Origin of the sequence: Neobacillus niacini, from assembly GCF_023715415.1 — a bacterium.
GTDB lineage: Bacteria > Bacillota > Bacilli > Bacillales > Cytobacillaceae > Neobacillus > Neobacillus niacini_C.
Map to the genome: position 1 here is coordinate 230,687 of NZ_JAMBOB010000007.1, position 57,671 is coordinate 288,357.

58 protein-coding genes, 2 pseudogenes and 5 riboswitches (1 of these 65 cut by a window edge) are annotated in these 57,671 nt (G+C 38.1%); of the genes and pseudogenes, 38 read left to right on the forward strand and 22 right to left on the reverse strand.

Going from position 1 to position 57,671, the window contains the following annotated elements; all coding sequences use genetic code 11:
• Window positions 1-315 precede the first annotated feature (315 nt).
• Window positions 316-424: riboswitch (TPP riboswitch) on the forward strand.
• A 5-nt stretch (window positions 425-429) separates the two neighbouring features.
• From M3189_RS26990 to M3189_RS18150, 6 genes are all read left to right on the forward strand, one after another.
• Complete coding sequence (locus M3189_RS26990; protein WP_285889724.1) at window positions 430-552, forward strand: hypothetical protein; 123 nt, start codon at window positions 430-432, stop codon at window positions 550-552.
• A gap of 65 nt (window positions 553-617) precedes the next feature.
• A complete protein-coding gene (gene tenA / locus M3189_RS18130) occupies window positions 618-1,319 on the forward strand; it encodes a thiaminase II (RefSeq protein WP_251636177.1) in 702 nt (233 codons plus the stop codon).
• A gap of 64 nt (window positions 1,320-1,383) precedes the next feature.
• Complete coding sequence (locus M3189_RS18135; RefSeq protein ID WP_095250202.1) at window positions 1,384-1,965, forward strand: ECF transporter S component; 582 nt, start codon at window positions 1,384-1,386, stop codon at window positions 1,963-1,965.
• 14 nt (window positions 1,966-1,979) lie between these two features.
• Window positions 1,980-3,443 (forward strand): ABC transporter ATP-binding protein, encoded by a 1,464-nt coding sequence (locus tag M3189_RS18140; protein WP_251636179.1) that lies wholly within the window; start codon window positions 1,980-1,982, stop codon window positions 3,441-3,443.
• A complete protein-coding gene (locus tag M3189_RS18145) occupies window positions 3,427-4,224 on the forward strand; it encodes an energy-coupling factor transporter transmembrane component T family protein (protein ID WP_251636181.1) in 798 nt (265 codons plus the stop codon). The genes M3189_RS18140 and M3189_RS18145 overlap by 17 nt, the downstream gene beginning before the upstream one ends.
• A 194-nt stretch (window positions 4,225-4,418) precedes the next feature.
• A complete protein-coding gene (locus M3189_RS18150; protein WP_251636183.1) occupies window positions 4,419-5,822 on the forward strand; it encodes an IS110 family transposase in 1,404 nt (467 codons plus the stop codon).
• A 936-nt stretch (window positions 5,823-6,758) separates the two neighbouring features.
• On the opposite strand, the gene M3189_RS18155 is transcribed toward M3189_RS18150, so the two are convergent.
• Window positions 6,759-7,052 carry a hypothetical protein gene (locus M3189_RS18155; protein WP_251636186.1) on the reverse strand — a complete coding sequence of 98 codons (294 nt, stop codon included), beginning with the start codon at window positions 7,050-7,052 and terminating at the stop codon, window positions 6,759-6,761.
• Between the two features lie 86 nt (window positions 7,053-7,138).
• Here M3189_RS18155 and M3189_RS18160 point away from each other — a divergent pair.
• A pseudogene (locus tag M3189_RS18160) lies at window positions 7,139-8,673 on the forward strand (YifB family Mg chelatase-like AAA ATPase).
• Window positions 8,673-9,220, forward strand: a pseudogene (locus M3189_RS27325) (REP-associated tyrosine transposase). The pseudogenes M3189_RS18160 and M3189_RS27325 overlap by 1 nt, the downstream one beginning before the upstream one ends.
• A 65-nt stretch (window positions 9,221-9,285) precedes the next feature.
• Here M3189_RS27325 and M3189_RS18170 read toward each other — a convergent pair.
• The gene (locus M3189_RS18170; protein ID WP_251636188.1) at window positions 9,286-9,486 is read right to left on the reverse strand and encodes a hypothetical protein; all 201 of its coding nucleotides are present in this window, start codon (window positions 9,484-9,486) and stop codon (window positions 9,286-9,288) included.
• A 359-nt stretch (window positions 9,487-9,845) separates the two neighbouring features.
• Here M3189_RS18170 and M3189_RS18175 point away from each other — a divergent pair, with 359 nt between their 5' ends.
• From M3189_RS18175 to M3189_RS26995, 4 genes are all read left to right on the forward strand, one after another.
• Entirely contained in the window at window positions 9,846-10,064 is a 219-nt protein-coding gene (locus M3189_RS18175) for a DUF1659 domain-containing protein (protein WP_251636190.1), read from the forward strand.
• 33 nt (window positions 10,065-10,097) lie between these two features.
• Window positions 10,098-10,316 (forward strand): DUF2922 domain-containing protein, encoded by a 219-nt coding sequence (locus tag M3189_RS18180; RefSeq protein ID WP_251636192.1) that lies wholly within the window; start codon window positions 10,098-10,100, stop codon window positions 10,314-10,316.
• Between the two features lie 67 nt (window positions 10,317-10,383).
• Complete coding sequence (locus tag M3189_RS18185; protein WP_251636194.1) at window positions 10,384-10,521, forward strand: YvrJ family protein; 138 nt, start codon at window positions 10,384-10,386, stop codon at window positions 10,519-10,521.
• Between the two features lie 687 nt (window positions 10,522-11,208).
• Window positions 11,209-11,343 (forward strand): hypothetical protein, encoded by a 135-nt coding sequence (locus M3189_RS26995; protein WP_285889725.1) that lies wholly within the window; start codon window positions 11,209-11,211, stop codon window positions 11,341-11,343.
• A 604-nt stretch (window positions 11,344-11,947) separates the two neighbouring features.
• Here the strand turns inward: M3189_RS26995 and M3189_RS18190 are convergent.
• From M3189_RS18190 to M3189_RS18210, 5 genes are all read right to left on the reverse strand, one after another.
• Complete coding sequence (locus M3189_RS18190; protein WP_251636202.1) at window positions 11,948-12,223, reverse strand: helix-turn-helix domain-containing protein; 276 nt, start codon at window positions 12,221-12,223, stop codon at window positions 11,948-11,950.
• 78 nt (window positions 12,224-12,301) lie between these two features.
• Window positions 12,302-12,604 carry a helix-turn-helix domain-containing protein gene (locus M3189_RS18195; protein ID WP_251636204.1) on the reverse strand — a complete coding sequence of 101 codons (303 nt, stop codon included), beginning with the start codon at window positions 12,602-12,604 and terminating at the stop codon, window positions 12,302-12,304.
• 44 nt (window positions 12,605-12,648) lie between these two features.
• Window positions 12,649-13,197: a competence protein ComK gene (locus tag M3189_RS18200; protein ID WP_353057444.1), complete on the reverse strand. Its 549-nt coding sequence runs from the start codon at window positions 13,195-13,197 to the stop codon at window positions 12,649-12,651.
• Between the two features lie 241 nt (window positions 13,198-13,438).
• Entirely contained in the window at window positions 13,439-14,281 is an 843-nt protein-coding gene (locus M3189_RS18205; RefSeq protein ID WP_251636206.1) for a hypothetical protein, read from the reverse strand.
• Between the two features lie 369 nt (window positions 14,282-14,650).
• A complete protein-coding gene (locus tag M3189_RS18210) occupies window positions 14,651-15,142 on the reverse strand; it encodes a sigma-70 family RNA polymerase sigma factor (protein ID WP_251636208.1) in 492 nt (163 codons plus the stop codon).
• A 173-nt stretch (window positions 15,143-15,315) separates the two neighbouring features.
• On the opposite strand from M3189_RS18210, the gene M3189_RS18215 reads away from it, so the two are divergent.
• Both M3189_RS18215 and M3189_RS18220 read left to right on the forward strand, forming a co-directional pair.
• Window positions 15,316-16,143 (forward strand): DUF3895 domain-containing protein, encoded by an 828-nt coding sequence (locus tag M3189_RS18215; protein ID WP_251636210.1) that lies wholly within the window; start codon window positions 15,316-15,318, stop codon window positions 16,141-16,143.
• Window positions 16,144-16,148: 5 nt separating this feature from the next.
• Window positions 16,149-18,221: a phospholipase D family protein gene (locus M3189_RS18220; RefSeq protein ID WP_251636219.1), complete on the forward strand. Its 2,073-nt coding sequence runs from the start codon at window positions 16,149-16,151 to the stop codon at window positions 18,219-18,221.
• A gap of 274 nt (window positions 18,222-18,495) precedes the next feature.
• On the opposite strand, the gene M3189_RS18225 is transcribed toward M3189_RS18220, so the two are convergent.
• Complete coding sequence (locus tag M3189_RS18225; RefSeq protein WP_251636221.1) at window positions 18,496-18,849, reverse strand: RidA family protein; 354 nt, start codon at window positions 18,847-18,849, stop codon at window positions 18,496-18,498.
• A 147-nt stretch (window positions 18,850-18,996) separates the two neighbouring features.
• Between M3189_RS18225 and tnpB the strand changes: the two genes are divergently transcribed.
• Window positions 18,997-20,163, forward strand: a complete 1,167-nt coding sequence (gene tnpB / locus M3189_RS18230) for an IS200/IS605 family element RNA-guided endonuclease TnpB (RefSeq protein ID WP_251636226.1) — start codon at window positions 18,997-18,999, stop codon at window positions 20,161-20,163.
• A 533-nt stretch (window positions 20,164-20,696) separates the two neighbouring features.
• Here tnpB and M3189_RS18235 read toward each other — a convergent pair.
• On the reverse strand, window positions 20,697-21,176 hold the full coding sequence (locus M3189_RS18235; protein ID WP_251636227.1) for a RidA family protein: 480 nt from the start codon (window positions 21,174-21,176) through the stop codon (window positions 20,697-20,699).
• Window positions 21,177-21,548: 372 nt separating this feature from the next.
• Between M3189_RS18235 and M3189_RS18240 the strand changes: the two genes are divergently transcribed.
• The 5 genes from M3189_RS18240 (at window position 21,549) to M3189_RS27000 (ending at window position 24,296) form a co-directional block, all read left to right on the forward strand.
• The gene (locus M3189_RS18240; protein ID WP_251636228.1) at window positions 21,549-21,767 is read left to right on the forward strand and encodes a DUF1659 domain-containing protein; all 219 of its coding nucleotides are present in this window, start codon (window positions 21,549-21,551) and stop codon (window positions 21,765-21,767) included.
• A gap of 33 nt (window positions 21,768-21,800) precedes the next feature.
• On the forward strand, window positions 21,801-22,019 hold the full coding sequence (locus M3189_RS18245) for a DUF2922 domain-containing protein (RefSeq protein WP_251636229.1): 219 nt from the start codon (window positions 21,801-21,803) through the stop codon (window positions 22,017-22,019).
• 66 nt (window positions 22,020-22,085) lie between these two features.
• A complete protein-coding gene (locus M3189_RS18250; RefSeq protein WP_251636230.1) occupies window positions 22,086-22,223 on the forward strand; it encodes a YvrJ family protein in 138 nt (45 codons plus the stop codon).
• A gap of 207 nt (window positions 22,224-22,430) precedes the next feature.
• Window positions 22,431-23,834, forward strand: coding sequence for an IS110 family transposase (locus M3189_RS18255; RefSeq protein WP_251636231.1), 1,404 nt, complete (start codon window positions 22,431-22,433; stop codon window positions 23,832-23,834).
• Window positions 23,835-24,167: 333 nt separating this feature from the next.
• Window positions 24,168-24,296, forward strand: a complete 129-nt coding sequence (locus M3189_RS27000; RefSeq protein ID WP_285889727.1) for a hypothetical protein — start codon at window positions 24,168-24,170, stop codon at window positions 24,294-24,296.
• Between the two features lie 96 nt (window positions 24,297-24,392).
• Here the strand turns inward: M3189_RS27000 and M3189_RS18260 are convergent, their stop codons facing one another.
• Window positions 24,393-25,592 (reverse strand): phosphoglycerate dehydrogenase, encoded by a 1,200-nt coding sequence (locus M3189_RS18260; RefSeq protein ID WP_251636233.1) that lies wholly within the window; start codon window positions 25,590-25,592, stop codon window positions 24,393-24,395.
• A gap of 58 nt (window positions 25,593-25,650) precedes the next feature.
• A riboswitch (ZMP/ZTP riboswitch) is annotated at window positions 25,651-25,729 on the reverse strand.
• Between the two features lie 381 nt (window positions 25,730-26,110).
• Between M3189_RS18260 and M3189_RS18265 the strand changes: the two genes are divergently transcribed.
• Entirely contained in the window at window positions 26,111-26,461 is a 351-nt protein-coding gene (locus M3189_RS18265; protein WP_251636235.1) for a VOC family protein, read from the forward strand.
• An 851-nt stretch (window positions 26,462-27,312) separates the two neighbouring features.
• Here the strand turns inward: M3189_RS18265 and M3189_RS18270 are convergent.
• Window positions 27,313-27,651, reverse strand: coding sequence for a DsrE family protein (locus M3189_RS18270; RefSeq protein WP_251636237.1), 339 nt, complete (start codon window positions 27,649-27,651; stop codon window positions 27,313-27,315).
• A 343-nt stretch (window positions 27,652-27,994) separates the two neighbouring features.
• Between M3189_RS18270 and M3189_RS18275 the strand changes: the two genes are divergently transcribed.
• The 3 genes from M3189_RS18275 (at window position 27,995) to M3189_RS18285 (ending at window position 28,953) form a co-directional block, all read left to right on the forward strand.
• A complete protein-coding gene (locus M3189_RS18275) occupies window positions 27,995-28,213 on the forward strand; it encodes a DUF1659 domain-containing protein (protein WP_251636240.1) in 219 nt (72 codons plus the stop codon).
• A gap of 32 nt (window positions 28,214-28,245) precedes the next feature.
• The gene (locus M3189_RS18280; RefSeq protein WP_251636242.1) at window positions 28,246-28,464 is read left to right on the forward strand and encodes a DUF2922 domain-containing protein; all 219 of its coding nucleotides are present in this window, start codon (window positions 28,246-28,248) and stop codon (window positions 28,462-28,464) included.
• A gap of 339 nt (window positions 28,465-28,803) precedes the next feature.
• A complete protein-coding gene (locus tag M3189_RS18285; RefSeq protein ID WP_251636244.1) occupies window positions 28,804-28,953 on the forward strand; it encodes a hypothetical protein in 150 nt (49 codons plus the stop codon).
• Between the two features lie 96 nt (window positions 28,954-29,049).
• Here the strand turns inward: M3189_RS18285 and M3189_RS18290 are convergent, their stop codons facing one another.
• Window positions 29,050-30,147, reverse strand: coding sequence for a Gfo/Idh/MocA family protein (locus tag M3189_RS18290; RefSeq protein WP_251636246.1), 1,098 nt, complete (start codon window positions 30,145-30,147; stop codon window positions 29,050-29,052).
• A gap of 124 nt (window positions 30,148-30,271) precedes the next feature.
• Entirely contained in the window at window positions 30,272-30,763 is a 492-nt protein-coding gene (locus M3189_RS18295) for a hypothetical protein (RefSeq protein WP_251636248.1), read from the reverse strand.
• A gap of 185 nt (window positions 30,764-30,948) precedes the next feature.
• On the opposite strand from M3189_RS18295, the gene M3189_RS18300 reads away from it, so the two are divergent.
• The 3 genes from M3189_RS18300 (at window position 30,949) to M3189_RS18310 (ending at window position 33,617) form a co-directional block, all read left to right on the forward strand.
• The gene (locus M3189_RS18300; protein ID WP_251636249.1) at window positions 30,949-31,677 is read left to right on the forward strand and encodes a VCBS repeat-containing protein; all 729 of its coding nucleotides are present in this window, start codon (window positions 30,949-30,951) and stop codon (window positions 31,675-31,677) included.
• A gap of 209 nt (window positions 31,678-31,886) precedes the next feature.
• Window positions 31,887-32,738 (forward strand): NAD-dependent epimerase/dehydratase family protein, encoded by an 852-nt coding sequence (locus M3189_RS18305; RefSeq protein ID WP_251636251.1) that lies wholly within the window; start codon window positions 31,887-31,889, stop codon window positions 32,736-32,738.
• Between the two features lie 39 nt (window positions 32,739-32,777).
• Complete coding sequence (locus M3189_RS18310) at window positions 32,778-33,617, forward strand: aldo/keto reductase (protein WP_251636252.1); 840 nt, start codon at window positions 32,778-32,780, stop codon at window positions 33,615-33,617.
• 155 nt (window positions 33,618-33,772) lie between these two features.
• Here the strand turns inward: M3189_RS18310 and M3189_RS18315 are convergent, their stop codons facing one another.
• Window positions 33,773-35,740, reverse strand: coding sequence for a right-handed parallel beta-helix repeat-containing protein (locus M3189_RS18315; RefSeq protein ID WP_251636254.1), 1,968 nt, complete (start codon window positions 35,738-35,740; stop codon window positions 33,773-33,775).
• Between the two features lie 116 nt (window positions 35,741-35,856).
• On the opposite strand from M3189_RS18315, the gene M3189_RS18320 reads away from it, so the two are divergent.
• On the forward strand, window positions 35,857-36,606 hold the full coding sequence (locus M3189_RS18320) for a helix-turn-helix transcriptional regulator (protein ID WP_251636256.1): 750 nt from the start codon (window positions 35,857-35,859) through the stop codon (window positions 36,604-36,606).
• A gap of 324 nt (window positions 36,607-36,930) precedes the next feature.
• On the opposite strand, the gene M3189_RS18325 is transcribed toward M3189_RS18320, so the two are convergent.
• The 5 genes from M3189_RS18325 to M3189_RS18345 form a co-directional block, all read right to left on the reverse strand.
• Complete coding sequence (locus M3189_RS18325) at window positions 36,931-38,691, reverse strand: hypothetical protein (RefSeq protein WP_251636258.1); 1,761 nt, start codon at window positions 38,689-38,691, stop codon at window positions 36,931-36,933.
• A 415-nt stretch (window positions 38,692-39,106) separates the two neighbouring features.
• Window positions 39,107-39,196: riboswitch (cyclic di-GMP riboswitch) on the reverse strand.
• Window positions 39,197-39,462: 266 nt separating this feature from the next.
• Complete coding sequence (locus M3189_RS18330; protein WP_251636456.1) at window positions 39,463-41,280, reverse strand: bifunctional diguanylate cyclase/phosphohydrolase; 1,818 nt, start codon at window positions 41,278-41,280, stop codon at window positions 39,463-39,465.
• Window positions 41,281-41,438: 158 nt separating this feature from the next.
• Window positions 41,439-42,035, reverse strand: coding sequence for a DUF5317 domain-containing protein (locus tag M3189_RS18335; RefSeq protein ID WP_251636261.1), 597 nt, complete (start codon window positions 42,033-42,035; stop codon window positions 41,439-41,441).
• Between the two features lie 336 nt (window positions 42,036-42,371).
• Window positions 42,372-42,509, reverse strand: coding sequence for a hypothetical protein (locus tag M3189_RS18340; RefSeq protein WP_251636263.1), 138 nt, complete (start codon window positions 42,507-42,509; stop codon window positions 42,372-42,374).
• A gap of 22 nt (window positions 42,510-42,531) precedes the next feature.
• A riboswitch (cyclic di-GMP riboswitch) is annotated at window positions 42,532-42,615 on the reverse strand.
• 443 nt (window positions 42,616-43,058) lie between these two features.
• Window positions 43,059-43,778, reverse strand: coding sequence for a C39 family peptidase (locus M3189_RS18345; RefSeq protein WP_251636265.1), 720 nt, complete (start codon window positions 43,776-43,778; stop codon window positions 43,059-43,061).
• Window positions 43,779-44,035: 257 nt separating this feature from the next.
• Between M3189_RS18345 and flgN the strand changes: the two genes are divergently transcribed.
• Window positions 44,036-44,533: a flagellar export chaperone FlgN gene (gene flgN, locus M3189_RS18350; protein WP_251636267.1), complete on the forward strand. Its 498-nt coding sequence runs from the start codon at window positions 44,036-44,038 to the stop codon at window positions 44,531-44,533.
• Between the two features lie 275 nt (window positions 44,534-44,808).
• On the opposite strand, the gene M3189_RS18355 is transcribed toward flgN, so the two are convergent.
• Window positions 44,809-45,555: an OmpA family protein gene (locus M3189_RS18355; protein ID WP_251636269.1), complete on the reverse strand. Its 747-nt coding sequence runs from the start codon at window positions 45,553-45,555 to the stop codon at window positions 44,809-44,811.
• Window positions 45,539-46,336: a flagellar motor stator protein MotA gene (gene motA / locus M3189_RS18360; RefSeq protein ID WP_251636271.1), complete on the reverse strand. Its 798-nt coding sequence runs from the start codon at window positions 46,334-46,336 to the stop codon at window positions 45,539-45,541. The genes M3189_RS18355 and motA overlap by 17 nt, the downstream gene beginning before the upstream one ends.
• A gap of 122 nt (window positions 46,337-46,458) precedes the next feature.
• On the opposite strand from motA, the gene M3189_RS18365 reads away from it, so the two are divergent.
• From M3189_RS18365 to M3189_RS18375, 3 genes are read left to right on the forward strand one after another with little or no spacing between them, the layout of a single operon-like run.
• Window positions 46,459-46,896 carry a YaaR family protein gene (locus tag M3189_RS18365; RefSeq protein WP_251636273.1) on the forward strand — a complete coding sequence of 146 codons (438 nt, stop codon included), beginning with the start codon at window positions 46,459-46,461 and terminating at the stop codon, window positions 46,894-46,896.
• 17 nt (window positions 46,897-46,913) lie between these two features.
• A complete protein-coding gene (locus M3189_RS18370; RefSeq protein ID WP_251636275.1) occupies window positions 46,914-47,762 on the forward strand; it encodes a flagellar hook-basal body protein in 849 nt (282 codons plus the stop codon).
• A gap of 5 nt (window positions 47,763-47,767) precedes the next feature.
• Window positions 47,768-48,541, forward strand: coding sequence for a flagellar hook-basal body protein (locus tag M3189_RS18375; protein WP_251636277.1), 774 nt, complete (start codon window positions 47,768-47,770; stop codon window positions 48,539-48,541).
• A gap of 43 nt (window positions 48,542-48,584) precedes the next feature.
• Here M3189_RS18375 and M3189_RS18380 read toward each other — a convergent pair whose 3' ends face one another.
• Window positions 48,585-49,061: a PilZ domain-containing protein gene (locus tag M3189_RS18380; RefSeq protein WP_251636279.1), complete on the reverse strand. Its 477-nt coding sequence runs from the start codon at window positions 49,059-49,061 to the stop codon at window positions 48,585-48,587.
• 111 nt (window positions 49,062-49,172) lie between these two features.
• Here M3189_RS18380 and flgM point away from each other — a divergent pair, with 111 nt between their 5' ends.
• From flgM to M3189_RS18410, 6 genes are all read left to right on the forward strand, one after another.
• A complete protein-coding gene (flgM, locus tag M3189_RS18385) occupies window positions 49,173-49,454 on the forward strand; it encodes a flagellar biosynthesis anti-sigma factor FlgM (protein WP_251636281.1) in 282 nt (93 codons plus the stop codon).
• Window positions 49,447-49,908: a flagellar protein FlgN gene (locus tag M3189_RS18390; RefSeq protein ID WP_251636283.1), complete on the forward strand. Its 462-nt coding sequence runs from the start codon at window positions 49,447-49,449 to the stop codon at window positions 49,906-49,908. Before flgM ends, M3189_RS18390 begins: the two co-directional genes overlap by 8 nt.
• 12 nt (window positions 49,909-49,920) lie before the next feature.
• Complete coding sequence (gene flgK, locus M3189_RS18395; protein WP_251636290.1) at window positions 49,921-51,354, forward strand: flagellar hook-associated protein FlgK; 1,434 nt, start codon at window positions 49,921-49,923, stop codon at window positions 51,352-51,354.
• A gap of 30 nt (window positions 51,355-51,384) precedes the next feature.
• Window positions 51,385-52,263, forward strand: a complete 879-nt coding sequence (gene flgL, locus M3189_RS18400) for a flagellar hook-associated protein FlgL (RefSeq protein WP_251636292.1) — start codon at window positions 51,385-51,387, stop codon at window positions 52,261-52,263.
• Between the two features lie 227 nt (window positions 52,264-52,490).
• Window positions 52,491-53,333: a flagellin gene (locus M3189_RS18405; protein ID WP_251636294.1), complete on the forward strand. Its 843-nt coding sequence runs from the start codon at window positions 52,491-52,493 to the stop codon at window positions 53,331-53,333.
• A 123-nt stretch (window positions 53,334-53,456) separates the two neighbouring features.
• A riboswitch (cyclic di-GMP riboswitch) is annotated at window positions 53,457-53,549 on the forward strand.
• A gap of 85 nt (window positions 53,550-53,634) precedes the next feature.
• Window positions 53,635-57,671: the 5' portion of an OmpL47-type beta-barrel domain-containing protein gene (locus M3189_RS18410; protein ID WP_251636296.1), read on the forward strand. It continues 619 nt past the right edge of the window; only the first 4,037 of its 4,656 coding nucleotides appear in the window; the start codon lies at window positions 53,635-53,637; its stop codon lies beyond the right edge, outside the window.

The following is a 57,671-nucleotide window of genomic DNA, read 5'->3' on the forward strand; positions in this document are numbered from 1 at the left end:
TGCATAACTGCGCAAGATTTTTTGCAGAGTTTTGCCACCCCATCTATATAACTACCTAGCCTTAAAAGGTTTACATTTGTTCTTGTATGTTCAGATGAAACGAATGTTTATAGTTTTTTTTGGTAAATAGCCAGCGGTACCACATTCACAAGGTTGGTTTCGATGAACCTATTATTCTCAAGGATCTTGGTTTTTTGTCGCTGGCTCTTACACAAAAAAGCTCACACAAAACCTTGAATCAATTTTTTCTGAATAAAATGTTTGACAATCTTGTGGATAGTGATAACATAATAATCTGAATACTAATTTCATAAAAAATACCACTAGGGGTGCCTTTTAAGAAGGCTGAGATTAAAGTGAAACTTTAAGACTCTTAGAACCTGATCTGGATCAAACCAGCGTAGGGAAGTGGTGTAACGGGAAATCCTTATGTTTCAACCACATTTCCAATACAACCACTTTCTTCCAACAGAAAGTGGTTTTTTTATTGGAAAAATACGTCCGCTGCCGGCAAACAAGGATGTGTTTACATTCAATCTAACAAAGTATTAAATGTATGTTTTTGAAAACGACAATTAAACGTGAAAACTAAGCATTTAATTAAATGGAGGTATCGTATGTCTACATTTACTGAAATTCTACGAGAAAAAGCAGCTCCGATTTGGGATGCGAATCTAGAACACCCATTTGTTCAAGGAATTGCTAGTGGAAAATTAGATTTACAAAGTTTCCGCTATTACGTATTACAAGATTCCTATTATTTATCACACTTTGCTCGTGTTCAAGCGATTGGTGCTTCGAGAGCAGAAGATTTAAACACTACAGCAAGAATGGCTGCTCATGCGCAAGGCACTTCACAAGCAGAGTTAAGCTTACATGAGAAATTCATCAAACAGCTGCAAGTTACATCAGAGGAGCTTGCAAACTTCCAGCCTGCACCAATGGCTTATGCCTATACTTCCCATCTATATCGCGTTGCAGCATCTGGAAGTTTAGGAGAGATTATCGCTGCTATTCTACCATGCTACTGGATTTATTATGATATCGGTCAGCAGTTAAAAGGGGCGACACCGGATGAACCGATCTATCAGGAATGGATTGCGGCATATGGTGGAGAATGGTTTGGCGAATTGGTTCAGGAGCAATTGGATCGTCTAGATGAGCTAGCAAAAACCGCTTCCGAAAAAGAAAAAAGTCGAATGATTGATCATTTCTTAATTAGCTGTCAATACGAATACTTATTCTGGGAAATGGCTTATACATTCGAAAATTGGCCCATTGAAGTGAATTCCCAAGAACAACTTAATATTAGCTATTAAGGGAAAGATCATGTTCGCAAAGGGGAATGAGTTCTCCCCTTTGCTAAAAAAGGAGAATGAAACAATGAAAAAAGGGTTAAAGTTAACGGACATTTTAGTAACCATCGTAATATCCATCGCATTTGGGATTGTTTACAAAATTTGGGGACCGCTTTATTACGCAGTAAAACCATTTGGATTACATATTGACCAGCTGATTTACGGAATGTGGTTTATTGCTGCGACCGTTGCGTTCCTAATCATACGTAAAGCTGGTGTGGCATTTCTTGCGGAAGTTGCGGCTTCTTCTGGAGAGTTTCTAATGGGGTCTGAATTTGGACTGGAGGTTCTTTTATATGGTGTGGTGCAGGGGTTATTTGCTGAACTTGTCATAATGGCTTTTAGGTATAAGCGCTATGATTTACTTGTTGTTAGCTTAGCTGGAATTGGTGCGGCTATTGGGTCCATATTTATGGATTACTACAAAGGATATATGGGTGATTTGTCAACATGGAACTTCATGTTGCTCATTGGTTTCAGGTTGATTGGGTCCGTTATCTTTACTGGGTTTATGGCATTTGGCATTGCGAAGGCACTGGAGGCAACAGGAGTTACCAATTTACTTCGTCCTGCTTCCAAAGAAGATTACGACGCCTTAAATCAATAATCAGGGGTGAAGACGTGACAAATATAGCGATGGTCGAACAGCTTAGATTAAAGTTTCCGGGAGACGACAGCCTGCTGTTCAAAGATTTATCAATTACCATTAAAAAAGGTGAGAAGGTCTTATTACTCGGACCTTCTGGATGCGGTAAATCAACTCTTTTACAAACACTTTCAGGATTAATTCCAAAGTCTATAGAAGTACCGATCAAGTATAGAAATATTCAATATCCCGAATCCTGGGGTTACGTGTTCCAGGATCCGGATTCGCAATTTTGTATGCCATATGTCGATGAAGAGCTTGCATTTGTATTAGAAAATCTTAATGTGCCAAGAAGTGAGATGCCTGATAGGATTGAAGAATTATTGTCAGCAGTTGGGTTGCGATTGGACCTATATCATTCTTCTATCCAATCTCTATCTGGAGGCATGAAGCAGCGACTTGCGCTTGCATCAGTATTAGCACTCAATCCTGAATGTTTATTTTTAGATGAACCAACAGCGCTGATTGATGAAGAAGGCACTAAACAAATTTGGGAGAGTGTAAAGAGCGTCGCTAAAGATAAAACGGTCATTATTGTCGAACACAAGATTGATCACATTTTGGATTTTATAGATCGTGTCATTGTTTTTAGCTATGACGGGGTGATCATTGCAGATGATGATGTGAATACCGTGTTTTCCTTTTATCGTAAACAACTACAAGAATATGGTATCTGGTACCCGGGGGTTTGGGATGATTACTTATTGTCTTTCGAATCGAATGCTGGACACGGTTACAACCACTCGCTGATATTAGAGAACTTTAAGGGTTACCGGAAAAAAGAAATAAATGTTCAACTTGATAAGGCTTCTGCTCTATCGGGGGAATGGATCGCGGTGGTTGGTGATAATGGAGCAGGAAAAAGTACCTTACTATTATCATTGATGCAGCTTCTGAAAACGTCAGGAACCTATGTATTGAATGGGGAAATTATACAGAATATCAAACAACTCCAAAAGGAAGCTTATTTTGTCTTTCAAAATCCTGAATATCAATTTGTCACAAACTCTGTTTATGAAGAAATCTCCTATTCTCTCACTGTGAAAAAGGAAGAACCCTCGATCATTAAAGAGAGGGTGGATGAGCTATTAGCCATATTTGGATTATCAAAAAAACAGAACCACCATCCCTATCATCTTTCTATAGGGCAAAAACGCCGACTGAGTGTGGCGACTGCATTTGTAGAAAATCCAAAGCTTTTGCTCTTGGATGAGCCTACGTTTGGGCAGGATTCCAAGAATACATTCCATCTGCTTGAGTTGTTAGAGAGGGAACGGCAAAAAGGGTGCATCATTATCATGGTCACGCATGATTCGGAAATCGTTAAGCGTTTCGCGACAAGAATTTGGGAGATTGATAACGGTAAGGTCGTTAAAGATTGGAAAAACGAACATGTACTTCATGGGAAGGACCAAGTAGCTTATGAACAATACATTTGATTTTAGAGAAACATGGCTTCATAAAATCAATCCAAGTCTGAAGCTCCTGACGATGATTTTCTTGTTTATCCTGGTGATTTTTATTCATAATCTTAATCAAATGATTCTTTTTACAATTATGACGATGATCCTATTTGTATTTTTTACAGGTCATCCATATAAGCGAATTTTGCTATTCTCGATACCGTTCCTATTTATTTTCATCTCGACGACCACCTCGATGATCTTTTTTGGTAAAGGGGATACTACTATTCTCAGATGGGGTCTCGTCCATGTAACAGAAGAAAGTTTATTTCGAGGAATTCACTTGGGATTCAGGGCATTAACCTATGCACTGCTGGGCTTAACGTTTGCCCTTACAACAAGGCCCGTGTATTTATTTTATTCGATGATGCAGCAGTTAAAGCTTAATCCAAAATATTCCTATAGTTTTATGGCTGGAATTCGCTTAATGCCGATCATGATCGAAGAATTTCAACATATTCGCAGTGCTCAAAAAGTGAGAGGCGTGAGAACCGGTGCTGGAATGAATGGTCTTTTTCACCTATTCAAATTCACTTCGATTCCATTACTGTCTCAATGCATCCGTAGAGCTTTTCGTATAGCCGTCGCTATGGAAGCAAAGAGGTTTGATTACTCAAAGGAACGCACATTTTATTACAAAATAGGGTTTTCGAAAGTTGATGTTGTCTTTGTTGGTTATTTTGTTGTACTAACGGGTCTATCGTTTTATCTAGCTCAGGAATTCCCCTTTTTTCCAGTTACAGATGTTCGCGATTAACATATGGGTGCCTGTGGTCAAGCGCCCAAAAAATAGACATCAATTCCGGTGCCTGGTGTATTAGATAATAAATGTCGAAAGGTATTTCCTCCAGAAATTACAAAAAGACCCCAGTACACTTCATGAAGTAAGATTAAGATACCTGACAGGGAACCTCAAACTTACATCATTCCAAAATAGGAGGACGAAGTTACATGGGGTTTAAAAAAAATAATCAATCACTTAATAATATACAAGGAAAGAAAGGTAGTCAATTCAGTTCTCAATTAAGGGGGATAAACCTAGAAAGAGTATTAGTTGTAGCGATAGATGCAGCTAAGTTTTTTCAGAAGGCGTTACTTTGCAATTACTTTGGGGACGTAATAGAAAAACCATTTTTCTTTGGTGTAGATAAAAATGGGATAAACCATTTGTGTTCATTAATAGAAAATGCAAAAGGTCAGATTCAGGCTGAGAGAATTTTTATTGGTGTTGAAGCTACCGGTCATTATTATGAGGACATCGTGCGAGAACTTGGAAAACGTGGTTATGGAGTGACCATTATCAATGCCGCAACTACATATGAAGAAAGATCAAGTGCGTTAAATTGGAGTAAAACGGATGATTTAGACCTTTATGCCATCGCCCATGCACTCATTCAAAACAAAGGAATGGAAAACAAGCTACCTGAAGGCATTTATAGACGTCTCATGACTCTTACCCGTGCCAGAAGAAATGAAGTTCGTAAACGAGCACTAGTAAGGGTACATATTCGAACACTGATGGACCATATTTGGAGGGACTTTCAAGGATATGTAGAGATAAAAAATAATAAACCCGAAAAAAAACTCATTTTCAGTAAGTTTTGGGGAAAGCCATCTCTATTTTTCTTAGAAAATTATCCTCACCCATCTAGCGTCTTAGAACTCGGAATAGAAAAACTTCTTCAATTGGTGAAAGAGAAAAAGTTGAGAATTAAAGAAACTACGATCCACACTCTCATGAAAGTAGCTGAACAATCGATTGTGAAATCAAAGGAAGAAGTTTCAGCTGAATTACTTTTACTAAAGTTGGCAGTACAGGACTTAAAACGGTTAGATGAAAATGTAAGTATACTAGAAAAGGAAATTGAAGAAGCACTTTTAGAAACAGATGGTCGTCTGCTCTTAACTGTACCTGGTATCGGGGTAGCTACGGCAGCTGAATTCTTTAGTGAATTGGGGGATATCTCTCAATATGAACACGCAGGCCAATTGATCAAGAAAGCTGGAACGAATCCAATCATAATCCAGTCTGGAGGAACTCAAGGGTTTTATGGCCGCATTTCCAAACAGGGAAATAAGAATTTACGCTTTATGGTTTACACAGTAGGAAAATGTCTAGCCACACACAATAAAGACTTGCGTCCTTATTATGAGAAACTAAAAGAACGTGGCAAACACGCCAGAAAGGCCTTCATAGCCCTAGGAAACAAGTTTATTCGAATAGCCTTTTCAATGTTAAAACATAAGAAACCGTATGAGTCTAAACAGTCAGAATACAGCATCTTTCAAGAGATTAAGAAGAAACTAATCTATACCAAAATGAACACTTATTTAAACATTGCTCTAGCTGCTTAACGAATGAAAAAACAATGAATCTCTCTCCTGGGATCAAGGGAAAATCGACTTTGGTGCCGGAGGCAATACGACCTCGAGTGACAGCATGATTAACCTTGTCCTGTAAATGCGAATTGTACGTTAATATAGACCGGTTTGAACTAACCAGGTTGCATCAATGCAGAATTGAAGCAAGGTAGGATTCCTATTCAGATCCGAGAAGAGAGATTCATTTATATGGTTTTCTGTCAGTTGCTTATGGTATTTTTTTGAAATTTAATGCTTGAGGTGTATTTCCTATACGCAAAAATCTAAATTTCTTACTTGACATAGTACGCTGTCACTACCCGATATTTGTCGAAGATTGATAGGTTTTTAGATAACTAAACAGTGTTAGTATGTAGTTGCAACTGAATATGGTGAGGGTGGCTAGGTTGTCGGTCTTCTTTTCCTTTATCAGGGAAGGAGGTGATACTCCTGGAAACTTTTCTTGAAATTCTACGAGCAGTTCTTAAAGGAATTGTGCGTGAAGTGAGTGCATATTTCTTTAGGAAAAACGTTTTAGAAAACAAGAAAACCACCCGCTGTCACAAGCCAAAGGCTGGTTCTCGAGAAAACTAACTTTTATTGAAAACCACCACCCTGACGGTAGAGGTTGAAGGGAGAAGTGTTACTTGCACTTGTGGCTCTTCGGATTATGTTCGAGGATTGATAGCTTTTATTAAAAATGAAACATTTAATTAAGTGCCATTTTATTTTACTTTTTCCATAGTCAATGCAGGATTTTCGATTATTTTGTAGAAATATAGCTAAAGAAATACTTCGTATAATTCTTCAACTATATCTTCAATATCTTCTCACGAACCACTATTATTTTATTTCATTCATTATTCCCATCTATCCACCTTAGACAAAAAAGCGACCACCGATATAAACAGGTCCCAAAAATTCACGGGATTAATCTTTCCTAAACATCGAATAAATATCGCCGACTACAGAAATCAACCCTCCAAGTGTGTAGGTGACAAGAAGAGCCCCTTTGCTTCTGATATACCTATTTTCGTAATCGTCCCCTATGTTTTGCTCGTAGAATTCTCTGGTTGCTACCCCATCGAAAAGAATGGATTTTAATCCTATAACGAAACCGACAAACAACCATATCATAAGTGCTATTCCTAAATGATACAGAAACAAACAACACAACTCCTTCGTGATAGTATCTCTTTGTCTAATTACAGCTATTATAAACATTTATTGAGAATATATTTAAAATAGCAACAGTCTCTCCAAAAGAGCGATTGTCTAACAATAAAAAAATTAGGTTTGGAGGCTGTTATATGACTGTGAATGTATCAAGTATTGGTTTAAAAGGACTTGAGGGTTATCGGGTTCAGGTGCAAGTGAGGATATCTCCAGGTAAGGAGTCGATGGTGATTGTAGGGTTGCCAGATGCTTCGGTTAAGGAGTCAAGGAACGGGTGTTAGCTGCACTTAGTCACTTTGGTGAAGATGTTACCGATCAAAAGGTTGTCGTTAATCTTTCACCACCTGAGCAAAAGAAGAATGGACCTTTGTTTGATTTGGCAATGGCAATTGCGGCATTAAAGGAACTCAAGGTTATTAAGGAAGAAATCAAGCTAGATACTGCATTTATTGGTACATTATCACTTGATGGAACTATCGAGAGTGCGGAAGGATTGCTACCAGCCTTAATTGCGGCAAAAGGACTTGGTTTAAAGCAGATATACATTCCTGAAGATCCAACCATACCGCTCGACATGCTGCATGGCTTGGAATTTGTTGTTGTAAGTCATATTAAAGAAGTGGTGGGGCACTTACAAGGACAACAAAGTTTTTCATTTCTTCCTAAACCTAGGAATAGTAAGCAAGCACCGCAATTTCCTGAAGCAGTTCAAAAAGATTTTTGCCATGTTATTGGTCATGAGCAGGCGAAACGAGCATTAGAAATTGCTGCTGCTGGTGAACATAATGTGTTAATGAGCGGACCTCCAGGCTGTGGTAAAAGCCTGCTTTCCGAAACATTTCCCTCCATACTACCTTCCCTTACGAATCAAGCTCAGTTAGAAGTTATGAGTCTTTATCAACTTGCTGGAGAAAAGCGCAGGAGTTATCAAAACGTTCCCTATAGACATCCTCACCACTCAGCCTCCTCCGTGGCGATTATTGGAGGTGGGTCAAGTCCGCATCCGGGTGAAATCTCACTGGCTCATCGAGGCGTATTATTCCTTGACGAAATTGCAGAATTTACAAAAAAGACCATGGATATGCTAAGACAGCCCCTCGAAACAGGGGAGGTAACTATAAGCAGGGCACACTCTACTGTAACCTACCCATCTTCATTTATCCTCGTTGGCGCAATGAATCCTTGCCAATACGGTTACTTTGATTCCAATCATCATTACTGTACTTGCTCTGTCAAACAAATTCAAACTTATCGTAATCGTTTATCGGGGCCGATACAGGATCGGATTGATATTTTATTAGAATTAAAGTCAATAAATTTGGACCAGCCCTCAAAGGTACAAGAATCGTCCACCGAAATTCGTAATCGGGTTGAACATGCACGTCTGCGCCAATTTGAACGCTATCAGTCAGAAATAACGAATGCTAAAGTTCCATTTGAACAGATTTCCCAAACTAGCCCGTTAACAAATGAACAGCATCGAATGCTTACAAATGTTGCTGTTAAGCAAAATTGGAGTAATCGTGTCCAAATCAAGATCATTCGCTTGGCTAGAACGATTTCAGACTTAGCTGGGGAGGGCAAGATTACGGATCAAGCCATTTGGGAAGCAATGACTTTAAGGCGCTCGGGTTTTTCTAAACCAATCAGTATTGCGAGGGAAACATAATGGCACGCCCGCAGAGAGTCTGGATTAGTCATCGTTATTATCATATTGTTTGTCGTGGTAATCGCCGCGACCCGCTTTTTCGAAATGCATCTGATTTTCAAGCCTTTTTCCATATCCTTCAACAACTCCATGAAAAAATACCATTTGAAATTGCCTCCTACTGTTTAATGACCAATCACTACCATCTACTCATTCGTTCAAAAGACGCTTCTTTTTCAAAGCTCATGGCTTATTAATCAATAAGCGCTATGCCAATTATTACAATACCAAGTACCGCTTAACGGGCCATGTCTATGAGAAACGTTTTTACGATAAAGTGATTGAAAATAAGGAAGGCATGCTAGAGGTCAGCCGCTATATACATTTAAATCCGGTAGAAGCAAAAATGGTCAGGAAGCCAGAATTTTACCCTTGGAGCAGCTATCCTATTTTTAAACACCCTCAAGCAGTAGTACCTTCCTATATGAATATTGATAGTATATTGAATTATTACCTTGGAACAGTAGAAGAAAGGAAAGAAAAGTACTGCCAAACTTTACAGGCTTAACTAAGAGTTTCATAGCAAACTTGTTAATAAGAGAACAGCTACCAACTGTTTTAACGCTTTTATTATTATTGATATTGAATGTTGTCGATAGCTTGAATAGCAGCCTTTGTTGGATCTTGGTCATCTCGACCGATGCCTATTGGAAAATCCGCTAAGATATGTTGGACTTTACCTGGTCGTATATTTGCAAACGCTTGGATGGTTCCATCTATATAATGAAAAACCTCTATGTAGTAGACTTGACCTTTGAATTCGAATTTTTCCAAATGTCCATATTAATCATTTCAATATTCTTCTTGTTCATTTACATACATTTAAAGGAAAAATATTTAAATTTTACAGATAGGTAGGGAATTCATAGCAACTATCATATTGAACAAAAGGTATTCATAACAAGGTAACTCCTAATTAAATTTAGTAGTTGCCTTTTTTTAGTGTGGAATAACCTTTTGTCCAAATGAAACTTAATAGAATGTGTGTCTTTAAATAAGGCAAATAACCCTGCTCCTTACTTCTAGTAACCTTAAAAGGATGGATAAATTCTCATTTTTTAAATTTACTTTCAATGACCCTGTCCTTTTTGCCCACTTTTCCATATATAAAGGGGTGAAAGGAGGTGATTACGATGGCACAAGCAATTCTTGCAACCACTAAGTTACGTGTGGTGTTCCAGGTGGGATTGGGTGAAGATGGCAAACCGCTTCTAAAGGCGAAGACCTTCAGTAATATCCAAAGATTAGCGACAGCTGATCAACTCTTACAAGCAGCACAAGCGGTTATCAGTTTGTCCGATGATACTCTCAGCAGTGTTGAGAGAGTCGACAATTCCGAATTACTAGCGTAATTGGAAAATAAATGATAGGAGGAGGTGAATAAAATGGCTAAAACATTAGAATTAGAGTTTGTTACGGAGTTCGGGAAACCTGCTCGTTTATCAGTAGAGAATCCCAAGGAACCGATTGAGGAAGCGGTGGTAAAGGCAGCAATGGAGGAAATAATCGCATCCGGAGTTTTCACATCTACAAATGGGAACTTTGCTTCTGTAAAAGGAGCACGAGTGATTGACCGCAATGTAACGGAATATGAAATCGTTTAATACAATACGGGGCCGGTTTCCTAAAGAAGCCGGCCTTCGGTAATACTATAGAAAGGAGTGAATTCTAGTGGAGCAAGTAATCCCTTTAATTAGTGAGGTTGGATTCCCAATCATTGTCACCCTCTATCTGCTTTATCGGATTGAATCAAAGCTTGATATGGTGGTCCAGTCGATACAGAACCTTCCAGAGCGAATGAAGGTATAAAGGTGAATTTGGGTGACCGTGGAGACGGTTCTGATGGGTTTTAATTGAGCATTTTTATCCCTTACCTCTTCGAGGTAAGGGATAAAAATAGTGGTAGTCACCATAAAATGTAGTCAGCAGTGTCGTAGCAAGATAATCCCGAAAGGGATTGAAGGAATCTAGATATTGTCCGTGCCTGTGGTCTAAACGTTAAACTAGAATGAACAGTTTTCCACAAATAAGATTAAAGAGTTTATTTTAATGGCCTTGCTGAACCTCCTCAAAAAGCGGTGTATTTCATCTAAAGTACCGTTAGAAAAAAATGGTTGGTCTCTGAAGATTGTGGAGAGGTTCTGGTGGCTTCCTCATTCAAGTTTTAACTATATATTCTTAGAGTTCACACATTGCTTTGGTTGAAGGAAGAAAAGAATGATTAAGAACATAAGGCTATATTCACGACAAAAAAATCACTAGAAAACTGCCCAGGTTCGTTTTTATATAAGGGTTCATAGCACTTTCAATCAAACGTTTGATTAGCATTTCATATAGTATGCGTGAATCGGGTTATGACAATTACTAGTTTCTATTGTCTATTTTTAAGGAAGTTTTACGTACTCTCAACTTTTCTTCGGCAAATTATTCATTTAAAAACAATAGAAAGTTCTCGTATAAAGGGACTCACTGTCTATCTAATCAAACGTTTGATTAGTGGCATTGGGATTATTTAATCGATTGATTAGAATCGCTGTATCTGTTGGCAATGCAGGGTTTGTACCTTCTAAGTGGCGTTGGAAAGTGTCGAAAAGACAATCTAGTGAAAATGGTGATATTTTATTCGTTTAGTAAATAGATACAAAGGAAGGGGCTTCTCCACCTTACGGTGTTAGAAGCCCCTTCTATACCCTTATTAAAGTATTATCTCATTCAACCGCCATTTGTGTCCTTCCCGCAAATGACGGCTATTTCAGTTGGAAAAAAGTCTATCTACTATTTACTCAATCCCAATTCAGAGGGAGTTTTTACTGCTTTGCTAGACTTTAAATCCTCTAAAATAATGGGGATACTTTTTTACAATTACCTCAAATAGCCCTTTATCTTTGATGAAGTCTCTTTTCCAATTGGAACAATTGGCATGAACAATACCGTTAATGCCATCCATATATACAAACTGGCCAGCTTTCAAATCCTTTTTGCAGAATATACAATGGGGTACAATTTTTTCTATACTGTGTCTCATAGGTCACCTCTTGTTAACAATACATGACAGTAGTGAGAAAATCCTACTAAGTTCAAATAATACACACATAATTCAAATACCTGAGTAAAATCCTTCTACCCCTAGGTTATTTTTTAATGGAAAACTCCACACATTTATCTTTATGTGTATGTGTTCGGATCTCCTCTAAATCTCATTTACTTTTCCAAAGTTGTAATGATAATCGTACGTTCACTTTTCCACTTTTGGTCTAGTGAATTCCTGTTCAAATAAACTATCGAAGTCAACACTTTGTCTTACTTTTTTTATAAGATCCTCTGGTAGCATGCCTAAGCCCAAAGCAAGTTTAAAGATGGTATAGAGTGATGGAGCCTTTATGTTCCTTTCAATCTCACTTATATAGCTACGATCTAAGTTGATGTTATTAGCCAGTTTTTCTTGAGTCAATCCTTTTGCTTTGCGTAAGGTGCGAATCACTTTTCCTATGTAAATGGTTTTTTCTTTCAAGGAAATTCTCCTTTTTAAAACCATTAGATAACTAGGAATGTTTTTACTCTACGGGCTATAGCCCACAAACCGCCTCGTTTAATAAAAATGGGGTTCTTTGTAGCAATCTGGATCACAGAAATCGCTTGCTGGGCCACTTTTATCTAAATCGAATACTGGACTTTTTTCCATTTCCATCATCACTTCTGAAGGTTTTATATCAAGCCCGGTAGCAAGGGCTAATATAGTATAAAGACTAGGCAGTTTAAGATTTCTTTCAAGAATACTAATATAGGAACGGTCTAGCCCGCTCAGGTCCGCAAGTTTTTCTTGGGATAAATCCCGTTCCTTTCGCAGTCTTTTTAATGCCTTTCCAAAATCTAGGTGTGAATTATAAATCACCAAGGAACTCCTCCTTTGAATAGTAGATATCAACTATAGGTTTTTCATTTTTTGTTTTCTTCTTTTAAGATATCAAAATTATACTTGCCTGATTTCTCTCTAAGAAGCTGATGTTTATTGGGCGGTTCCAGATAAAAAAGGAGGGGACTAGCTTGGATTCCTCTTTCCGTTGTAAGGCGTTTTAATTGATTGGCTGTCTGAAGTTTATTGTTAAAGGCAGTTAATTTTGCATCGACAATCATGAAATGGCCATTGCTTAATGCTACCGCCGTCTTGTTGCCAATTGCTTTGGTGTTGATAATATGTTCGGGATTAAACCAAATGCAGTCATGTTTTTGTGGTGATACGCTAGGAAAAAGGCACACGCTTTGATACGGATTCACAATGATAGGACATTTCACTGTCTTATTAAGAATGAATTTTGCCCCTGTCATTGCTCCCCGTAAATCAAAGCCTATGTATTTTAATGTATCGTCTAGTACATTTAGTGGCGCTCTATCTACTAGTAAAGTTGTTTTTTCTACCATAATCCTGGAACATAGATTTCCATGTTGGTCATATTCACCCATCATAAGTATTACTTTCTTATTAATATAGAAATTTTTATTATTAACAGTTCTCCACTCCTTTGGATAATAAGTTTGAAAAAGGTTTCCTTCCTGCTATTTTGAGAGGCTATGTAAGCGATTACCCTACAATTCTATTAAACAGTAAATAGGAAATTTTTACCGCAGACTATAGTGAACAGGATTCGCTATAATTCGAGTAAATTTGACGGAAATGCGACAGTTTTTTTGTTTCCGTCCCTTTCGTGTTCTAAAATGCAATAAACCTTTATTCATTTGGCTGGAGCCAGTCCCAGTCGGGGTCTATACCATCGATAAAAGCAAGGGATATATGTGTTTTAATCCCCAATGCAGCTATTTTTTCTAGATATATTTTCATGAATTTGTTGGTTAAGATTCCATAAAAGTAAGCAATCGGATTTTTTACAAGATTGGTCATTTTAATCTTTCGAATCAGTTGTCGGAAGGCTTGGATCGATATGTCTAGTGTACCCTCTGTGTCATTTGTACAATCAAAGCGAAAAGTAGCAATTTGTACCATCTTCCAAAATTCTTCAATGGTTTTTGCATCGGAAAAAAAGCACTTTACCAGCTCGATAAAGGGTTGTGGAACCCGGCTGTTTACATAGGAATAATCTAATGTTGACGGTTCTTCGCAACGTTTATTTATCTTTTGATTATTTATTTTAATAAGATTACTAGTTTTATTTTGGTGGTTCATTTTTTCCTCTTTGGGTAGTTCATTCGATGGAAAACGATTAAATTGATATAAATTACTAGACTGCGAGCCGTTCTTCCTTTCTGTTTCAAAGACTGTGATAATCCCAAATGCTTTTGCTTTCAAAATCATTCGTTTAAAGGTAGATCTTGATATGCCATTATCTTGGTAATGGTCGTGAATTGATTTTAAGAGTGTCCCAATTTTGGCATTGCAAACGCCGGGGATTTTGGCTGCAAACCGCACGAGCCTTTTTAATCCGACCAGTTCCCCCTTAGTAAAATCATGCTTGTGTTCTACTAACCACATTTCCATATGATGATTAAATTCCTGAAGGGAACTGAATTGCGAGAACTGCTTAAATTCCCTAGTGTTACTTGATTTTATACTCACGATTACTAACACCCTTTCATGACATAGCCTAGTTTACGTTTTCCTTCGTGATGGCTTTATGTTTTGTGGTGGCTCACGATCGGTACTTCAACCATAACGAGATTGGCTAAATAAATCGAACTGCGCTTTTCTATTCTTGAGTGCATTTCTAGAGCAAAATGTAAAAAAATGCCTTCAAAAGTGATTTTTGCTCGCGATTTATGTATTTTGGTGCCATTCACTACTGATATTGGAGTCAGACCCCTACTTCCTTGTACCATTAGTGGATACTTTTTGATTATTGTCCAATTCTGTGAGGGTTGTTGAAGAAATCTAGTAGACCGGGGCAGTTTTGTTCATAAACACACTGCCCAGATCGTAATGATGTTGTTAATGATTCTTTACAACCTTTTCCTTCAATTTTCTTAGTGCCCCTAATTTCCATTGCTTAACGGCAGATAAAGTCACCCTCTGTCTTTCTGCTATTTCTTTAGTGGATCGTTCATTTATATAAGATTCAATTACCCATGTTGCTTCTCTTTCCGTTAGGCCATCGCAATAGGATTGGATGGTCTCTTTCTCAAGAAAAAGTGGTGATTCCTGACCTTCAATCCTATCCCAGAATTCCTCCTTCTGTGGAACAATGTTTCTTTCCATGTAAAGGTTGGTCCGTGTCATTTCAGATAACATTTTTCCTTTAATTGAGGTGTAAGCGTAATTCGAAAAGTTGCCTTTTCGTTCGTCGAAGGATTGTGCAGCCTCCCAAAGTGCAATTAATCCTGTCTGATAGAATTCTTGTTGATTTTTATAGATGTGCAGGGAATGCATAATCTTATGAATCATCGGCTGATACTGTACTACTAATTCGTCAAAGCTCTCCACTGGTAAAGTCCTTCAGGCAGCGCGCTTCCGATATATTCCTAGGTAGCCTTACCATAAACCATTCAAAGAGAACCATCGAATCACAGAAAATCGAATTTAACATAGAAAAATAGACTTAAAGAGTGAAAATTTGAATCAAATTGGAACAACATGTCCCAAATATGATTAGTGTTTTGAAAGGTATAAGAGATAATTTTGTGATCGTGGGGACGGTTCTGGTGGTCTTTAATTTGACCGTGGGGACGGTTCTAGTGGTCAGAAATCCAGAAACCCCTTGTGAATGTGGGATACCACTTAGATATCAATATATTGTAAGACATAGATCTACCAATCAGATTCGTCGTTTTGGAATTACTCATTTTGAAGAACATACTGGTCTATCTGTATCATTAATTGTTGCGATTAAGAAGGGATTTACACAGATTGATTATGAACGTGATGAATTATTAAATAAGATTGCCGATGGATGGTCAATTCTAGACCATGTCCCCAATATTCCTAGTGATTTAAAGTTAGCAAAGGATATACAGCAGCACTTAGATGCTAATGTCCCTTTACTAGAGAGACAACTCAACAGACTAATAAGAGATATACGTCTCTATCAAGAAAAAGACGAAAGTAATTATGTTACTAACTTTAAGGCTACAAAAATGAATGTTTCTGATGTGACTGTAGAGAAATATGAGAACCAAGAATCCCTGGATTTATTCGGAGAAACGATCAAGGAAGTTCCTAAACAAATTCATATAAGAAAGACAGGTGATTCCCGCTTTTTTCAAGCAATAAATGGTTACTTGGATGAGGGAGTAACAAGCGTCAGAGTAATATGTGAACTACTCATAAAGCATAATGGAGCAGAGAAAGAAAGATACCTAACGGGGAAACCAAGAATCTATCCTGGAGTCTGCCAATACCTTGAACAATTAGTCTATGATGATAAAGTCTCTTTGATTGAAGTTAATGGTAAAGAAGATCGAATCTATCAAATAGTTGGGAGGTAGACCAATTGTTAGACTATCAGACTTCGCTTTTTGAAGAGGAAGAGTTACCTAAGAAAAATGTCTCATATCTTCATATCTTGAAAGATATGAAACCTATACAAATGACAACAAAGGAAATTTTCGACACAGACAATTACCAGGAACTTTGTGCAGTCACATATGTCGCATCACCAACTTATTTTTTTAATAAGACTAAGGATTTTATTAAAGTGGATTTGGTTATGGGGATTGATGACAGTAGAGTAGCTGGAGGATTTACTGAAGGTCTTTTAACAAAATTTAATTATGAGGTGAGACTAAATTTCTGGAATGAGCTTGACCAAGATATTAGAAGTAAATTTCTTAAGGAGCGCTGTTCTATCCGATATGCAGCAAATAATGTTGCGATACACTCAAAAATATATTTACTAAAAGGGGAGAAAGGAACAAGATGCATCATTGGTTCCGCAAACTTTACTGCAAATGCTTTTGAATCTAGGCCGCAATTTGAAGATATCCTAATATTTGATAACAATCAGGAACTATATAACATGTACATGGAAAGATTCAAGGAGTTAAAAACTTTTACCGATGATTTTATACCTGAAAGAATAAAGAGAGGTACTATCGAACAGGTATTGGTGAATGATCCAGAAACTATTGCAGAAATAATTAGGGACGAAACATTGGGTACGAAAATTAAATTTCACATTACAGAAGAACAAATGGAAGAGATTTCACTAGTTCCTGAAATAAAAAATAGTATTAGAGAAGAAAATGAGAAAGTTAAGCAAATTATTGAGCTTGTTACAAAAAGAGATAATAAGAATGGTGTTAGAGTACCAGTCTCAAAAGGACAGTTTGAAAAGAAGATTCCTGCAATTAAAACGGTAATAAGTAGAACAAATAAAAATAGCCAAGATCTGGATTTACGTAAAATGTTAATTTGTAACCCTAGCAATAACCTACTATATACATCCTTTCAAAAGGAAAATGAAGTTCAACAGAATGAACTTATTTTGGTTTCTAAAGAGTTAGAAAAAGAAGATATAAAAGACAGATTATTGTTATTGCATAGTTTTATTGATGCCTATAAAACATTTACCTTGAAAGAAGACCCGAGGAATCAAGCAAGAATATATGAGGTCTTTTTATATGGCTTTATGTCTGCATATTTATGGAAAGCACGAGAACATTATGCATTACATGAAGGTAGGGAAGGTTCACGTAGGGATATATCTCCTTTCTTAATTATTGCTGGTAGAAGTATGTCTGGAAAAACAACAGCTTTAGAGTTTTTAGGAAGGCTGTTAGGAGGAAATGGTCCAAATTTTATTTCTTATGAAAGCTTAAAAAGTGCCAATACACTAGAAGATTTTTTTGAGAGTGAAAATCTTCACCCAATATTAATTGATGAAATTAACTTATCCTTTTTTACGGGGAAGCGTGGTGAAAGGATAATTAAGTTTGTAAGTAACCAACTAGCGGGTAAGCACCCAGTTCTAATAGGTACAACTAATGCATCTGGTTTTAATATACCAGCACAAGCAACCTCAAGAATCTATTACCTTCAGATTGAAAATACATTTGATAAACACAAGAAAACAGAGTCTTCCGCCTACCTGCATAATATCCTACAACAAGTTGATAATAAATTATTTGGCGACTTTACATATAGATTAAGTAACAGAATAATAAATGATAAGAAATTCTATGATCCCAAAGACAACTTAACGGTTGCACGTGAAATTTTCAGAAACTACTATAAAATTTGTGGTTTAGAAGTACCTAATTATTTCCCTAATGAACCTTTTAATGACTATGATGACCGCGGAAAGCTAATCTGGAAAGAACTGTTTAGAAGCTATAAAGATGCGTTTGAAATCCGATCCGACAATACTATAAGTATAAAAATTGAGAACTTTAGTGGGAATATAAAAGAGCGTCAAACTAAAATTAACTACCTACCGATTGAGTGTATTATTGAAGACGAACCAGTCCTTGTGGTTAAAAGAGATATATTCTTTAGTTTTATTGATTTAGATAATGGGGAAAGGAATATTTTTAATAAGATAAAGAAACTATTTAGTAAATCATAAATATGTAGATAATCGTATGCAAACCACATACGATTTAAGGGTACATGGGGACGGTTCTTGTGGTCATCGTTTATATATTACGCCAGGAGAACCGTCCGAGACTACTGAAAAGGTCGTTAATTTGGTCAATGAACATGAATATTCATCTATATAGAATAAGTACAAGAAGGCAGTTATCTACATATAGTAGGTAATTGCCTTCTTGTTTTTCAAAAATGGACTTTTTCAGTGATCTCGAACCGTCCACGCTGTCCCCATGCTTCTGGTTAAGAAATCATCTGATTATATCCTCTTGTTTTACTGCAATGATAAAATCAATCTCAATCGGAGTATTACTAAGGAGTTCCGCTACTCCAACAGCTGAGCGAGCATGATGTCCTTTATCGCCAAAAATCTTATCTAATAATGCAGAGGCAGCATCAAGAACTTTTGATGGTTCAAAAAAACCTGGTGCAGTCTGAACATAGCCTGTTACTTTTAATACTTGTTCAACCTTGTCCAGGCTGCCAATTGCAGCTTTTAAACTGCTAAGCCCTTTTAGGACACACATCTCTGCTAGTTCCTGAGCCTGTTCAATCGTAACCTCTCTACCTACTTTACCTTGAAAAGGAACCTCTCCATTTATCATCTATCCGACAGAATGCCCCTTCCTCAAGGAATGTGAAGAGCGAGGCCCAATGAGTAGGGAGGGGATGAATGACGGTTGGCGATAGCCAAAACCTTCCTCCCTATGTTATAATGAGAACAGATGTTCTTGTTAAGTGAGGTGAAATATATGCTAGTAAAGAAGGCTTTCAAATTCCGCATCTACCCAAACAAAAAACAAATGGAACAGATTAACAAAACCATTGGCTGCTCAAGATTTGTATTCAATTTCTTTCTTAACAAACAAAAAGAAAAAGATGCTTACTGGTATATTGTCGAAGAAATGAGGCAAACCGGACAGCTCCCAGCGAATAAATGGAAAGGCAAATTTTTAAACAAATATGAAACAGTGAAATCTCTTCCTGAACTAAAGAAACATTACTCATTTTTGAAAGAAGTCGATAGTATCGCTTTACAAAAATCAGTTGAAATTTTAGCTGATTCCTATGATCGCTACTACAAAAAGCAAAATAAACAGCCTAGATTTAAGACAAAAAAGAATCGAGTGCAATCTTATACAACAAACGGAAATATAGCTGTCAATGACAACTACATCAAACTTCCCAAACTAGGGAATGTCCGTTTTGCAAAAAGTCGTGAAGTCCAAGGCCGTATTATAAGTGCCACTATCAGAAGAAATCCCACTGGTAAATATTATGTATCTTTAGCTGTTGAATCAGAAGTAAAAGAATTGCCCAAAACCAATTCAGCAATTGGTATTGATGTAGGACTGAAAGATTTCGCTATTCTTTCGAATGGTAAGATATACTCTAATCCGAAGTTTTTTCGTTCCTTAGAAGAAAAATTAGCCCATGCTCAACAAGTTATGAGTAGACGAACAATTGGTGGTGCGAACTGGTATAAAGCCAAAAGAAAAGTAGCTCGTATTCATGAAAAGATTGCGTATACAAGAAAAGATTATCTGGACAAGATTTCAACCGAGATTGTCAAAAACCACGACATTATTGGAATGGAAGACTTGTCGGTATCGAACATGTTAAAGAACCACCATCTTGCTAAAGCAATCAGCGAAGTATCTTGGTCACAATTCAAAAGCATGATGGTATACAAAGCGAAATGGTATGGTAGACAAGTAGTAACCGTTTCAAAAAACTTCGCTAGCAGCCAACTTTGTTCATGTTGTGGCTACAAAAACAAAGACGTTAAAAATCTCGGATTACGTGAATGGGAATGCCCTAAGTGTCATACCTACCATAATCGAGATATTAACGCAGGAATCAATCTTAAAAATGAAGCATTAAGACTTCTAACCGCAGGTACTGCGGGGATCGCCTAATCAATAACTGGTGGATACACTGGTGTTCTTAGGAATCCCCTCCTTCAAACAACCAGTAAGGGTGTTAAGGAGGGGTAGTTCAATCTAGGTACTTGTCCACTAATGTAAGCTACACCTTGATGAATCATTACTGGTACATAGTGGTAAAGAGGTGCAGTTGCTTCCGGTAATTCGATACCTAAATCTTGTAAACGTTGATCAATGTTATTTAATTCCGGTGACTGTCACTCCTCGATATTTGTCGAAGATTGGTAGGTTGTTAGGTAGCTAGACAGTGATAGAATATAGTTGGAATTGAATATTGTTGGGGTTTGGTTGTCGTTCTTCTTTCCGTAATTGAGGAAGGAGGTGATAACCATAGATGTCCTTTATTTACAAATTTGAACAATGAACATGAAGTTTCATCAAAATAGAATAAAGAAAAGAAGGCAGTTATCTACATATAGTAGGTAATTGCCTTCTTGTTTTTCAAAAATGGACTTTTTCAGTGATCTCGAACCGTCCCCATTGCCCCCATGCTTCTGGCTAAGAAATCATCTGGTTATATCCTCTTGTTTTACTGCAATGATAAAATCAATCTCAATCGGAGTATTACTAGGGAGTTCCGCTACTCCAACAGCTGTGCGAGCATGATGTCCTTTAACGCCAAAAATCTTATCTAATAATTCAGAAGCAGCATCAAGAACTTTTGATGGTTCAAAAAAACCCGGTGCAGTCTGAACATAGCCTGTTACTTTTAATACTTGTTCAACCTTGTCAAGGCTGCCAATTGCAGATTTTAAACTGCTAAGCCCTTTTAGCACACACATCTCTGCTAGTTCCTGAGCCTGTTCAATCGTAACCTCTCTACCTACTTTACCTTGAAAAGGAACCTCTCCATTTTTCCTAGGTACTTGTCCACTAATGTAAGCTACACCTTGATGAATCATTACTGGTACGTAATGGTAAAGAGGTGCAGTTGCTTCCGGTAATTCGATCCCTAAATCTTGTAAACGTTGATCAATGTTAGTCAATTTCTTGCTCCTCTCAAGATTGTTTTTTCATATAGATTTAAAAAAGTAATTTACGTCTTATATTCAAGAGGCGTTGTCAGAAATCCTTCTAAAAACATGTTAAAAATGAGGCACGGTGAATAAATTGAGGCACCAAGAAATGGAGGTGTCAGGCATCATCCAGGGGATTTCCAGTTTTTTTTCGAATTCTAGTGTTCTTATAAATGAAAATTAATAGAATTTGCGTTTATTAATAAATGCGAATACCTCTGCTCCTTTCTTCTAGTAACCTCAAATGGGGGGTTAAAATCGCCTTTTTAAAATTTAATTTCAAAGACCCTGTCCTTTTCGCCTACTTTTCCATATATAAAGGGGTGAAAGGAGGTGATTACGATGGCACAAGCAATTCTTGCAACGACTAAGTTACGTGTAGTGTTCCAGGTGGGTTTAGGTGAAGATGGTAAACCGCTTCTAAAGGCGAAGACTTTCAGCAATATCCAAAGATTAGCAACAGCTGACCAACTTCTACAGGCAGCACAGGCGGTTATTAGTTTGTCCAATGATACTCTCAGCAGCATTGAGAGAGTCGACAATTCCGAATTACTAGCGTAATCGGAAAATAAATGATAAGAGGAGGTGAATGAAATGGCTAAAACATTAGAATTAGAGTTTGTTACGGAGTTCGGTAAACCCGCCCGTTTATCAGTAGAAAATCCGAAGGAACCGATTGAGGAAGCAGTCGTGAAGGCAGCGATGGAAGAAATGATCGCATCTGGAGTTTTCACATCAACAAATGGGAACTTTGCTTCGATTAAAGGAGCACGAGTGATTGACCGCAATGTAACGGAATATGAAATTGTTTAATCGAGTACGAGGCCGGCTTTCAAAAGAAGCCGGCCTTCGTAATACTATAGAAAGGAGTGAATTCTAGTGGAGCAAATTATCCCTTTAATTAGTGAGGTGGGATTCCCAATCATTGTCACCCTCTATCTGCTATATCGAATTGAATCAAAGCTTGATATGGTCGTCCAGTCGATACAGAATCTTCCTGGACGAATGAAGGTATAAAGGTGACCTTGGGGACGGTTATGATTGTATTTAATTGAGCGTTTTTACCTCTTAAAATTCTGTGCCTGGTGTATTAGATAATAAATGTCGAAAGGTATTTCCTCCAGAAATTACAAAAAGACCCCAGTACACTTCATGAAGTAAGATTAAGATACCTGACAGGGAACCTCAAACTTACATCATTCCAAAATAGGAGGACGAAGTTACATGGGGTTTAAAAAAAATAATCAATCACTTAATAATATACAAGGAAAGAAAGGTAGTCAATTCAGTTCTCAATTAAGGGGGATAAACCTAGAAAGAGTATTAGTTGTAGCGATAGATGCAGCTAAGTTTTTTCAGAAGGCGTTACTTTGCAATTACTTTGGGGACGTAATAGAAAAACCATTTTTCTTTGGTGTAGATAAAAATGGGATAAACCATTTGTGTTCATTAATAGAAAATGCAAAAGGTCAGATTCAGGCTGAGAGAATTTTTATTGGTGTTGAAGCTACTGGTCATTATTATGAGGACATCGTGCGAGAACTTGGAAAACGTGGTTATGGAGTGACCATTATCAATGCCGCAACTACATATGAAGAAAGATCAAGTGCGTTAAATTGGAGTAAAACGGATGATTTAGACCTTTATGCCATCGCCCATGCACTCATTCAAAACAAAGGAATGGAAAACAAGCTACCTGAAGGCATTTATAGACGTCTCATGACTCTTACCCGTGCCAGAAGAAATGAAGTTCGTAAACGAGCACTAGTAAGGGTACATATTCGAACACTGATGGACCATATTTGGAGGGACTTTCAAGGATATGTAGAGATAAAAAATAATAAACCCGAAAAAAAACTCATTTTCAGTAAGTTTTGGGGAAAGCCATCTCTATTTTTCTTAGAAAATTATCCTCACCCATCTAGCGTCTTAGAACTCGGAATAGAAAAACTTCTTCAATTGGTGAAAGAGAAAAAGTTGAGAATTAAAGAAACTACGATCCACACTCTCATGAAAGTAGCTGAACAATCGATTGTGAAATCAAAGGAAGAAGTTTCAGCTGAATTACTTTTACTAAAGTTGGCAGTACAGGACTTAAAACGGTTAGATGAAAATGTAAGTATACTAGAAAAGGAAATTGAAGAAGCACTTTTAGAAACAGATGGTCGTCTGCTCTTAACTGTACCTGGTATCGGGGTAGCTACGGCAGCTGAATTCTTTAGTGAATTGGGGGATATCTCTCAATATGAACACGCTGGCCAATTGATCAAGAAAGCTGGAACGAATCCAATCATAATCCAGTCTGGAGGAACTCAAGGGTTTTATGGCCGCATTTCCAAACAGGGAAATAAGAATTTACGCTTTATGGTTTACACAGTAGGAAAATGTCTAGCCTCACACAATAAAGACTTGCGTCCTTATTATGAGAAACTAAAAGAACGTGGCAAACACGCCAGAAAGGCCTTCATAGCCCTAGGAAACAAGTTTATTCGAATAGCCTTTTCAATGTTAAAGCATAAGAAACCGTATGAGTCTAAACAGTCAGAATACAGCATCTTTCAAGAGATTAAGAAGAAACTAATCTATACCAAAATGAACACTTATTTAAACATTGCTCTAGCTGCTTAACGAATGAAAAAACAATGAATCTCTCTCCTGGGATCAAGGGAAAATCGACTTTGGTGCCGGAGGCAATACGACCTCGAGTGACAGCATGATTAACCTTGTCCTGTAAATGCGAATTGTACGTTAATATAGACCGGTTTGAACTAACCAGGTTGCATCAATGCAGAATTGAAGCAAGGTAGGATTCCTATTCAGATCCGAGAAGAGAGATTCATTTATATGGTTTTCTGTCAGTTGCTTATGGTATTTTTTTGAAATTTAATGCTTGAGGTGTATTTCCTATACGCAAAAATCTAAATTTCTTACTTGACATAGTACGCTGTCACTCCCCGAGCTTTGTCGAAGATTGATAGGTTAATAGGTGCAGCTAGGTCCTGGAAGTTTGCTACATCAGGATTAACAGGTGTTTCCCTTTTTCTAATGCTGCTTATGCCTAAGCTTACAGACGGCGGCGGTTTGGGGTGAACCGTACCATACCATAAATACAGGCACAAGAAATGGAGCCAGTATTGAAACTTGGCTCCATTTTCATGCAAACTTAACTTATTTCCTCTTTAATATTTAAATAATACGAGCGGTTACCATGCCGGAAATTTGTTTGATTCTTTCCTCTAATGTCGGAATAACATCATCATTCACTTTATTATCAATGTCAATCATCGTATATGCATATTCCCCTCGGCTTCTGTTGACCATATCCGCAATGTTTAAATGATAACTAGATATAGCGGATGTAATCTGTCCGACCATGTTTGGAACATTGTGGTGAAATGCCAATACTCGCTGCTTTCCTGTATAAGGTAGGTGAGTATTTGGGAAATTCACTGAGTTTTTGATGTTTCCTGTTTCTAGAAATACCTTCACCTGACGAGCCGCCATTATTGCACAATTTTCCTCTGATTCTTGTGAAGAGGCACCTAGGTGCGGTATCGGAACTGTATTTTTCATTTTCAGAACATTTTCATTGGGGAAATCTGTAATATACTTCCCAACTATCCCGCTTTCGAGAGCTGCTGCCATGTCTTTTTCATTCACAAGCTCGCCACGAGAGAAGTTTAAGATATGAACACCCGGCTTCATTATGCTGAATGTTGATGCGTTAAACATTTCTCTTGTATTCTCGGTAAAAGGTACGTGTACAGAAATATAATCAGATTCAGAGAACAACTGTTCAATTGTTATTGCACGCTGTACATTGCGTGATAAATTCCAAGCCGTATCGACTGAGATAAACGGGTCAAACCCGATCACATCCATATCTAAATCAAGCGCATCATTCGCTACAAGGGCACCAATTGCTCCTAAACCAATGACACCTAACGTTTTTCCTTTAATTTCTGTTCCAACAAACTGTTTTTTTCCAGCTTCCACTAGCTTTGGAATATGGTCACCTTCACCATCCAATGCTTTTACCCAAGCAATACCGGCAAAAAGGTTGCGGGAAGAAGATATTAATGAGGTTAGCACCATTTCTTTTACGGCATTGGCATTCGCCCCAGGAGTATTAAAGACAACGATACCTTGCTCTGTACATTTTTCTACCGGAATATTATTCACACCTGCTCCAGCTCTTGCGATTGCCTTTAAATTATTGCCAATTTCTACTGAGTGCATATTAAAGCTGCGAACAAGGATGGCATCTGGATTTTCGCTGCCGTTGTCAATCTGAAAATTGCCCTTATTGAATACCTTTAGTCCAGTTTCTGCAATATTATTAAGTGTTTTGATTGATTTCACTTTTTCTAAAGTGATTGTGCTCATGATTTTCCTCCTAGTTTTTTGCCTTAATAAACAGAAAGAGGTAAGGGAATAAATCCCTTACCTCTGCCCAGGCGAACGGCTTCGACACCATGTGCTCCCTCGCGGTTATCCGCGTTTCGCCAGTTACACATGGTCTTTTTAATTTATTTAATATTATCATAAGTCTTTGTAGTTTTCTACCTAAACAAGTTCAATAAAATGTGGACCAATGAAAGACAAAGAGCTTATGGGTTATTTCCTATATATCCATTAACAAAATTACTACAGTTGAGAATGTGACCGTGGGGACGGTTCTAGTGGTCTTTAATTTAGCAATTTCACCCCTTACCTCTTCGAGGTAAGGGGTGAAATTGCTCCTTCGTTATGGTTGAAGTCACTATAATGGTAAGAAGGTTACTGGATATTTATGTTGAATGATAGGGAGACTTATCAACTAAAGGGGCAGAAGGGTTCAACAAGAAGGAAATAATTATTTCATCACGAATTAAACCTATAAAACAAAAATTTGGAGGTTATTTATGAACCCTATTTTAAATCAAATTGGTACTGTTTTTATTCCTGTAAGTAACATTGAAGAAGCTCGTAATTGGTATTGTGATATATTAGGCTTGCCAGTAGATGGTGAAATATTATTTGGTCATTTGTATGTATTACCTATGAACGGTACAGGAATTGTATTAGACAGTAAGATTTATTCAAAGGACAACATTTTCAAAACTCCACCTTTTCATTTGAACACTAACAATATAGAACAAGCCTATGAGCATATGAAGAATAAGAATGTTGAATTAACCACAGATATTGAGCATAACCACTGGTTTAATTTCAAGGACCTTGATGGGAACCATTTAATGGTTTGCAAATGTTAACCTGTTGTTCTAAAGGGTGCTAATGTACAACAACGTTATAAAAAGCTCAGAGTTATTATTCTCTGAGCTTTTTGCGTGCTAATTTTACTGCCAAAATGTCTCTCTTTGAATTGCAGCATTTAAAATATTTTTAAAAGGGGTTTCCTGTAATGGGGCTTGATGACGTATAAGTTGATTTCGAAAAAAACTCTCTTCTAACCTTCGTAGAAAAATATGGAACGACCATTCAGAATCGGATGGGTCTTATTATTTAGCGGGTGAAGTAAAAGTTGCTTTTGATAGTGGCAGTAGAAGTCACAGAACCATTCAAGTTCTTTATTATTTGGCTCTGTTATTATTCATTGTTGATTTTCGTGTAGGGTTGAAAATTCATAGGCGGAGAATTTCCGGCTATTGTATATAGAGGAAGCTTAAGAAGCAGATATAAGCGGAGATATTCCGGTTAACTGCCTTAAATAAGACAAAATCCAAGGATTTGGATGCAATAAGCGGAAAAACTCCGCTTATTTTATGGAAAAATAGGTATTCCCCAATTTAATCGGAAATTCTCCGCTTATTTTCCAAACACAGTGAAATCAACATTCAGTTTTAACAGAGACTATTATTTAAATCATTTGTTCCACAAACTGACCGGTCTAATTCCGATTGTTGTCTTATTTTTTGTGAATCCCAAGTTGAACTTGATTGTCCCTCTATTTTTTATAGCCGTTATGTTTACACCGCCCAAAAAACGAGGTCATTACTCTGACTCTGATTACGATGACTTTTCCTCATAAAAGGAAACCGTGAGGATGGTTCTTGTGGTCATGGTTAAAATAAATAAGACCAGGAGAACCCTCCCCATGTACCTATCAAGATAATGTAATCACTTCATATTTTGAAGCTAACTCAATAAAGTGGGCCATCCCGCTAATTTTCCCGGCAACAAGCTTGTCATTTAGCTCATAATAGTCAACACATGTTTTACAGGCAAGAACGTCAACGCCCTTTTCTTCCAGTTCTCCTAATTGAAGAGAAACAAGCGAGCTTTCCGTTAATGTAAAAACGCCGCGGTTCATGCAAAAAATTGCCTCAGGCAGTTCCTCCTTTTGCTTAAGAATCGTGAAGAAGGTTTCTAAAACACCTTCACCAAGTTCTTTTTCTCCTTTACCAAGCTGATCTGAAGCAAGTAAAATTACTTTGTTTTTCAATATTCCCACCTCACAAATTTAATAAATACTATGATAGCATACTTGAGGCATAGAGGAGAAAAGCAGCCGCATAGGTAGGGACTTCAAATCAACTATCCTATTGTGGTTAATAAGTACGTATGAACAAAAATTAATTTTTCAAAAAGTATTGGTAACTACTAATCAAATTTAGTAGTTGCCTTTTTTCATTGTTGCATAATAGAATTTGCGTCTTTAAATAAAGCGAATAACCCCGTTCCTTTCTTCTAGTAGCCTAAAACCGCTTTTTAAAAGTTTATTTTCGATGACCCTGTCCTTTTCGCCTGCTTTTCCATATATAAAAGGGTGAAAGGAGGTGATTACAATGGCACAAGCAATTCTTGCAACCACTAAGTTACGTGTGGTGTTCCAGGTGGGTTTAGGTGAAGATGGCAAACCGCTTCTAAAGGCGAAGACTTTCAGCAATATCCAAAGATTAGCGACAGCTGACCAACTTTTACAAGCCGCACAAGCGGTTATCGGTTTGTCCAATGATACTCTCAGCAGCATTGAGAGAGTCGACAATTCCGAATTACTAGCGTAATAGAAAATAAATGATAGGAGGAGGTGAATAAAATGGCTAAAACATTAGAATTAGAGTTTGTTACGGAGTTCGGGAAACCTGCCCGTTTATCAGTAGAAAATCCGAAGGAACCGATTGAGGAAGCAGTCGTGAAGGCAGCGATGGAAGAAATGATCGCATCTGGAGTTTTCACATCAACAAATGGGAACTTTACTTCTGTTAAAGGAGCACGAGTGATAGATCGGAATGTAACGGAATATGAAATCGTTTAATCGGGTACTGGGCCGGTTTCCAAGGGAAGCCGGCCTTCGGTACTACTAATTGTTTGATGGGATGATTAAGAACATAAGGCTATATTCACGACAAAAAAATCAGTAGAAAACTTACTGGGTCCTTTTTACATAAGGGTTCATCGCACTTTCAATCAAACGTTTGATGGGCATTTCGTATAGAGATGTGTGTCAGGTTATGACATTTACTAGTTTCTATTGTCTATTTTGAGGAAGGGCCAACATACTCTCTACTTTTCTTCGGCAAATTATTCATTTCAAAACAATAGAAAGTTCTTTTACTAAAGGGAGTCATTGTCTATCTAATCAAACGTTTGATTAGTGGCATTGGGTTTAACTAAACTATTGATTAGAATCGCTGCATCTATTGGCAATGCAGGATTTGTCCTTCTGAGAGGCGGTGAAAAGTGTCGAAAAGACGGATGCATTCAAAAGCCTTTGGCTGCTATTGAATGGATATTATATAAGTGATGAAAAGTTTGCGGGTCGTGAGAATTCCATTATTTTATGAATAGAAAGGGCTGAACTATCTACTTTTATGTATGGATAGTTCAGCCCTTATTTTCTTTAAGAGAACGCTGGGAAGGAAGCATCCTCCGCCCATGGCTGCTGAACAGTCTTTACTACTTCCCCAGAAACGATGGCTTTTTCCATCATAATACCAAGATACTGATCCTGAGAGGCTTCAGCAAGGCTATAAAAGCTCCGGCCGCCCGCTACATATTCGCCCATTTTCTTTAAGCATGAAGCGATGGCTATTTCATCATCATACAGTCTTCCCGGAATAAAAGGATTCCGATAAACCCAGCGTTCTCCTGCCATGATTCCTTCTAGGTAGTGTCCTTCTTGGTTTTCCTCTTCGCCTTTGTTTAGCCTCTTTAAATCTAAATAAACTGGTGTTGAATAATCTCCCAATAGTGATATGCGGTTATCGAATATTTCTCCTCTGTCTCCACGAAGTGATAGATGATTGGAACGAATCCATGAACGATGCTGATCTTGTGTGAAATCATAGATTCCTAACTTCCCGTCAAACTCAAGCCAAACCAAGTCCCGTTCAGCCGAGATGAGTTTTTCTTCTTTTGGAGGGCCGCTGCGATTGGGGCCAGCCAGAATTGGCGCTTCAAATCTCATTCCTCGAATGCTGGCATCCTCGAAGCCAATTCCGAGCATTTTCCTTATCAAGCTTACGCCATGATAAAAATGGGAAATCGAAACGGTGGCTTGTGAGACATTTCCTACTCTTCCGGAATCTATTAATGATAGTCTTGCTTGCTGGATCGGATGTAGATGATATTGTTCGGCAACCTGCACTTTGGCTCCTATACAAGTAAGTTTCTCGTGAAGGGTTACTAAGCCCTCTATTGATGGAGCGGGTGGCGTTTCAGCTAGTGCGGGTATACCAAGCTCGCCCAATTGAAGCAAATAGTCAGGCACGGCTGATCCGCTAACGGATACAACCATAAAGTCAGGGTTTTCATTTTCCAAGAGTTGAGCCAAGTTCCGGTATGTAGTGACATTCCACTTTTTTTCTAACAGGTTCCCCTTGTGTTCGTCCCTGACCACCAATCCGCATACACGAAATTGCTCAGGAAGAGCCTGGGCAATTCTAAGATAATATTGAGCTCGAAAACTGGCACCGCCAATAATACTGAATGAAATCACAGTGAATTTCCTCCCGACTTTGATTGTGTTATACACTTAGTTTAGACGACCAACAATCGAGGTACAATACAAAGTTTTCACGTGACCGTGACCATGGGGACGGTTCGGCGTCCCCAATGAACATTTAACACAATACAATGATTTTATAGGGAGTTGTTTGGGCTGGAATGCTGAATGTGGCTGGACCATATACAACGAGTAGATTTCGGTTTATTGGGTTCAATGAGAACGGTTGATTGTTTTGCAATAGTATCGGAGTATAACTCGAAATATTTACTTGTAACTGACCATCGCTACTCACCAGCTGGCTGTTAAAAAAGTCCACCTTTACATTTTGGTAAGGGTTATTTTTTACGATAATGAGGGCTTGATATTGTGGTGGGTAAATAAGAATGACAGGTACATTGACATCATAAAAACCAGTTACTGTGTCTCCAACTGAAACCATAACATGGTCTAGAAAATAGGTGGTTGGGCTAATTACGAAATTTACGATGGAACCATCTCCATTTAATAAGGACATTAATTTATAGCATCCATTTAATTCCTCATCTGAGCCTATTAAATAATCTTGAATCGAGGACACTGTACCAGAAAAAGAACCGTATTTCTTCATTTTTTCCCCTCCATTTTGATGAATCATTAATGAAATTCAAACATTCGGAAACTTCGTGAGCGGAGAGCGTATGATATTTTAATGTCATTTCAGTGAGCCTTATAGATTTTATGAGGCTGGTGCTTAGATATTACTACATGAAGGCCAGTTAAGATGATGGTAGTCATCATGAAAAGAGGGATGTTATGTATAACTATTATGCTAGGACAACGATGAATCAGCACAGTATTGTTGCGTTTGCGCAGGGGGATGTAACGGGGGATCGGATACATGATATTGTCTATTTAACCGGAGTAAAGACTCCAGATAGTCCATTTACTCAAAATATCACCCTGCATGTTCAAAATGGAAGAACTGGCGAGGTAAAAACTGTTCCACTTCGTGAAAATGCTGGCTACAATCCTACGATATTCTTGGGGGATTTTACTGGGGATGGTGTAGAGGATATTTTAATCAGTATTGCTACAGGCGGCAGCGGGGGAATCATGTACCATTATATTTATTCCTTTTTGGAAAATAGAGCCCAATTACTCTTTGATTTCAATGTATATAATGAGCAATATCAATACGAGGTTACGTATCAAGACAACTACAAAGTGGAAGTCGTCAGCAAAATCAATCATAAAAAGTACCTGATAGACATTTCAACAAGAGATGCTGAGTATTTAAATGAAATATATGATGCAAATGGTAAATTGAAAAGCCCAATCACAGGCTTTGTGAATCCTCTAAGTGGCTTGTATCCGGTAGATTTTGATTCAAATAAAGTGTATGAGCTGCTGGCTTATCAAAAAATTGCAGGAAGATATAATGCAGACTCTTTAGGGTATGTGTTGAATACTTTAGGATGGTTGGATAATCGATTTGTGTTGCAAAATCAGAATGTGGCTATTTTCGGGGGAGATGTTGGTTGAGACCGGGTGACCGTGGGGAGGGTTCTTGTGGTCATGGATACTATAAAAAAGTCCAGGAGATTCGTCCCCATTTACCCTTTTTTTTTTGCCAGCCAACAGGTATTACTTGAAAATTGAAAACGTTTTACATATACTTAGTTTATATGATAAACTAAGTTCAATGCGAAATTCGTTTTAGGAACCACTCAATTCGTAGATGGAGGGTTAAAATGAAGAAAAAGGTAGTAGTAACAGGTGGAAGTGGCCTACTTGGTCGAGAGGTTATAAAAGAATTTTTGGAACATGGGTATGAAGTCGTTAATGCAGATATGAAGCATCCAAAGGAAGCACTATGCAGAACGGTCCTAACTGACTTAACCAATCTTGGTGAAGTATATGGGGTATTAGCAGGTGCTGATGCAGTTGTCCATCTTGCAGCGATTCCGGTTGCCTATTCTCATCCAAACGAAGTGACTTTTGCAAATAATGTTATGTCCACTTATAACATTTTAGAAGCTGCAGGGAATTTAGGGATTAAAAAGGCTGTCATCTCTTCGAGTGAATCGTCCTATGGTATTTGTTTTTCAAGGCAAAATTTACAACCACAGTATGTACCAATCGATGAGGACCACCCGCAATTGCCGGAAGAAAGCTATGGTTTATCCAAGATTGTCAATGAGAAAACAGCGGATATGATTCACCGCAGAACGGGAATGCAGGTAGTATCCTTCCGATTAGGAAATGTCATTTCTCCTGAAATGTATCAGAATTTCCCTGGATTCATTCACAATCCCCAGCAGCGAAAAACAATATTGTGGAGTTATATTGATACACGAGATGCAGCGGCTGCTTATCGATTAGCCGTTGAGACGGACGGACTTGGATCTGTTGCCCTTAATATCGGAGCAGATGAAACAAGTATGGATATTGAGAGCAAACAGCTCATGGAAATATGCTACCCGGATGTTAAGGATTTTAGAAAAGAACTATCAGGCTTTGAGCCGCTGTTAAACAACGAAAAAGCTAAGAGTCTTCTAAATTGGGAGCCTATTCATAAGTGGAGAAACTACGTAAATCTATAATTCTATCTATTAAACTATCATTTAAGGAGTGACAAAATAATGTTGAATACTTTACAAAGCACAACCACCTTACATAACGGTGTAAAAATGCCATGGCTGGGCTTAGGTGTCTTTAAGGTTGAGGACGGAGCGGAAGTTGTGAATTCCGTAAAAAGTGCTCTTGAAGTTGGCTACAGAAGCATTGATACTGCCGCTATTTACCGAAATGAAGAAGGAGTCGGCAAAGCGCTTGCGGAATCCAATGTACCTAGAGAAGAACTATTTATTACCACAAAAATTTGGAACGCTGATCATGGCTATGAAGCAGCGCTTGCGGCTTTTGATGTGTGTTTGGAGAAACTAGGATTAGACTATTTAGACCTTCTTTTAATTCACTGGCCACTTCCGTCACAAGGAAAATATGTAGAAACATGGAAAGCGCTGGAGAAGCTGTATAAGGATGGACGTGTTCGTGCCATTGGTGTAAGTAATTTTAAAGTCCATCACCTTGAAGAAATCATTGCAAACTGTGAAATTATTCCGATGGTGAATCAGGTAGAATATCATCCACGATTTAACCAACGAGAATTGCATGAGTTTTGTAAAAAGCATGGTATCCAGCTTGAAGCGTGGTCGCCATTAATGCAAGGTGGTCTTCTTGAAGAACCCACTTTGGTTGAAATTGCCGAAAAATACAATAAGTCAACTGCCCAAGTCATTATCCGCTGGGATATACAAACAGGAGTCGTGACGATTCCTAAGTCAGTCAAGGCTCACCGTATAGCTGAGAATGCTGATATCTTTGATTTTGAACTTTCACAAGAGGATATGGACAAAATCAATGCCCTCAATCAGGACCAACGTATGTTTGCTGATCCTGATGATTTTAATAAAATATAAAAAATAGACCTTCTTTTTTTAAAAGAAGGTCTGTTTTCTTGATGAGGGTGACCGTGGGGACGGTTCAGTTCTTGTGGTCAAGGTTACTATAAAAATGACCAGAAGAACCGCCCCCATGAACAAAAGGGACAAGGTTACACCTTGTCCCGAAACATTTAGCCCCAAACTTTAATATGATTTTTCCCTGCTTGTAAACTAGCAATTGGTCCTAGTACGCTTTTTTCTGTACGTTGTTCTCCTAGTATGTCCTTATCCAGGATTATTTCACTGCCATCTGGATTTTCAAATTCTGCATCCACAATACGTGCTCTGCCAAGAGTTTTGGACGATTGAGTTTCTCCAAGCAATGACTCGAAATCTTCTGGAAGCTCAATGGAAAGATAAACGGCATTGCCTTCTTCGATGATTTTAATTTCTGGATTAAAGTGAGGTGCTACCACTCTTTCACTTTCTCTTTCAAACGATTCTGCCCCATTATAGTAGGCATTCCGGTTAATATAAACAGGCTGCTCCACTTGGTGGAATCTACGATGATCGCCCTCTTCTGAATTCACAACCTCGATGTATTCCTCAAGTGAAGTGGTATAACCTTTAAAGTGAACTGTACCAACAAAGTCATTTGTTATCTCCGTAGGTATTTCTGTTAGCAAACCAGCTGTTTTCACAGATTCGTCGCCAATAAAGATGTTATTGAGGAATCGATCATCTCCCCCATAGACAGGAGCAAAACCAGCAACCTCTGTACTATGTGGTACATGATATGGTGTTGCACGATCAAGCATTTTCTTCTGAACCATTTTCCCGCGAATTAAATTGTTAATATAAGCTCCGCCTTGAGCGTGGTTATCTAGTGCATAGTCTGCAGTAAGAATGTTGTTATCAACGATGTAAGGACCGCTGCTAACTTCGACAAACAAGTCGCGGCTATTTCTGTAGAATAGATTTCTGCTTATTCTTGTACCTTGTGTCTGCCAATCCAGCCATGTTCCTAACGAGCAGTCATGAATACGGTTGTCGCGAATTTGAACGTCAATGGCTGCGTGCAGCTTAATCCCCGCAATTTCATGTCCATAAAACTCACGCTTTTGTGCAATATTATAAATGTGGTTATTATAAATTTCACTAAATACACAGCCTAGATGACCGACCACACCATTTTGGCCACAGTCATAAATGGTATTGTTTCGAATAATATGGGAACCAATTTTTTCTTTACTCCAGCCAATTTGTTTTGCTGAAAAAACGGATTCTAACTGATATTGATAGCCAGGCTTGTCTTTTCGGACGGTGCGATAGTTATGGCCAGTTGTCACTTCTTTACCAATACTGATGGCACTACATTTTGCGTCATGGATAATATTGTCCTCAATAATCCATCCTTTGCTCCAATGAGGTCCGATTAATCCTGGCTGATCTGCCGTTGGCGGAGTCCAAGGGGTTGCGGCTTGAGCCATTTCAAAGCCTCTAACGGTGATATAATTGATACCAACTTGTTCTGGATAGAAACAAGCTTTACGCACATTAATCTCTACTAATTCCTCATTAGGATTTGCTCCGTGGAAATTAGCATAGATGGTAGTTTGATTCTCATCGACTTCTGTGTACCAAAGATATTTAGTTTGTTCTGGATTTTGGATTGAAACAACTGACTTTGTCCAGTGGTCGATTACTTCAGTTTTCACTTCTGGGTTTTTTAACTGTTCAAACGTTTCTGCCTCATAAAAGGACATCCCATTTAAATAAACATCTCCAAGATGTCTTCCTGGATTATAAACAATCCAGTCTCCGAAAATCTCTTCCTTGTATGGATTATAATCTCCGAAAAATTCATTTGACAGGACAACCTTCCAGATGGTTCCTTCCACCTGTTCCCAATTTTGAATTTGCTCAGATCCTTTGATGACAACTTTCTCACCTTCAGCTGCCTGATAGGTAATTCTTCTATAATCACTTAATCCTGCAAACTTCGGTTTTACCCATTCCCGATATTCTCCTTCATGGACAATAACTTTATCTCCTGCTTGAGCAACAGAAGCTGCCTGATTGATTGTTAAAAATGGATTCTGTTCCGTTCCATCTGCACTAGCTGAGCCGTTTTTTGCTACATGGTATTCAAAAGCCATTTTACTTCCTCCTCTAACTTTCATAGATTCATTATAGGAGCCAAAACGAGCCTATTTCTATTCAAAATATAGTATAATTTAAGACAATATTCGTTTTCTTTCAGGGGGAGAAGATTTTGGCCTTTTTTGAACACCATGGAGTTGAAGTAAAAGAATCCTTTCAGTCTTTTAAACTAGTTAACCAAACCTTTCCTCTTCACTTTCACCGAGCTTACGAACTTATCATTGTCCATGAAGGAGAATTACTCGTAAGTATTGACCAAAAAAACTATACATTGTATAAAAATGATATCGCATTCATTTTTAATAACCAAGTCCATGGACTGAAGGCAAAGGACCATTCCGACATTTCCATCGTCCTCTTTTCACCTGAATTAGTTGGCCGTTTTTTCATGAATTATAAGGGGTACATCCCAGAAAATAATGTTATTCACCTAAGTAAAGTCCCTGATTTGGAGGAATTAGATTCTATTTATAGACAAAAAAGTTTCCTGTATGATATTTGCGGGAGATTGGTTGATCATACTGAATTTCTTCCCGTTGAACACTCAACGAAGACGGAAGTACTCCATAAAATTCTCCTATATGTGGATAGCCATTATGGGGAGGATTGCACGCTAAAAGTAATTGCCAACCAATTACGATACGATTATGCCTATCTATCCAAACTTTTTGTACAAATGACGAATATGAGTTTTACAGAATACTTGAATCATTACCGAATTTCACAAGCCTGTTATCTATTAAAAAATAGTCAGCAGTCGATAAGTGAGATTGCTATGAATTGTGGTTATAACAACCTCCGGTCATTCAATCGGAACTTCAAAAAAATCACAAATCACTCACCTAGAGAATTTAGAGGGTGACCGTGACCGTGGGGACGGTTCTTGTGGGCATGGATACTAAAGAAAGACCAAGAGAACCGTCCGAAGCCACTGAAAAAGTGGTTCCTTTGAACACTGAACACGAATTTCCTTCAATAAATAAAAGAAGGCAATCATCTACATATAGTAGGTGATTGCCTTCTTGTTTTGCAAAACTGGACTTTTTTAGTGGTCTCCTGTCAAAAAGGGGGGGTCACGAAAAAATATCTATCCTACACCGTACAAATAAATATTACTTTCTAAACAACTCCCTGTTCTAGTAGGCATTTATATAAATCAAGGCAGCAGTTTTTGTTAGAACGGGTATTAAACCTTAAATTTTTTAACATAGAAATCAATGACCTGTAATAGCCAGTTCAAATGGTCTTTAGCTTCTTTTTCACTAAAAGTGATGAGGCCTCTTATTTCATCGTAATGCAGGGCATTATTTCCGTTTGTTCTTATTTTATAGATGAGCTGATCAATATTTTTAGAAACCCTTTCCTTTGTGTCAAGAATTAGTTGATAGAGGTTCTTCTTCTTATTCCCCTCCGTAAGGCTATATCCGACAGTAAGACAAGATTCTTTGATTAACACTTCCAATGTTAGTCGCATGGTGCCAACTGATTGTCTAGGAGTGGATTCCAATGAATTTCTAGCATCATATAAAAGCATTCTTAGGGATTGACGGACCTTATCCGATCTAATCTGTTCAAGAATATGGTCAATCTCTTGGAGAAGTTTATCATTCTGTTTTGTATTTTCTTCCCTCTTGGGATATACCTTTTTTCCGTTATCAGGATGTTCATCCTTGATTTCGTCAAATAAATCACCAAGATGGGCTAGGTATTGTTCTTTTGCTGATAAGAATAAACTTTCATTTTCTGCCTGATAAGGGTCTGGTATGTTGTTTTTTAAATTGTCTAATAAAACGGTTAAAGTTGCAAATAGTTCTGATTGCTTAAGAAATGAGAGGTATTCATGTTTTTTATCTTGTTGTGCTTCCCAATCCCCTAGAGCTGTGTACTCTGCTTCATCGATCTCTTCTTCACTAATCTCATCATAGTTATTTACGGTAAAAAGGTGTTCTGAAGCAAATCTCATAAACAAATCTAGAAACTCTTGGTTATTTTCTAATGGTAATTCGATTAATAAAATGGAGATGAGGGATGTGTCCTCAGGGAAAGCAATTTCAAATGGTTCATCATGCATTCCTTGGTGATAATATTGTTTTTGTAGGTTGTACAGGAATAGCTTGTGCTTTAACGTATCGAAGGAGGACAACTCATCCATTTTTCCTTCTTGGGAAAGCTCAATCACTGTACTATAAAATACCTCGATAAATTCTTTGGATTTATTTTGATGGATTTTGATTTCATAGGAACATACATCAGCATCGGTTGAATCTTGCAGTTCCGTTATATACCAATAATCCCTGTATTGAATCTTTTCTGTGTCTTTTCTTTCTAGATTTAAATTGACAGGAATTTTAAATGCCAAAGGTACGGAGGTCTGGAAAACTGATTCATCGCCAAAACTGATTTCATGGTCCGAAACCTCAAAATTGACTTCTACATCTCCGTCACTAAGATATCCGTAATAGGCGTCTTCCTCCATTTCAATATTAAGATAGTCCATTAATACTGTTTTGTAATGATCAGCCTCATCTTTTCGTTCAAAATAGTTTATAAGATGGAAAAGCCCCTCTTGATAATTTAAACCAGATTCTACGTACATTTTTCCTAAATTAAATTCAAAATCATCGTGGTCAAAGTGTTCCATCGCTTCCTGCTGTTTTTCAATAGCAGCTTCCAGCGCTCCTTGCTCCCATTTCTTTAGGGCATCCCTAGTTAAGGATATGGCAGTACGCGCAGGTCCAAAATAAAACAACTCGTTGTGATTAAGTAAGTTAGTCCGTTTTTCTTCTTTCTCTTTATTTTTATCTAAAGGGTTTTGCCTTCCTAATCGTTTTCGGGTTCCTTTTTGTGGCTCAATTAACCCTTTCTTTTTTTTGTAATAGTTTGATACATGGTCTTCCTTTTTCTTTAAAATCTGCACAAGCTCATCAACTTTCCATTGAGATTCCAACTTCAATCACCTTATTTCAATTAAACTACTATAAATTATTAACTATTTTGCTTCATTTTAACCCATGCTGGATTGACTGTCGAAGATAGAAGCGGGGGCCATCAAGGAGGTCCCTAACAGCAATCAGTTATTAATCTTATAATAGCCTATCCAACTTAAGAAATTTAGCATTTTGGGAAATATAAAAAGCACCTCGTAAGGTGCCTGGTTAAACAAGATCAATTAACCTATTGGTATGATAGGTTATTTTTTGTTTTAATTTTGTTTGAACAATTGAATTAAGACAGCTATCTAATAATAGCACTAAATAATTTATTCTTATCGTATGCCACTTAATTCTAATTTTTGTTATATTCGTCTTGATCTCCATAATATATGTCCCCTTTAATTTTTTCATAAATCGTAAGAGACCGTATTCGGAAACTGGCGAGCATAATCACCCAACATGATGTTAGCCCCTATAGTTTTGCGTCATCATTTTTCAATAATTTTGCCTTTATCGTACGATTTATGGATATACAAATAATATCGGATAATTTTCAAAGTAATTTTATGGGTCTTTTATCCTGTATTATTCAGATAAAGGATCTTTTTCGTAAGTTCTCTCTACTTTTTAAGTAAAAGAATAAATATCGGTGCCTGTCACCGATTCCACCTCAGGCGGACAGTCAAACCACAAAAATGCCCTCAAACGAAGTTTGAGGGCTAAAACCAAAGAAAAATATACAGAAAATGATGTATAAATGGGAAAAAATGAGTAAATGGTGCCTGTCACCCTGCTACTTCATCAACTTGTTTGATCATAGCGATGAAGGGTTCGATGAATTGGGGGTCGAATTGTTTTCCTGAGCAGGCTCTTAATTCTACGAATGCTTCGTTGAATGTTTTTGTTTTTTGATAGGGCCGTTCGGTGGTCATCGCGTCAAATGAGTCGATGATACATAGAATACGGGCCAGTTTAGGTATCGACTTTTCTTTTAACCCATATGGATAGCCATTTCCGTCAAAGCGTTCATGGTGCAACTCCACTAATGGAATCAAGTCTTCTAATCTCTTATTAACTGAAATGATTTCTTTTCCCCAGGTGACATGTTTTTTCATGATCTCCCATTCATGCGGTTCAAGTTTCTCCTTTTTTTGTAAAATATCCCGAGGGATTTCAATTTTCCCGATGTCATGGATTAATGCACCAAGAATTAACGTTTTCCGTTCATAATCACTTAAGGATACCATCCTCGAAAAATTAACCGCATATTGATACACACGTTTACTATGACGATATGTATAAACATCTTTGGAGAGGAAGATGCGTAACTGCTGTTCTGCTTCTTCTAATTCTTTTTCTAAGGAGAGAGAGCGTTGGACTGAGTATTCAGAATACTGATTGTAAAGTTGAACAAGGTTTTTCCCTTGGTCTTTGGCAGCATACATGGCTTGATCTGCCTTGTTTAGAAGTTCCGAAATGTTATAGGTTTCTATTTCGCACTCCGCAATTCCAGCTGAAAAGGATAAGCAGCCATAGGGCAGACTTTCCACTCCTTCGAAGTAGGTATCATTTGTCTTTTTCCGTAGTTCATTCATAAATGAAATGGCCCTTTGAGGGGGTGTATTAGGCATTATAATTGAAAATTCCTCACCGCCATAGCGAGCAACAGGGTAATTTTCCACCTCCGAAGCTGCTTTTATAAGTTGGCCAAATTCCTGAAGCAAATGATCACCTTGGATATGACCGTATAAATCGTTATATTTCTTAAAATCATCGATATCAAGTAGAACGATACAAAGTGGCTGATCACTTTCCTTCGCGACTGTTACTTCTTTTTCTAAAATCTCTTTAAAATACCCATGATTATTAAGTCCGGTTAAAAAATCCTTGTTTGCTTTCTCTGAAATTTCCTTAAATAAATGAAAATGCTGCTTAAAGGCTAAAGACAGTAAAAAGGCAATACAGGTAAAAAGAAAAAGTCCGAATAACCTTTCTGAACTCATTAGTATAGCCAGTACTAATGATAGCATGAGCGTACTCAAATAAGGGGAAATTGCCTCTTTAATAAGTTCTCTAAAAACACTTTCAAAACTTTCAGCAGCTGCCAGTATGAAGAAATATCCAATAAAAAATACATTCAGGGCAAAGTAAGTGCTAAAAGAAATTAAATAAGGAACGATGTTATTGACATGGATACCGTCTATGGTACCACCAGTTAAAATGAATATATAATAAGTACTCGTAATCATTAAAACATAGCTAGAAAAATTAAATATATGTTTCCACCAGACAATTTTTCGTTGTGTAAGTGCAAATAAAATCGAATTAATTAGCAATACCGTTAAAGTTAAATTTAGTCCAAATAAAAAAAGACATGCAAGGAATATAGAAGAATCCATAGAAAGGGAGTTACCCTTTGGGGGTAGTACTATAGGATGATGATTTAAAAGTAATATAGCTCCTGCCAGTGCAATAGTGATAAACCATTCAGAGGATGAATGAATTTTAAATTCATATATTGCTATAAAGGCGATGATACCTAAAACTGAGACAATAAAAAGGTATTTATTAGTGGTTGACTGTAAAAACTGCATTTTGTTCATCACTCTCATAATAAGATAGGAGAAAGTAAATAATCACTTCCCCCTTTGTTATAATTATATTAGTCTAAATCCAGAAGTTAAAGCAACAATAACAGATCCAATAATAATGGCATTGTATAAAATGCCAGTCAATTTAAGTCCTTGCTTTTGGTCTTTTTTCATCCTTGTTCACCCCCCTTCATGGATAGCGGGGAAACACCACTCTTTTTTGCCAGTGGATGGCGGACCATTATGTATTGAATGAAAATGAAGATTCCGATATTCATAATAATATCGCCGATACTAATGATTTGTGTACGCGGGTAAGGATCAGAAATTGGAATCACATCACCCAAAAATCCAAGATGAGTAGTAGATGTTAACATTGTATGCTTGGCATACAAGCTTTCTTTTAGCGCTTCAATGTAACTAGGGTCTAAAACTGCCGCAGACTCTACCGAAACGGGCATTCTGCCCCCATTAACGCCCATCACTAGAAAGTTTAGAAAAACACCAATAAAAATAAGGATAAAACCAGGATTCTTGCGATTTAAAAATAAAAATAGCAAGCCAATCATATAGACTAAGATATAAATAGAGCCGCTAAGTTGTCCTAAAAATTCACTATTGTTTTGGAGCATAAAAACAGTTAATTGGACAAGTAATAATAGTGGGAATACCCAGCCCCACTTAAGATTTAGCTGAGAGAAGGCTCTTAAGTTCCCTTTCCTGAATAATCCAACAATAATTGAAATAATTATACCATCAAATACCATTAATTTTTACCTGCCTATGCACGTTATAAGTTTGATAAAAGGGAAAATTATATATTAGGTAAATATTCCTACAATAAACATCATATTGTTGTATTTTGTCGAATACAAGTAAATGTTATGAAATTTTCGTGTTTTTTTAAGATTTTTGTAAAAAAAGAGAGCCTTCATTAAAAAGCCCTCCATTTTACAATATTTACTATTTTTAAAAATTGCTGATCAATATAGACGTATGTCCTGTCTGCCCCTTGTTCCCCAGCAGTTTCAGTGTATGTCTTTAGTATGCTATTAGTTGAAAGATAATGAAAAACGAAACGATCTATGTAAGTATGAATTTTTCTAAATTGAGTTGGCGAGTACCGTCACGACTGCACTAAGAACGACGGTGCCAATCATAATAGCAAAATAAAGTAGGTTTTTCTTCATTTTCTTCTTCCGCATTGCTTCTTCAGGTGTGGTCCACATACTTTTTGACATCGAAAATTCCCCTTTTTTATTTGATGGTAGCTGGCTGGCTGGTCCTAGGACAGAAGCCCCTATAGCTTTGCGTCCTCGCTTTTCAGTGAGTTTGCCTTTAAACAAATACTTTATATTATAAACATATGAATAGTAAAAAGTCACTAAAATTCGACAAATTCCGTGATAATTCTCCTATGCTCTTTGCCTGCCACTCTGATAGTATTGTTCCGTTTTCTTTTTTCATGCAGCAGAAATATGGACGCTTTGAATATTGTTTATACAAAATTAAAAACAATCTATTAATTAATTCCAAACTGGATTATTTGGCTGGTTTTTTGTTAGACAAAATTTTTTTTCAAAAAGGGCTATACTATTTTTGTTAGTTAGTCGATAATACTAATGTAACTTGCTACTCTCCTTAGCAAGTACTAGTAATATTGTCACTATGGCTGTCCTTTTTAGGGCAGCTCATTTTTTTACGGTTTACAATTGAGTTTTGGTTTCCTATTGCAGGTCTTCTGCAACTTATAAGTAAGGCCCCTGTCTATGCCAGGAGTCTGTTTACCGTTATTTTTCTTCGATCACAATGGCTTGGGATCCCATTTGCTCCCATGACGCGATAAAGGCTTCGCGGTTCACTTTTTTGTTTTTGGTCCCATATGGATCGTTGAGGTAAATGTATTCTTGATCGTAGCCGGTAATGACCACGCTGTGCATCTTAAAGGTAATATCTACGGAACCTTGTGGGGTAGACCAGCTTTGGAACTGTTGTATCGGTGAAAAACTGGTGGTCGTAATCACCCATACGGGTTTCCCCTGACTGACTTTCTCAAACAAAGTGGAAAAAGATTGGTTTGATAGATTGATAACTTTTAATGGTTCAGTCACATAGGATTGAGCCAATTTGAAAATAGGCTCATGATAAACACCTAGGCCCGGACCATCTTCCATATTACCGACAAAGCCCATATTAGGATTTCCGTATTTCCCATCTCCGTACTGGAGCGGGACTCGCGGGATTTGGACTGCAAGCTCATTTTTGCTGATATTGATTCCCCAAAAGCCGAGCAACATCGCCAAGCTGGTTACTTCACAGCCATTATATAAACGTGGGATATCCATTTGATTGAATAGAGGCACGTCCAATTGAATCTCTTCTGCCAACACGACTTCTGCTGACAGAGTCACAACCTCTTGTTTTTCCATTTGTAAAGGCCCAAACTCAGCTAAAATATCTCTATAGTTTTCGATAATAGCACGATAGTCTACTAAAATAGCGAAACACAAAACAATCACACTAAAGCTAAATTTCAAAAATTTGTTCACAGTTGGGCCCTTCCTTCACAAACAGTCGTTCCTCAAAAATTTTATATATAATTAGCATTGTACGTGAAACGATTAATTTCGACAATTGGCTTTTTGAAAAAATAGCCATAAAAAATTTTGCAAAAACTATAAACATTCTATGATCATTGGCCGATAACCAATATAAGGATAGAGTTTAAAGGAGCGTTCTTATGAAATACAGCAATCCCAAGAATATCATGGATTCGGTAAACGAAGCCTTTGAAAACAGCTCAGGTGAAACAAACACCCTAGCGGATGCATTACATATGTTAGTGGACCTGCACATAACGTTGCTAGAAAGCGCTAAGAAAAAGCAGGAAATATTAGTCTCTGCAGAGATTAATCCACTGCTTGCGATCATGGCGGATGAATCTCAGTTGAAGAAAAAAGTCAATCAAGCAGATGAGATGAGAATGGAAGTGTTAGAGCATGATAAATCCTATCTGCCCCTTGTCAAACTAATCGAACAGCAGCCGGACGGAAAAACAAAGGATGAACTGGAGGCGCAGTTACAATTGCTAGTGCGCCTGTTTGATGAGATTCTTAAAGTCAATAAGCTTAATCAGCAATTATTGCAGCAATCTTTAACCTATACAAAATTTGTGATAGGTCAAATACTAGGTAAGGCAAAGGGTTCGAATAGAGAAGAAAAGATATCCGAAGATGCGAAGGAGTATGCCCGTTTATTTGAATGAAAGGCATAGAAAAATGGATAAATTCATCTAAAAGGAATCGGAAAATTTCAGTTTTTATTCCGAGTTTCTTCTATTTAATATACCCTTTTTTATTTGAAGCTTTTTATTGTTTAAATAGGACATTTCGTGCTGCTAATCTGATAAGTTGAATACCATAATCAGCCGAAGGAAAAAAAGAAATTTTTTAAGAAAATCAAATATAACCATCATTGGGTTATAAAGATAAAGGCGTGAATTCTTATAAGAATTCACGCCTTTTGTTTAAAGTTTTCTTGTTATTGTGCAGCACGTAAAATGACGATATTGACCCGGCGGTTCCCCTGACGGTTTTCGGAAGTGTCATTCGCGTAAAGTGGTTGAAATTCGCCAAAACCAGTAAATTGCATCCGTTCCTGTGGAATCCCTCGTGAATTAAAATAGTGTAGGACACTAACCGCTCTTGCGGAGGAAAGCTCCCAATTGGATGGATAAGTGGACGTTGAAATTGGGACATTGTCTGTATGACCTTCAATGCTTATTTGGTTCGGTACGGCTGTAATTAGGCCGACTAATGTATCCAACGTTTTGAAGGATTCGTCCTTTAGTACAGCCTGTCCAATATCAAAAAGTATGATGTCTTTTAAGGTGACTTCAATTCCTCGTTCCGTATCTTGCAGCGAAACAACGTCTTGCAGCTGGTTGTCGGCAATATATTTCTCTAATTGCTGCTTTAATTGATCAAGCTGCTTTGTTTCCTTCTCCTGCTCGCTATTTCCAGAAGGAACATTCGCCGCCTGTTCGGAAGGTTCTTTTGGAGGTGTTGGGGAAGGACCTGCATCTTTTTTCTCAACAGCTTTCCCAGTTAATTCGACCTTAAAGGAATCCATAATCGCATTATACTTCTGCTGATCCGTGACGCCCGCTGCGTATAACACAATAAACAGAGCGAGTAAAAGGGTTAAGATATCTGCATATGGAAGGAGCCATGATTCGGGAATTTCCTCCTCGTGTTCCTCATGTAACCTTTTACGCGACTTTCTCATTTGCTCTCTCCCCGGCCTTCATTTGGTATTTCTCGCGATCTTTCGGCGGCAGGTACACCATTAATTTCGTTTCCAGCATCTTTGGAATCACGCCTTTATATACAGCAAGCAACCCTTCAATGACCAACATCTTTCCTTCTTGTTCCTGTTTTGAAATGCGCTTTAATTTATTGGCAATTGGGTGCCAAAGGACGTATCCAGAAAAAATACCTAGCAAGGTAGCAATAAACGCTGCCGAGATGGAATGACCAATCTTTTCGATGTCATTTAAGTTGACGAGTGCCGCAACAAGTCCGATAACGGCTCCGAGTACGCCAAGTGTCGGGGCATAGGTCCCTGCCTGGGTGAAAATGAGGGCGCCAACCTTGTGACGTTTATCCATCGCTTCAACCTCATCGAATAATACTTCTTCAATGAACTCGGCATCATTTCCGTCGATAATCATTTCAAGTCCCTTTTTGAAAAAAGGATCATCTATTTCAAGGACAATTTCCTCTAGAGCAAGAAGTCCTTCCTTCTTTGCCACTTCCGCACATCTTATTAAAAGGGCAATTTGCTCAACTTTAGAAGGAGTCTTTCTTTGCAATAAGGCAATTTGGAGCAATTTGGGAATCTTCTTGAATTCACTAAAAGGAAAGGCAACCATAATCGTTGCAGTTGTCCCGCCAAAAATAATTAAGAAAGCGGCAGCATTGTTTAATGCGGCTAACGGGGTGCCTTTTAATACCATTCCAACACCAATCAATATAAGCGCAAGTACAATTCCAATTAAACTAGACATATTTTTCTCCTTTAAAAGTTGATTGAATAGAATTATAATGTTCATTGTAGTAGATTCGCCCTAATTCGACAATGAACTTTTTACTAATATTTCAAAATAAAAATTGGAGGGAGGCGTTCCGCTTGAAAATTCAACAACCTCCAGCGGTGAATCAGGAACGGATTTTCCCTTTAAGGGATAGAGGAACAGAAACAGCGTCCTTTCAACAGTTATTGCAAGAAAATCAACTTGGGTTCTCTAAGGAACGCCTACAAGTTCTTCTGAAAGAAATCGATCAGCACGGTCATCGGTTAAGCCGTTCGCGAACAATCGAAGATCTGCTTGCGTTTAAACAGACAATCCGGAATTATTTACAAGAGGTAGTACAGCATGGCTATTCGTTAGAAGAGCATAAGGGTTTTCATCCGAATGGGCGTGAAAAGCGATTAATCATGGTCAAACAGGTAGACCGGCACCTCTTAGAATTATCAGAAGCCATCATGGAAAGACAAGCCACTTCGGTTGAACTGTTAGAGAAACTAGGCGAAATTAAAGGACTATTAGTAAATATATATCTGTAATACGAGAGGAGACCGCTATGCTACGAGGTATAGATACGGCAGCGTCGGGCATGATTGCCCTGCAGCGAAAACAAGATGCTTTGACGAATAATTTGGCGAATGCCGAAACTCCGGGCTTCAAACAGGATGCCAGTCCATTACGAGCGTTTCCTGAATTGCTGCTCGAACGCATTCATGATGGGCAAGATAGTAGAACAGGCAAAAGGCCAACCATCGGTACACTAACGTTCGGCGTCTATAATCAAGAAACATTGCCAATGTTTTCCCAAGGCAGTTTGGTCAGTACAAACCAACCGTTTGATGTGGCGATTAATGACCAGCAGCTTACACCAATTATGCAAAATAACCGAATGATTAAACCGTCCGCATTCATTGCTGTACAATCGGCGGATGGCGGTTTTCGTTTGACACGAAATGGTCAGTTTTCGGTGAATGCGAACGGTCAGCTGACAACTTCTACAGGGGAATTGGTTTTAGGTCAAAACGGTGCTCCAATCATGGATGTTGAGCTGACTTCCGGGGATGTTGGGATTCGAGAGAATGGGGAAATCATCGTTCACCCTGATGATTCGGACCGAGCAAGAACGGTGGGCTCGATTGGGTTGATGGTCGTTAATGATCCGAATCAGTTGGTGAAAGAAGGAAATGGCTTGTTCCAATTAGAGGGAGCCAACCCAGGAATGATTGAACAAAATCTTCCAGCAGGGCTGAGCTTGCAGCACAAAATGCTTGAACAATCCAATGTTGACCTGCCGCAGACGATTTCTGACATGATGGCCAACATCCGGCTTTACGAAGCAAACCAAAAGGTATTGCAAGCCTATGACAAAACGCTTGAGCAACTAAATTCGATAGGTAGGGTATAATTCTGATGAATACATCTTTTTCAATTGCCTCAACAGGAATTCGAGCGTACCAAGGGAAGCTGGACACCATTGCCAATAACATTGCCAATGTGGAAACCTCTGGCTATAAGCGAAGAGAGGCAGCTTTTTCTGATAATCTTGCTATTTCCATTCAAAATCAAGCGGAACAGCAAAAAGAACAAGGCAGAATTTCTCCTCCTGGGATACGGACAACATTCGGGTCACGGCTGGCGGGTACTAGCATGGATCTTACTCAAGGGGCTCTTAAAGAAACGAATAATCCTTTTGACCTCATGTTAGTGGGAGATGGCTACTTTCAGGTGCAGAGAACCTCGGGGGATACAGCTCAAATCATGTTCACTCGGAGTGGGGCTTTTCAGGCGACGCCAGTGGGGAATGATCGCTTACAATTAGTCACTCCAGAAGGAGATATCTTGCTGGACCAAAATGGGAATCCAATTGAAGTCGCCAGTGGGGCAGACTTTCAAGTGCTAACGGACGGAACGATTGCAGGCTCCACTCAGAAAATAGCGATGGTTACGATTGATAACCCGCAGTTGCTAAAAAATGAAGGCGGAGCCTTTTTGTTGAACGGGGCTAATGCTGTGGTAACGGACACAGGTGTTCAAATGAAACAAGGTTTCATCGAATCCTCTAATGTCGATCTCAGCCAAGAGATGACGGATATGATTAAGGCGCAACGAGGATATCAAGCAAATGCCAGGGCGTTAAGTTATGCCGACCAAATGATGGGAATATCAAATGGGATTATACGATAATAAAAAAACGCTCGCATTTATATGCGGGCGTTTGGTGTATGATTTATTGAGCTTGTTGTTGTTTTAAGATTCGCAATTTCATATGCAAGCGATTCTGTTCATAAGTAGGAACATTGATAAATTTGATTCCATATTGAAAACGGTTCGGACCGATGTTTCGCTTCCACTTTACGAATCCTTCGAAAATAAAGGTCTCATCCTGTAATTCAAAATATAACATCATTAACGACTTTACCAATAAATCATCCGTTTGCGTCTCGATTCTGATACCTCCTGAACTGAGATCTCGTATGGAACCAATTTGCCTAGAGGGAGATACTAACGGCTGAAAGTCACAAAAGGTATTATTGAACTTTAAGCGGAACGACTCGCGACGGTTGGGAGAAAGGGAGACGTCTTTGAAATTTCTAGATTTTTTCCGTTTATCCATGATGAAAAGAAGTAGTAGGACGATAATAATAGCGATAATGCTGTAATAGATGGTGGATATGGTTTTCACCCCCAATAGGTTGTATTGCAAAAAATCATAGCACTTTTTTCCTAGAAAAAAAAGGGGATATTTTCCCTAAACAAATGATTTGATAATGCCGATACATTAAATTAGTAGAGTGATTGAAAGGAGCGGACAAGAATGAAAATCAATCAAGTGACCCCAGTTAGTCGGATCGGTGCAGCTTATCAAGCTTATCAAAAAAACAATGAACAACCAAAAAAGGCTGAGGGAGAAAAGAAAGCTGCTTTTGAGCAGGTAGAAATCTCCACGGAGGCTCAATTAAAACTTCAAGCGGAAAAAGATGCGAAGATTGAACAGTTGAAAAGCCAAATTGCGAATGGTACGTACCGAGTAGATAGTGAAAAGGTTGCGGAAAAGTTATTGGCTTATTGGAAGTCTGGAGAGAAAATAAATGAATAAGCTAACGATTCTGCTGCAAACCTTAGCAGATCTTCATGACACCTTATTAGAGACGGCAAAGAAAAAACAGGAAATTTTAATCAGCGGAGAAGTCAATCCACTTCTTGGAGTTTTGTCAGAGGAGTCAAAACTGGTAAAAAAAATAAGAGATACGGATCAAGTAAGAACGGCGCTGCTTGGGGAGCAGTCATCGTTAGCCGACATCATTGCCGCAGAACCGGACGGAGTGGAGAAGGAAGAATGGACTCGTCTCCATCAAAGACTTACACAGTTGTTAGCAGAAATTCAACAAGTGAACGAAACCAATCAGCAATTAATCAAGCAATCGTTAACTTTCACTCAATTTATGATGGAGCAAATGCTGCCAAAATCAGAGGATTCTGGTGTGTATAGTTCAAAGGCGGGTTCAAAGGAACCGAAAGAGTCGGTACGATTATTTGATGCAAAAGCATAGGGGAGACCAACAATGTATTCAACCTTTCATGGATTAGAAATAGGCAAGAGGTCGATTTTAGCCCAGCAGGGAGCTCTCAGTACAACGGGACATAATATTGCCAATGCCAACACGGTCGGATATTCAAGACAGGAAGCAGTCTTACAATCGACAACTCCATTAGCGTATCCAAGCAAGCACAATGGAACGGCAGCGATGACGATGGGGACAGGTGTTGAGGTAACAGAGCTGAAACGTATTCGGGATCAATTTCTAGATCAGCAATACCGTAATGAGCAGCAAAAGACAGGGTATTGGGAATCAACAGCTGCTGCTCTATCCAGTGTTGAATCGGTCATGAATGAGCCGACGGATTATGGGCTTAATGCTACGCTGGATCGTTTTTGGCAAAGCTTTCAGGAGCTTGCGAAACAGCCGGAAAGTTTAGCAGTGAGAACAGTCGTTGTGGCAAACGGAAAGGCAGTTGCAGATACGTTTAATACTATTTCATCCGGTATCGATCAGGTGGAGAAGGATTTGAAAATCCAGATTACAGGTAAAATGGATGAAATCAATGCATCTGCAAAAGAAGTGGCGGACCTAAACAAGCAAATCGCGTTAATGACTGCAAGCGGATTTCAGCCGAATGATTTACTCGATAAGCGAGATGTCGTGTTAGATAAACTATCAAAACTAGTCAATATCCAAGTGACTTCTGATCAAAGTGGGACGGTCAATGTTTCGGTCAGTGGTGTGGCACTTGTGAACGGTAAAGACACAGAAACATTGGCGGTGAATCCGCAAACAGGTGAAGCGAGCATTTCCGGAAATGCAGTAGAGTTAGACGGCGGAGAAATCAAGGGTCTTGTTGATTCATTGGCAGGTCCCAACTCGAATAGCATCGCATCACTGAGAGCGAATTTTGATGTATTAGCTAGTACGATTGCACAACAAATGAATGCGATTCATGCTGGCGACGATGCTAGAAACTTAGATGATATTCAAGCGGGTGCGCAAGTAGAAAAAGTTTTATTTTTTGTAGATAAAGATGATCCAACACAGCCGCCTACGGATGCTGCTAGTATGATCATCAATCCTAGATTAGTAGATTTTCCAGGAAAGCTTGCGGCTGCCACATCCCTTTCGATTGGTGATGGCTCGAATGCAGCGGCAATGGGGAAACTTCAATTTGAAAAGATTAATATCGGTGGCAACGAAACAACCATTGGGGATTTCTATCAAATGGTCGTTGGCGGCTTAGGCGTCGGAATTCAAGAGGCAAACCGCTGGAAAGAGAGCACCAGCATGGTGGCGCAGCAGGTTGATAATCGCAGGCTATCAGTTTCCGGGGTCTCGATTGATGAAGAAATGACGAACATGGTCCGTTTTCAGCAAGCGTATAATGCGGCAGCAAAATATGTATCTGCGGTGGATGAAATGCTGGATGTATTAATTAATAGGATGTAATCAATAGATAGTAGAGAAAGAGGGAGTAGGATGCGTGTAACATCACAAATGGTGACGCGGCAGTTTAATCAAAATATACAGCGAAACAACCAGGAGATCTATTCCCTTCAGCAGCAAATCTCGTCTGGGAAAAAATATGAAAAAATATCGGATAATCCTTTAGAAGCGATGAAGGGAATGTCGCATCGAACTTCATTGGCGCAAATTGAGCAATATCAGAAAAATGCTCAGGATGGGATGGATCGATTAACAGCTGTAGACGATGCGTTAGGAAATGTCACGAATGTCATGCAGCGAATTCGCGAACTAACGGTTCAAGCGAGCAACGATACGAATCATGAGAGTGATAAGCAAACAATCTCCATTGAGATTCGCGCTCTATCTGATCAGCTAGAAACAATTGCGAATACTACCTTTAATGGGCGTTATTTATTTTCAGGTATGGATCAAGAGACTGCTCCAATGAAAAATGGCGTTTTACAGAATGTAGGGCAGAGCGCCATGAACTTAGATATCGGCAAAGGCGTGACAGTCAATGTGAATGTAAGTGCTGGTTCGGTATTTGGCTATCAAACAGATGGAAGAAATCTATTTGAAACCATCGGAAATCTCGCACAAACATTAGAGAACGGCCAAAACCCGGGTGATCTATTAAATGTCCTTGACCAGCAAATGAACAATGTCTCAACACAACATACCATTATTGGAACTAATCATAATTTACTAGAATTGGCGTCAAATAAGCTCGATCAAGCCAACTTTCTTAATGCAAAAATATTAACAGAAACAGAAGGTACTGATATAGCGAAGGCATATATGGAACTTTCATCACATGAAACAGCTTTACAAGCATCGCTAGCGTCTGGGGCGAGAATCATGCAACAGACTTTGGTAGATTTTTTACGATAAGACTGTGAAAGAATAATATGTATTTTCTGACCGTTGAGTGAATTCTCAACGGTAATTTATTGTTAAAAAACAATCTAAACTCAAGAATAACTATGTTTTTATAGCAGCCTAGTAAAAACTAAAAAAAGAATAATATTTTTTAAATTAACCCTCAACACATTAAAATTTCTGTCGATACATAGTAGTAGAGAGGAAGTAATTCCTTAAAACAAAAGGAGGAACACAGAATGATTATCAACAACAATATCGGTGCAGCAAATACATACCGTCAATTATCAATTAACAATGCCAGTCAATCAAAAAATATGGAGAAGCTTTCATCTGGTATGCGTATCAACCGTGGTGCAGACGATGCAGCGGGTCTATCAATCTCTGAAAAAATGCGCGCTCAAATCCGTGGATTAGAGCAGGCTTCAAAAAATGCTCAAGATGGAATTTCAATGATTCAAACAGCAGATGGTGCTTTAAATGAATCACATGCTATCTTACAGCGTATGAGAGAATTAACTGTACAAGCTGCAAATGATACCAATAGTGATGATGAAAGAACAGCGATTAGTGGAGAACTTACACAACTAACTGATACCCTAACGGATATATCGACAAATACCCAGTTTAATGGGCAAAAAATATTAGCAGGTACTGCGGGTTCAGCAGGTGATGGAGTAGTAACACTTCAAACTGGTGCTAATAATGGTGAAACTTTTGAAATTAATTTTAATGATACAAATAGTGTGGATTTGTCTGCAATCCTAACGACTCTGGGAGGCCCAACTGTAGCAGATTCAACTGAAGCAGCTACCTATTTAACAGCACTTGACACAGCTATCCAATCTGTATCTACTGGACGTGCATATCTCGGTGCAGCACAAAATGCTTTAGAATACACGACTAACAATTTAAATTCAAGTGCTCAAAATACTCAAGCTGCTGAATCTCGTGTAAGAGACGTTGATATGGCGAAAGAGATTGTTGATCAAACGAAAAACTCTATTCTTGCACAAGCTGCTCAAGCAATGCTATCACAAGCAAATCAGCAGCCGCAAGCAGTACTACAATTACTACGATAATCTATCATTTATAACGGCCATTGGATTTCAGTGGCCGTTTCTATTATTTATTCGTTTAAGCAAACTTAGTTGCAAGGTCTTATTAACTAATTCCCATATGAAATTTTTTGGTAGTTAAAAATTACGTGAAAAGGGCAAATCATAGGAAACTGTGAGACGCAAAGCCACGGGCCTGACCCACAAATATATTAATGTGGATGGTAGCCGGTTACCACAAGAATGTCATAGATCTATTTTTCTATGAACCTTCTTTGGGTTCTTTTTTATTTGTCTTTTTTTACCCGAAAGGTAGGTCTATTGTATGATTAGAAGATTGTTTAGCATTCCGACTATTTTAGTGGTTCTAATGCTTATGTACCAATTGGTGTTTCCATTTGGAAATGTTATGGCAGCCGCAAACAGTAGTTTATTACCGCCTAGTAATCTAGCATACCAATCGCTGTCACCAGATGATGGAAGGCTAACATGGACTTCTGTAGCAGGTGCCACAGGATACAATGTATATGAGATTAAAGACGGACAGCTAGTTCTTTTGGGGAAATCAACCACATCTAGCTATAGCTTAAATAATCTCCCCGAAGGATCATTTAGATATGTTGTTTCAACTTTAGATACTGATGGTGAATCTGGACCGACTGCACCAGTCAGTACAGAAATTATCTATCCAGAAATGACTGCACCAGAAACGCTAACTTCAACGATTCGAAATGGAAATGATATTGTTCTTAGTTGGGGTGCTTCTCAGTATGTAGACAAGTATAATGTTTATCAAATAACTGGGGAAGGGGAAAAAACGCTATTAACTTCAACAACTGCAAGCTCATACACAATAGCAAAGTCGGCAGAAGGTACATTTACCTATGCTGTCACTGCAGATAATACTCTATATGGCGAATCCCCAATATCATTACCTTTGGATGTTAAATTAATTTATCCAGTGATGACACAGCCAGCTGATCAGTCATTTACCATCACCAATGGTGCTGATGTAACGCTTAAATGGCAGCCAGTTGAGTACGCAACAAGCTATAAAATCTATGAGCTTATAAACGGTCAGTTCGTTCTAAAAAGTACAGTAACTGGTACAAGTGTTAAATACACAAATTTACCAGCAGGCGACTATCAATACAAGGTATTTTCCTCAAGTGATCGGTTTGGTGAATCTGTAAATGGCAGCGAGGTTTCTTTAACGGTAAGTTCAATTGTTATGACACCTCCGATCGAGGTTACCTATAAAATCCAAAACATCAATGATGTAGTTTTGAGCTGGGGTGCTGTGCCTTATGCAACCGGATATAAAGTCTATCAAATTGTTGAAGGTAACAAGGTTTTAAAAAATACAGTTACTGGAACCTCGGTTACTCAAAAATTACTACCCGCGGGCGATTATCAATATGAAGTATATTCATATAGTGATCGATTTGGTGAGTCTGAAGTTGGTACGAAAGTTTCGTTTACGATTGATACCTATAAGATGTCTGCACCATCTAATCCTTCCTATAAAATTCAAAATGGAAATGATATTGTGTTAAATTGGGGAGCATCTGAATATGCTACGAATTACAATATCTATAAAATTATTGAAGGGCAAAAAGTATTAGAAAGAACAGTAACAGGAACTTCTGCTACTTTCACAAATCAGGGTGCTGGTGATTATGTTTACGAGGTTTATTCATATAGTTCTAGATTTGGCGAATCAGAAGCTGGGTCACAAATTACCTTAAAGCTCGAACCCATTATCATAAGTGCTCCTGAAAATGTATCATACGAACTTCGAAATGAAAATGATATTGCTCTTTCTTGGAGTGCTGTTGAGTATGCTTCCAGTTATAATATCTATCAAATCATCGACGGTGAAAAAGTTCTAAAAAGAAATACTACCGGAACTAATACTATATTCAGTAATATGCCTGAAGGGAATTATTCTTATGAGATTCATTCCGTTAGTTCACGGTTTGGAGAATCGATTGAAGGCGCCGATGTAGTTTTAGAAGTTGTTCATCCAGATATGAATCCACCTGCGAATGTTGCAGGCACAGTTAAAAGTCCAACTTCCTTTACTATTAGCTGGGGTACCGTTGACTATGCTACAAGCTACAAAGTCTATCAAATCGTAAATGGTGAAAAGGTATTAAAAAATACTATTGCTGGGACATCTGTTACCTATAACAATATGTTACCAGGTGAATATCATTATGAGATTTACTCATATTCCACCCGTTTTGGGGAATCACAAGCAGGAAAAGCGATTGTAGTAGTCTTAGAGGATCAATCTTTGCCTGCACCTGAGAATTTCTCCTTTAGTCTTAAAAATGGAAATGATATTACATTGAAATGGGATGCTGTTCAGTACGCTTCAAGCTATAAAGTTTATCAAATGATTAATAGTCAATTCGTATTAAAACGTACTGTAACTGGGGCATCAACAACCTTTACAAATATGCCAGAAGGTAGTTTTGCATTTGTTGTTAAAGCTGACTCGACTTTATTAGGAGAATCTCCAAAAGGATCAGAAGTTCAAGGTACAATTGAATTTCCAAATATGTCAAAGCCAGAAAATTTAACTTCTACTATTTCAAATGGGAACGATATTACTTTAAGGTGGAATGCAATCACTTATGCTACAGCCTATAATATCTATCAAATCATTGATGGAGAAAGAGTCTTTATTAAGTCTGTAACCGGTACAGCAACTACCATGAGTAATTTGCCAGAAGGTAATTTTACTTACGAGGTACATTCGTATAGTGATCGATTCGGGGAGTCACCAGAAGGAAGCAAAAATGATATTACAATTGTTTACCCTATTATGCAACAACCAGAAAATTTAACAAACACGATTAATAACGGAAATGACATAGTTCTACGTTGGAATGCATCCTCCTATGCCACAGAGTATCGAATCTATCAAGTAATAAATAGTGAAAAGATCTTGGTAAAGACTTCTTTGGGAACATCAACCAGCTTTGCTAATATGCCAGAAGGTGATTATCACTATGTTGTACATTCTTATAGTGATCGCTTTGGGGAGTCACCTGAGGGTAATGAAATAAAGTTAAATTTAACTTGGCCAGTTGTTCAGGCTCCAGTATTAACAGGGAAAGTATTTAACGCAAATAATATTACCCTATCTTGGTCATCTGTGACATGGGCCAATGAATACCGTGTCTATAAAGTGAATGGTAACAACAAGGAATTACTCTATAAAGGAACTGCACGTAGTTATAATGCTAATAATCTGACAGAAGAAACTCATTCTTTCGAAGTAACTGCATATAGTACCCGTTTTGGAGAGTCGGTGCCTTCTAACCAGGTGAAAGAGACGATTGTCTACCCGATAATGGAAGCACCAGCGGCTACTCTAAAACTATTAAGTGAAACAAGTGCTAGAATTTCATGGGATTTTGTCACATACGCAAATGGATACAATATCTATGAAATTATCGATGGGAATCCTGTTCTTTTAGCAGAAAAGGTGAACAATCTTTCCTATACACTTCAAAACTTAACGTATGCTAACCATGAGTATTATGTAACTTCTTACAGTAATTCATTTGGTGAGTCTGTGCCTTCAGAAACGGTAATTGCGAAGTTAATTATTGACAATGTGGCACCTGTTACGAAAATCAACGCTCCGACACAATGGGTAAATGAAAATCAGATAGTGACACTTGAAGCAACGGATGATGAAACGGGCGTAGCAAAAACGTTCTATTCTTTAAATGACAATGTTATTACGGAAGGAACTTCTATTTCCGTTGACCAAGAGGGTATCAATAAAATTGCCTTTAATTCAATTGATAAAGTTGGCAACATGGAACAAGTAAAAACAGCGTTTGTTAAAATAGATAAAACGGCGCCGAAAACTGATATGAATGAAATACCTTCATATTCACAATCCTTTACGGTTCAATTGACTGGAAAGGACGAGCTAAGTGGCGTAGCCAAAACTTATTATTCTATTAATGGTTCAGAATATGTTGAAGGTACCACTGTCGTGATTGAGGTAGAAGGAACAAACGAAATTTCTTATTACTCCGTTGACGAGGCTGGAAACATAGAAGAAGTAAATACAACTGAAATCAAAATTGATAAGACAGCACCGAAAACTTCACACAATGCTCCTGAAGGATGGGTGAAGGAGGATGTTCCTGTTACTTTAACACCTAGCGATGAGCTAAGTGGAGCTGAACAAACCTATTACTCGATTAATGGATCTGAATATAAAGAAGGTCAGTCATTCACATTGACTGATGAAGGAGTCCATGAGATTACTTTCTATAGTGTGGATCAAGCTGGAAATAAGGAGGAAAAACAAGTAACAACCGTAAAAATTGA

Excerpts from the sequence above, each read along its gene's own strand:
- M3189_RS18305 (WP_251636251.1), top strand. The coding sequence starts at position 31,887 with ATGAAGAAAAAGGTAGTAGTAACAGGTGGAAGTGGCCTACTTGGTCGA.
- M3189_RS18300 (WP_251636249.1), top strand. The coding sequence starts at position 30,949 with ATGTATAACTATTATGCTAGGACAACGATGAATCAGCACAGTATTGTT.
- M3189_RS18295 (WP_251636248.1), bottom strand. The coding sequence starts at position 30,763 with ATGAAGAAATACGGTTCTTTTTCTGGTACAGTGTCCTCGATTCAAGAT.
- M3189_RS18245 (WP_251636229.1), top strand. The coding sequence starts at position 21,801 with ATGGCTAAAACATTAGAATTAGAGTTTGTTACGGAGTTCGGTAAACCC.
- M3189_RS18330 (WP_251636456.1), bottom strand. The coding sequence starts at position 41,280 with ATGAACAAAATGCAGTTTTTACAGTCAACCACTAATAAATACCTTTTT.
- M3189_RS18145 (WP_251636181.1), top strand. The coding sequence starts at position 3,427 with ATGAACAATACATTTGATTTTAGAGAAACATGGCTTCATAAAATCAAT.
- M3189_RS18150 (WP_251636183.1), top strand. The coding sequence starts at position 4,419 with ATGGGGTTTAAAAAAAATAATCAATCACTTAATAATATACAAGGAAAG.
- flgM (WP_251636281.1), top strand. The coding sequence starts at position 49,173 with ATGAAAATCAATCAAGTGACCCCAGTTAGTCGGATCGGTGCAGCTTAT.
- M3189_RS18280 (WP_251636242.1), top strand. The coding sequence starts at position 28,246 with ATGGCTAAAACATTAGAATTAGAGTTTGTTACGGAGTTCGGGAAACCT.
- flgK (WP_251636290.1), top strand. The coding sequence starts at position 49,921 with ATGTATTCAACCTTTCATGGATTAGAAATAGGCAAGAGGTCGATTTTA.
- M3189_RS18340 (WP_251636263.1), bottom strand. The coding sequence starts at position 42,509 with ATGTCAAAAAGTATGTGGACCACACCTGAAGAAGCAATGCGGAAGAAG.
- M3189_RS18255 (WP_251636231.1), top strand. The coding sequence starts at position 22,431 with ATGGGGTTTAAAAAAAATAATCAATCACTTAATAATATACAAGGAAAG.
- M3189_RS18315 (WP_251636254.1), bottom strand. The coding sequence starts at position 35,740 with ATGGCTTTTGAATACCATGTAGCAAAAAACGGCTCAGCTAGTGCAGAT.
- flgN (WP_251636267.1), top strand. The coding sequence starts at position 44,036 with ATGGATTCGGTAAACGAAGCCTTTGAAAACAGCTCAGGTGAAACAAAC.
- M3189_RS18180 (WP_251636192.1), top strand. The coding sequence starts at position 10,098 with ATGGCTAAAACATTAGAATTAGAGTTTGTTACGGAGTTCGGGAAACCT.
- M3189_RS18265 (WP_251636235.1), top strand. The coding sequence starts at position 26,111 with ATGAACCCTATTTTAAATCAAATTGGTACTGTTTTTATTCCTGTAAGT.
- M3189_RS18375 (WP_251636277.1), top strand. The coding sequence starts at position 47,768 with ATGAATACATCTTTTTCAATTGCCTCAACAGGAATTCGAGCGTACCAA.
- M3189_RS18135 (WP_095250202.1), top strand. The coding sequence starts at position 1,384 with ATGAAAAAAGGGTTAAAGTTAACGGACATTTTAGTAACCATCGTAATA.
- flgL (WP_251636292.1), top strand. The coding sequence starts at position 51,385 with ATGCGTGTAACATCACAAATGGTGACGCGGCAGTTTAATCAAAATATA.
- motA (WP_251636271.1), bottom strand. The coding sequence starts at position 46,336 with ATGTCTAGTTTAATTGGAATTGTACTTGCGCTTATATTGATTGGTGTT.
- M3189_RS18355 (WP_251636269.1), bottom strand. The coding sequence starts at position 45,555 with ATGAGAAAGTCGCGTAAAAGGTTACATGAGGAACACGAGGAGGAAATT.
- M3189_RS18155 (WP_251636186.1), bottom strand. The coding sequence starts at position 7,052 with ATGTTTATAATAGCTGTAATTAGACAAAGAGATACTATCACGAAGGAG.
- M3189_RS18175 (WP_251636190.1), top strand. The coding sequence starts at position 9,846 with ATGGCACAAGCAATTCTTGCAACCACTAAGTTACGTGTGGTGTTCCAG.
- M3189_RS18260 (WP_251636233.1), bottom strand. The coding sequence starts at position 25,592 with ATGAGCACAATCACTTTAGAAAAAGTGAAATCAATCAAAACACTTAAT.
- M3189_RS18405 (WP_251636294.1), top strand. The coding sequence starts at position 52,491 with ATGATTATCAACAACAATATCGGTGCAGCAAATACATACCGTCAATTA.
- M3189_RS18275 (WP_251636240.1), top strand. The coding sequence starts at position 27,995 with ATGGCACAAGCAATTCTTGCAACCACTAAGTTACGTGTGGTGTTCCAG.
- tenA (WP_251636177.1), top strand. The coding sequence starts at position 618 with ATGTCTACATTTACTGAAATTCTACGAGAAAAAGCAGCTCCGATTTGG.
- M3189_RS18335 (WP_251636261.1), bottom strand. The coding sequence starts at position 42,035 with ATGGTATTTGATGGTATAATTATTTCAATTATTGTTGGATTATTCAGG.
- M3189_RS18390 (WP_251636283.1), top strand. The coding sequence starts at position 49,447 with ATGAATAAGCTAACGATTCTGCTGCAAACCTTAGCAGATCTTCATGAC.
- M3189_RS26990 (WP_285889724.1), top strand. The coding sequence starts at position 430 with ATGTTTCAACCACATTTCCAATACAACCACTTTCTTCCAACAGAAAGT.
- M3189_RS18370 (WP_251636275.1), top strand. The coding sequence starts at position 46,914 with ATGCTACGAGGTATAGATACGGCAGCGTCGGGCATGATTGCCCTGCAG.
- tnpB (WP_251636226.1), top strand. The coding sequence starts at position 18,997 with ATGCTAGTAAAGAAGGCTTTCAAATTCCGCATCTACCCAAACAAAAAA.
- M3189_RS18310 (WP_251636252.1), top strand. The coding sequence starts at position 32,778 with ATGTTGAATACTTTACAAAGCACAACCACCTTACATAACGGTGTAAAA.
- M3189_RS18225 (WP_251636221.1), bottom strand. The coding sequence starts at position 18,849 with ATGATAAATGGAGAGGTTCCTTTTCAAGGTAAAGTAGGTAGAGAGGTT.
- M3189_RS18240 (WP_251636228.1), top strand. The coding sequence starts at position 21,549 with ATGGCACAAGCAATTCTTGCAACGACTAAGTTACGTGTAGTGTTCCAG.